The 57,671-nt window shown below is 46.0% G+C and carries 50 protein-coding genes and 1 tRNA gene (2 of these 51 running past the window's edge); 21 read left to right on the top strand and 30 right to left on the bottom strand.

The genetic code is table 11. The annotated features are described in order from the left end of the window. Together BM367_RS01950 and pgi are read left to right on the top strand one after the other, a co-directional pair. Positions 1-679: the end of a penicillin-binding protein 1A gene (locus BM367_RS01950; protein WP_092456965.1), read on the top strand. It extends 1,700 nt beyond the left edge of the window; 679 of the gene's 2,379 nt are visible here — the last part of the coding sequence; the start codon falls outside the window, past its left edge; it ends in the stop codon at positions 677-679. A gap of 64 nt (positions 680-743) precedes the next feature. Next, positions 744-2,399, top strand: a complete 1,656-nt coding sequence (gene pgi, locus BM367_RS01945) for a glucose-6-phosphate isomerase (protein ID WP_092456962.1) — start codon at positions 744-746, stop codon at positions 2,397-2,399. A gap of 54 nt (positions 2,400-2,453) precedes the next feature. On the opposite strand, the gene BM367_RS01940 is transcribed toward pgi, so the two are convergent. The 3 genes from BM367_RS01940 to BM367_RS01930 all read right to left on the bottom strand — a co-directional run bounded on the left by BM367_RS01940 (position 2,454) and on the right by BM367_RS01930 (position 5,783). Next, complete coding sequence (locus tag BM367_RS01940) at positions 2,454-2,852, bottom strand: DUF3276 family protein (protein WP_092460867.1); 399 nt, start codon at positions 2,850-2,852, stop codon at positions 2,454-2,456. 116 nt (positions 2,853-2,968) lie between these two features. After that, positions 2,969-4,780 (bottom strand): ABC transporter ATP-binding protein, encoded by a 1,812-nt coding sequence (locus tag BM367_RS01935; RefSeq protein WP_092456959.1) that lies wholly within the window; start codon positions 4,778-4,780, stop codon positions 2,969-2,971. Positions 4,781-4,841: 61 nt separating this feature from the next. Beyond that, positions 4,842-5,783, bottom strand: a complete 942-nt coding sequence (locus BM367_RS01930; protein WP_092456956.1) for a phosphoribosylaminoimidazolesuccinocarboxamide synthase — start codon at positions 5,781-5,783, stop codon at positions 4,842-4,844. A 36-nt stretch (positions 5,784-5,819) separates the two neighbouring features. On the opposite strand from BM367_RS01930, the gene BM367_RS01925 reads away from it, so the two are divergent. Continuing rightward, positions 5,820-6,434: a hypothetical protein gene (locus tag BM367_RS01925; protein WP_092456950.1), complete on the top strand. Its 615-nt coding sequence runs from the start codon at positions 5,820-5,822 to the stop codon at positions 6,432-6,434. 1 nt (position 6,435) lies between these two features. On the opposite strand, the gene BM367_RS01920 is transcribed toward BM367_RS01925, so the two are convergent. Both BM367_RS01920 and BM367_RS01915 read right to left on the bottom strand, forming a co-directional pair. Continuing rightward, positions 6,436-7,635 carry a trans-sulfuration enzyme family protein gene (locus tag BM367_RS01920; RefSeq protein WP_092456947.1) on the bottom strand — a complete coding sequence of 400 codons (1,200 nt, stop codon included), beginning with the start codon at positions 7,633-7,635 and terminating at the stop codon, positions 6,436-6,438. Between the two features lie 91 nt (positions 7,636-7,726). Then, positions 7,727-8,149 (bottom strand): OsmC family protein, encoded by a 423-nt coding sequence (locus BM367_RS01915; RefSeq protein ID WP_092456945.1) that lies wholly within the window; start codon positions 8,147-8,149, stop codon positions 7,727-7,729. An 87-nt stretch (positions 8,150-8,236) separates the two neighbouring features. On the opposite strand from BM367_RS01915, the gene metX reads away from it, so the two are divergent. Then, complete coding sequence (gene metX / locus BM367_RS01910) at positions 8,237-9,298, top strand: homoserine O-acetyltransferase MetX (protein WP_092456942.1); 1,062 nt, start codon at positions 8,237-8,239, stop codon at positions 9,296-9,298. Here the strand turns inward: metX and BM367_RS01905 are convergent. Beyond that, a complete protein-coding gene (locus tag BM367_RS01905; protein WP_143103927.1) occupies positions 9,290-10,867 on the bottom strand; it encodes a hypothetical protein in 1,578 nt (525 codons plus the stop codon). The two genes, metX and BM367_RS01905, sit on opposite strands and share 9 nt — an antisense overlap. An 89-nt stretch (positions 10,868-10,956) precedes the next feature. Here BM367_RS01905 and prfB point away from each other — a divergent pair. Continuing rightward, positions 10,957-12,055, top strand: a protein-coding gene (gene prfB / locus BM367_RS01900) for a peptide chain release factor 2 (RefSeq protein ID WP_143103926.1) whose coding sequence is annotated in 2 segments (ribosomal slippage) — positions 10,957-11,004 and positions 11,006-12,055 — 1,098 coding nt in all. Because the reading frame shifts where the segments join, the coding sequence is not laid out codon by codon here. An 83-nt stretch (positions 12,056-12,138) separates the two neighbouring features. Here the strand turns inward: prfB and prpC are convergent. The 3 genes from prpC to dnaK form a co-directional block, all read right to left on the bottom strand. Beyond that, positions 12,139-13,296 (bottom strand): bifunctional 2-methylcitrate synthase/citrate synthase, encoded by a 1,158-nt coding sequence (gene prpC, locus BM367_RS01895; RefSeq protein WP_092456936.1) that lies wholly within the window; start codon positions 13,294-13,296, stop codon positions 12,139-12,141. Then, positions 13,293-14,189, bottom strand: a complete 897-nt coding sequence (prpB, locus tag BM367_RS01890) for a methylisocitrate lyase (RefSeq protein ID WP_092456933.1) — start codon at positions 14,187-14,189, stop codon at positions 13,293-13,295. Before prpB ends, prpC begins: the two co-directional genes overlap by 4 nt. Before the next feature lie 120 nt (positions 14,190-14,309). Continuing rightward, the gene (gene dnaK, locus BM367_RS01885; RefSeq protein WP_092456930.1) at positions 14,310-16,214 is read right to left on the bottom strand and encodes a molecular chaperone DnaK; all 1,905 of its coding nucleotides are present in this window, start codon (positions 16,212-16,214) and stop codon (positions 14,310-14,312) included. A 165-nt stretch (positions 16,215-16,379) separates the two neighbouring features. Between dnaK and argS the strand changes: the two genes are divergently transcribed. The 3 genes from argS (at position 16,380) to BM367_RS01870 (ending at position 19,897) form a co-directional block, all read left to right on the top strand. Next, a complete protein-coding gene (gene argS / locus BM367_RS01880) occupies positions 16,380-18,173 on the top strand; it encodes an arginine--tRNA ligase (protein WP_092456927.1) in 1,794 nt (597 codons plus the stop codon). A gap of 144 nt (positions 18,174-18,317) precedes the next feature. Then, the gene (locus BM367_RS01875) at positions 18,318-19,082 is read left to right on the top strand and encodes an AcvB/VirJ family lysyl-phosphatidylglycerol hydrolase (protein WP_177224072.1); all 765 of its coding nucleotides are present in this window, start codon (positions 18,318-18,320) and stop codon (positions 19,080-19,082) included. A gap of 38 nt (positions 19,083-19,120) precedes the next feature. Beyond that, positions 19,121-19,897, top strand: coding sequence for a hypothetical protein (locus BM367_RS01870; protein ID WP_143103925.1), 777 nt, complete (start codon positions 19,121-19,123; stop codon positions 19,895-19,897). Here the strand turns inward: BM367_RS01870 and lipB are convergent. From lipB to BM367_RS01855, 3 genes are read right to left on the bottom strand one after another with little or no spacing between them, the layout of a single operon-like run. Then, complete coding sequence (lipB, locus tag BM367_RS01865) at positions 19,839-20,624, bottom strand: lipoyl(octanoyl) transferase LipB (protein ID WP_092456919.1); 786 nt, start codon at positions 20,622-20,624, stop codon at positions 19,839-19,841. The genes BM367_RS01870 and lipB overlap by 59 nt on opposite strands. A 36-nt stretch (positions 20,625-20,660) precedes the next feature. Next, positions 20,661-21,116, bottom strand: a complete 456-nt coding sequence (locus BM367_RS01860) for a DUF2141 domain-containing protein (protein ID WP_092456916.1) — start codon at positions 21,114-21,116, stop codon at positions 20,661-20,663. A gap of 12 nt (positions 21,117-21,128) precedes the next feature. Further along, entirely contained in the window at positions 21,129-22,118 is a 990-nt protein-coding gene (locus BM367_RS01855; protein ID WP_092456913.1) for a LuxE/PaaK family acyltransferase, read from the bottom strand. Positions 22,119-22,151: 33 nt separating this feature from the next. Here BM367_RS01855 and BM367_RS01850 point away from each other — a divergent pair, with 33 nt between their 5' ends. Continuing rightward, a complete protein-coding gene (locus tag BM367_RS01850; protein WP_092456910.1) occupies positions 22,152-22,598 on the top strand; it encodes a hypothetical protein in 447 nt (148 codons plus the stop codon). 18 nt (positions 22,599-22,616) lie between these two features. On the opposite strand, the gene uxuA is transcribed toward BM367_RS01850, so the two are convergent. Next, complete coding sequence (gene uxuA / locus BM367_RS01845) at positions 22,617-23,792, bottom strand: mannonate dehydratase (RefSeq protein WP_092456907.1); 1,176 nt, start codon at positions 23,790-23,792, stop codon at positions 22,617-22,619. A gap of 153 nt (positions 23,793-23,945) precedes the next feature. Here uxuA and BM367_RS12310 point away from each other — a divergent pair, with 153 nt between their 5' ends. The 3 genes from BM367_RS12310 (at position 23,946) to BM367_RS01830 (ending at position 24,519) form a co-directional block, all read left to right on the top strand. Further along, on the top strand, positions 23,946-24,182 hold the full coding sequence (locus tag BM367_RS12310) for a GIY-YIG nuclease family protein (RefSeq protein ID WP_092456904.1): 237 nt from the start codon (positions 23,946-23,948) through the stop codon (positions 24,180-24,182). 10 nt (positions 24,183-24,192) lie between these two features. Then, complete coding sequence (locus tag BM367_RS12305) at positions 24,193-24,468, top strand: GIY-YIG nuclease family protein (protein WP_092456901.1); 276 nt, start codon at positions 24,193-24,195, stop codon at positions 24,466-24,468. Further along, positions 24,446-24,519, top strand: a tRNA-Arg gene (locus tag BM367_RS01830). The genes BM367_RS12305 and BM367_RS01830 overlap by 23 nt, the downstream gene beginning before the upstream one ends. Positions 24,520-24,526: 7 nt before the next feature. Here BM367_RS01830 and BM367_RS01825 read toward each other — a convergent pair. Continuing rightward, positions 24,527-25,279: a copper homeostasis protein CutC gene (locus tag BM367_RS01825; RefSeq protein WP_092456899.1), complete on the bottom strand. Its 753-nt coding sequence runs from the start codon at positions 25,277-25,279 to the stop codon at positions 24,527-24,529. A gap of 136 nt (positions 25,280-25,415) precedes the next feature. On the opposite strand from BM367_RS01825, the gene BM367_RS01820 reads away from it, so the two are divergent. Next, the gene (locus BM367_RS01820; protein ID WP_092456896.1) at positions 25,416-26,105 is read left to right on the top strand and encodes an SDR family NAD(P)-dependent oxidoreductase; all 690 of its coding nucleotides are present in this window, start codon (positions 25,416-25,418) and stop codon (positions 26,103-26,105) included. A gap of 23 nt (positions 26,106-26,128) precedes the next feature. Here BM367_RS01820 and secDF read toward each other — a convergent pair whose 3' ends face one another. The 3 genes from secDF to pyrR form a co-directional block, all read right to left on the bottom strand. Then, a complete protein-coding gene (gene secDF, locus BM367_RS01815) occupies positions 26,129-29,248 on the bottom strand; it encodes a protein translocase subunit SecDF (protein WP_092456893.1) in 3,120 nt (1,039 codons plus the stop codon). Between the two features lie 142 nt (positions 29,249-29,390). Further along, complete coding sequence (locus BM367_RS01810) at positions 29,391-30,446, bottom strand: Gfo/Idh/MocA family oxidoreductase (protein WP_092456890.1); 1,056 nt, start codon at positions 30,444-30,446, stop codon at positions 29,391-29,393. 12 nt (positions 30,447-30,458) lie between these two features. Beyond that, positions 30,459-31,001, bottom strand: coding sequence for a bifunctional pyr operon transcriptional regulator/uracil phosphoribosyltransferase PyrR (gene pyrR, locus BM367_RS01805; RefSeq protein ID WP_092456887.1), 543 nt, complete (start codon positions 30,999-31,001; stop codon positions 30,459-30,461). A 123-nt stretch (positions 31,002-31,124) separates the two neighbouring features. Here pyrR and BM367_RS01800 point away from each other — a divergent pair, with 123 nt between their 5' ends. Beyond that, complete coding sequence (locus tag BM367_RS01800; RefSeq protein ID WP_092456884.1) at positions 31,125-32,702, top strand: PAS domain S-box protein; 1,578 nt, start codon at positions 31,125-31,127, stop codon at positions 32,700-32,702. A 69-nt stretch (positions 32,703-32,771) separates the two neighbouring features. Beyond that, positions 32,772-33,425: a hypothetical protein gene (locus tag BM367_RS01795; RefSeq protein WP_092456882.1), complete on the top strand. Its 654-nt coding sequence runs from the start codon at positions 32,772-32,774 to the stop codon at positions 33,423-33,425. Positions 33,426-33,429: 4 nt separating this feature from the next. Here the strand turns inward: BM367_RS01795 and holA are convergent, their stop codons facing one another. The 7 genes from holA to BM367_RS01760 form a co-directional block, all read right to left on the bottom strand. Beyond that, complete coding sequence (gene holA, locus BM367_RS01790; protein ID WP_092456879.1) at positions 33,430-34,449, bottom strand: DNA polymerase III subunit delta; 1,020 nt, start codon at positions 34,447-34,449, stop codon at positions 33,430-33,432. Between the two features lie 127 nt (positions 34,450-34,576). Further along, positions 34,577-35,446 (bottom strand): carboxylesterase family protein, encoded by an 870-nt coding sequence (locus BM367_RS01785; RefSeq protein WP_143103924.1) that lies wholly within the window; start codon positions 35,444-35,446, stop codon positions 34,577-34,579. Between the two features lie 82 nt (positions 35,447-35,528). Continuing rightward, positions 35,529-36,848 (bottom strand): bifunctional folylpolyglutamate synthase/dihydrofolate synthase, encoded by a 1,320-nt coding sequence (locus BM367_RS01780; RefSeq protein ID WP_245759869.1) that lies wholly within the window; start codon positions 36,846-36,848, stop codon positions 35,529-35,531. Positions 36,849-36,899: 51 nt separating this feature from the next. Continuing rightward, positions 36,900-37,772, bottom strand: coding sequence for a TonB family protein (locus tag BM367_RS01775; protein ID WP_092456873.1), 873 nt, complete (start codon positions 37,770-37,772; stop codon positions 36,900-36,902). A gap of 137 nt (positions 37,773-37,909) precedes the next feature. Next, positions 37,910-39,208, bottom strand: coding sequence for a radical SAM family protein (locus BM367_RS01770; RefSeq protein ID WP_092456870.1), 1,299 nt, complete (start codon positions 39,206-39,208; stop codon positions 37,910-37,912). 71 nt (positions 39,209-39,279) lie between these two features. Continuing rightward, positions 39,280-39,921 carry a hypothetical protein gene (locus BM367_RS01765; protein WP_143103923.1) on the bottom strand — a complete coding sequence of 214 codons (642 nt, stop codon included), beginning with the start codon at positions 39,919-39,921 and terminating at the stop codon, positions 39,280-39,282. Between the two features lie 5 nt (positions 39,922-39,926). Continuing rightward, on the bottom strand, positions 39,927-40,973 hold the full coding sequence (locus tag BM367_RS01760; RefSeq protein WP_092456864.1) for an arginase family protein: 1,047 nt from the start codon (positions 40,971-40,973) through the stop codon (positions 39,927-39,929). Between the two features lie 177 nt (positions 40,974-41,150). Between BM367_RS01760 and BM367_RS01755 the strand changes: the two genes are divergently transcribed. The 3 genes from BM367_RS01755 (at position 41,151) to BM367_RS01745 (ending at position 47,528) form a co-directional block, all read left to right on the top strand. Beyond that, a complete protein-coding gene (locus BM367_RS01755; protein WP_245759868.1) occupies positions 41,151-42,353 on the top strand; it encodes an ROK family protein in 1,203 nt (400 codons plus the stop codon). A gap of 82 nt (positions 42,354-42,435) precedes the next feature. After that, entirely contained in the window at positions 42,436-45,765 is a 3,330-nt protein-coding gene (locus BM367_RS01750) for a SusC/RagA family TonB-linked outer membrane protein (RefSeq protein WP_245759980.1), read from the top strand. Positions 45,766-45,812: 47 nt separating this feature from the next. Next, positions 45,813-47,528, top strand: a complete 1,716-nt coding sequence (locus BM367_RS01745) for a SusD/RagB family nutrient-binding outer membrane lipoprotein (protein WP_092456858.1) — start codon at positions 45,813-45,815, stop codon at positions 47,526-47,528. A 98-nt stretch (positions 47,529-47,626) separates the two neighbouring features. On the opposite strand, the gene BM367_RS01740 is transcribed toward BM367_RS01745, so the two are convergent. Together BM367_RS01740 and BM367_RS01735 are read right to left on the bottom strand one after the other, a co-directional pair. Next, positions 47,627-48,958 (bottom strand): hypothetical protein, encoded by a 1,332-nt coding sequence (locus BM367_RS01740; protein WP_092456854.1) that lies wholly within the window; start codon positions 48,956-48,958, stop codon positions 47,627-47,629. A 9-nt stretch (positions 48,959-48,967) separates the two neighbouring features. Further along, the gene (locus tag BM367_RS01735; protein WP_177224069.1) at positions 48,968-49,567 is read right to left on the bottom strand and encodes a redoxin family protein; all 600 of its coding nucleotides are present in this window, start codon (positions 49,565-49,567) and stop codon (positions 48,968-48,970) included. A gap of 193 nt (positions 49,568-49,760) precedes the next feature. Here BM367_RS01735 and BM367_RS01730 point away from each other — a divergent pair, with 193 nt between their 5' ends. Next, positions 49,761-52,994, top strand: a complete 3,234-nt coding sequence (locus BM367_RS01730; RefSeq protein ID WP_177224068.1) for a VCBS repeat-containing protein — start codon at positions 49,761-49,763, stop codon at positions 52,992-52,994. On the opposite strand, the gene BM367_RS01725 is transcribed toward BM367_RS01730, so the two are convergent. The 4 genes from BM367_RS01725 to rplU form a co-directional block, all read right to left on the bottom strand. Beyond that, positions 52,986-54,659 carry a DNA polymerase/3'-5' exonuclease PolX gene (locus BM367_RS01725; RefSeq protein ID WP_092456845.1) on the bottom strand — a complete coding sequence of 558 codons (1,674 nt, stop codon included), beginning with the start codon at positions 54,657-54,659 and terminating at the stop codon, positions 52,986-52,988. The genes BM367_RS01730 and BM367_RS01725 overlap by 9 nt on opposite strands. Before the next feature lie 66 nt (positions 54,660-54,725). Further along, positions 54,726-55,109, bottom strand: a complete 384-nt coding sequence (locus BM367_RS01720) for a hypothetical protein (protein WP_177224067.1) — start codon at positions 55,107-55,109, stop codon at positions 54,726-54,728. 64 nt (positions 55,110-55,173) lie between these two features. Beyond that, the gene (rpmA, locus tag BM367_RS01715) at positions 55,174-55,446 is read right to left on the bottom strand and encodes a 50S ribosomal protein L27 (protein ID WP_092456842.1); all 273 of its coding nucleotides are present in this window, start codon (positions 55,444-55,446) and stop codon (positions 55,174-55,176) included. 54 nt (positions 55,447-55,500) lie between these two features. After that, positions 55,501-55,800, bottom strand: coding sequence for a 50S ribosomal protein L21 (gene rplU / locus BM367_RS01710; protein ID WP_092456839.1), 300 nt, complete (start codon positions 55,798-55,800; stop codon positions 55,501-55,503). A gap of 159 nt (positions 55,801-55,959) precedes the next feature. On the opposite strand from rplU, the gene BM367_RS01705 reads away from it, so the two are divergent. Together BM367_RS01705 and BM367_RS01700 are read left to right on the top strand one after the other, a co-directional pair. Next, positions 55,960-57,459 (top strand): GH3 auxin-responsive promoter family protein, encoded by a 1,500-nt coding sequence (locus tag BM367_RS01705; RefSeq protein ID WP_092460864.1) that lies wholly within the window; start codon positions 55,960-55,962, stop codon positions 57,457-57,459. Between the two features lie 17 nt (positions 57,460-57,476). Continuing rightward, positions 57,477-57,671, top strand: partial view of a D-alanine--D-alanine ligase gene (locus tag BM367_RS01700; RefSeq protein ID WP_092456836.1) — the 5' end (the start) only. The gene runs 840 nt beyond the window's last position; the window shows 195 of its 1,035 coding nt (coding positions 1-195); the start codon lies at positions 57,477-57,479; its stop codon lies beyond the right edge, outside the window.

Raw genomic sequence — 57,671 nt, 5'->3', positions numbered from 1 at the left:
AATGGTGCGCGGTTATACGATTTTTCCGGATAAGGGCATTTTGACCGAGCCTTTGATGATTACCCGCATCGAAGATCGCAATGGAAATATTTTGCAATCCTTCGCTCCGCAAAAGCGCGATGTGATCAATGAACGCGATGCTTATACCATGGTGCAGATGATGGAAGGTGTGATAAATCATGGGACGGGTGTGCGGTTGCGCTATCAGTTTGGATTCACAGGCGAAATGGCCGGGAAAACAGGTACGACGAACGATTATACGGATGGCTGGTTTATTGGTTTTACCCCGCAGCTGCTGGCCGGGGTTTGGGTGGGATGCGATCATAATTTTCTGCATTTTACCACACTGGCTAATGGACAGGGTGCCAATACGGGTTTGCCGGTGTGGGGTTATTTCTTCCAGAAGGTATTTGCCGATCCTACGCTGGGCATCAGCCAAACTGCTACGTTTGAACCACCGGCTTCCTATCAGAGCCAGCCTATGACGGGTCAGCCTTACGGTCAACCGGGCATGAATGCAGCCGAGCCCACCGTCCCGGAAGCCCAGAATCTGGGTAGTGGTACGGCAAGCGATTACCTGCATCCCGAACCCAACGCAAACCGCGCAGCCGAGCAGAAGGATCCGCAGAAACCAAAAGCTTTGATGCCACCCCCGCCGCAGGGAGGGCATCATCCCTGAAAAAACTTTTGAAAATACGGCCGACCTGCAGGTTTATTTTGTTTGAGGTTTTAATCAAATCGCCATGTTACCAAAAATCAATCCCACTGAAACACAAGCCTGGAAAGCGCTTCAGCAACACTTTCAGCAAATGCGCAAAGTGCATATGCGCGATTTATTTGCCCGCGATCCTGAACGTTTCGAAAAATTTTCTCTCCGTTTCGGTGATATTTTGTTTGATTATTCCAAAAATATCATCACGGAAGAAACCATGAGTCTGTTGCTCGAGCTGGCTCATGCATGCAAAGTGAAAGAAGCTATTGAAGCCATGTTCAGTGGTGAGAAAATTAATGAAACAGAAAATCGCGCTGTGTTGCACGTGGCCCTGCGCAACCGATCCGATGAACCTATCTATTTAGATGGTCAGAATGTAATGCCTCAGGTCAATGCCGTACTGGAAAAAATGCAGCGTTTTTGTGAACAAATACACAGCAAACGCTGGACAGGCTTCACCGGTAAACCCATCCGATACATTGTAAATATTGGTATTGGCGGATCCGATCTGGGGCCGGTAATGGTAACAGAAGCCCTGAAACCTTACTGGCTGCCGGATATAGAAGCGCATTTTGTATCGAATATTGATGGAACGCATATCGTGGAGACATTCAAAAAAATCAAACCGGATGAAACTTTATTTCTGATTGCATCCAAAACCTTTACCACGCTGGAAACCATGACCAATGCCCATACAGCCCGAAAATGGCTGCTGGAGCAAGGTGCAAGGGAAGAAGATATCAAAAAACATTTTGTGGCGCTTTCTACCAACAGGCAGGCCGTGGAGCAGTTTGGCATTGATCCGGAAAATATGTTTGAATTCTGGGACTGGGTAGGAGGAAGATATTCGCTGTGGTCAGCCATCGGCTTATCCATTGCGCTCACCATCGGATTTGATCGCTTTTTGGAATTGTTAGATGGTGCGCATGTGGTGGACCGGTACTTCCGTTCAGAGCCGCTGGAGCGCAATATCCCCGTAATCATGGCGCTCATTGGCATCTGGTATGGAAATTTTTTTGGCTCCGAAACGGAGGCCATTTTACCTTATGATCAATATCTGCATCGTTTTGCAGCCTATTTTCAACAAGGCAATATGGAAAGCAATGGCAAATCTGTGGATCGTACGGGCAGGCGGGTTACCTATCCTACCGGGCCTATTGTGTGGGGCGAGCCCGGCACCAATGGGCAGCATGCTTTCTATCAGCTGATTCATCAGGGTACCCGATTGATACCCTGTGATTTCATTGCCCCGGCCATCAGCCACAATCCGGTGGGAGATCATCATCCGAAACTGCTGGCCAATTTCTTTGCCCAGACCGAAGCCCTGATGAAAGGCAAAACCCGGCAGGAAGTGGAAGCTGAGCTGCGCAAACAGGGGCTGGATGAACAAACTATTCAGCGGTTGACACCTTTCCGGGTATTTGAAGGGAACCGGCCTACCAATTCGTTTTTAATCCGTCAGATTACCCCGCATACCCTGGGTTCACTGATTGCTTTGTACGAGCATAAGATCTTTGTGCAAGGTGTGATCTGGAATATTTTCAGTTTTGATCAGTGGGGCGTGGAGCTGGGTAAACAACTGGCACAAACCATTTTACCTGAACTGGAAGGCGATGAACCCGTACAATCGCACGATAGCTCAACCAATGGATTGATTAACAGCTATAAATCCATGCGCCAACACTAAACAAAAAGCCTTCCGTTTCAGGAAGGCTTTCGGCATTCATTGGAAGCAAGCATTTTACCAGCTATCAACATCTTCAGAAGAGTGATCGGTAGCTGTATCATCTGCCTGATCACTAGTTTCGGCTTCGGCAGGATGATTATTTTTTTCCCGTGGCTGATCATGATTGTATGCATCAAAATCAAAATCAGGCATCAGTTCTGTTTTCACATAGTTGATAGCTTCTGTAAGGGCAGTTAAAAATTTATTGAAATCTTCCTTGTACAGAAAAATCTTGTGCCGATCATACCCATCTTCATTGTTGCGTTTTTTGCTCTCCGTAATGGTGATGAAATAATCATTGCCACGAGTGGTTTTCACATCAAAAAAATAAGTTCTGCGTTTGCCAGCTTTTAAACGTTTGGAATAAACACCATCCATGTTTCTTTCAGGTTGTTGATTGTTTTCGTACGCCACAGCGAATAAGTTTTTGGTTAACAATAAGCCATAGATCGGGAAACAAATTTACTATTGTTTGTTAAATATCAAAATTTTCTGACTTACGAAAATTTATTTGTGATCACAAGTATATTTTATGCTTTTCCCGGGAGTATGTCCGCAGTCTGATCCTGGGTGCTTTGTTGTCGAGCATAGAGGGCAGCATAGTAGCCGCCTTTGGCAAGCAGGCTTTCATGGGTACCCTGTTCAATAATCTTGCCCTGATCCATGACCACGACCTGATCGAAGTCGAACAAGGCAAAGATGCGATGGGTGATGATGATGGCTGTTTTATCTCTGAGGAACTGATAAAGATTATCCAGGATTTCTTTTTCGGTACGGGCATCAACGGCCGAAAGACAGTCATCAAAAATCAGGATGTTGGGATTTTTCAACAGAGCGCGGGCTATGGAGATGCGTTGTTTTTGGCCACCCGATAGAGTAACACCCCGCTCTCCTACCAATGTATCATATTGTTGAGGAAATTCCATGATTTCACGGTCAATGCTGGCAGCACGTGCAGCGGCGCGTACTTCTTCCAGGCTGGCATCGGGCCGGGCATAGCGGATATTGTTGGCAATGGTATCGGAAAACAGAAATACATCCTGCGGTACATAGCTGATTTGCTGTCTGAGCCAGCTCAGCTCAATCTGTTGAATGGGAATGCCATCGTAAAGAATTTCGCCCTGCTGGGGATCGTACATGCGAATCAGCAAATGGGTGAGGGTGGTTTTGCCACAGCCAATACGGCCCACAATGGCCACTTTTTCACCCGGGCGAATGTGCAGGGTAAAATCTTTCAATGCCGTACGGCCTGTATTGGGATAGGTAAATGTCAGATGACGGATATCGATATCACCTTTCAATACAGGTTTTACAGCATGGGGATGATTGCGTACCAGCGGCTGCATTTGCATGAATTCGTTGATGCGTTTCTGTGAAGCCGATGCCCGTTGTATCATGGATGCTACAGACCCTATCGAAGCTACAGGCCAGGTAAGCATATTTACATACACCACAAATTCAGCAATGCTACCAATGGTTACCGTTCCATGAATGGCCTGAATGCCACCGATGAGAATGGTGATGAGTGTGCTCAATCCGATCAGCAACAACATGGATGGGAAATAGATGGCTTCTGTGCGGGCCAGATACAGTGCACTGATCTTGTATCGTTCGCAGGCTTCCCGGAAATGCTCTGCCGTAGCCTCTTCTTGCGTGTAGGATTTAATGACCCGAATGCCGGAGTAATTTTCCTGTGCGATTGTAGTAAGATTGGAAAGCTCAGCCTGGATACGTTCGCTGCGTTTATGAATAATCCGATTCACATAATAAATCGTCAATGCCAGAAAAGGCAAGGGTGCCAGTGTGAAAAGCGTGAGCTTCACATTTACCTGCCACATCACATATACCGTCATCACGATGGTGAAAAAGAGATTCACACTATACATCAGGGCCGGCCCTACATACATGCGTACGCGCGACACATCTTCGGTAATGCGATTCATTAGGTCGCCAATGTTGTGTGTTTTGTAAAACATCAAATCCAGCTCCTGATAATGCTGATAGATTTCATTTTTCAAATCATATTCAATGTATCTTGACATGACGATGAGCGTCTGCCGCATGAAAAACATGAACAGTCCACGCAGCAAAGCCAGCAGCAGCATCACCACACCGAAATAAGCGATTACGGAAGTAAGAAATTTCAGATATACCGGCTGCAGCATGCTTCCGTTCAGGATGCGATAGAAACCAATGTTTTCTTCCGTGAGATCAATCACATACCGAATCACCTGTGGTTGAACCACCGCGGGAATATTGGAGAGGATTACAAAAGCAATCCCTAACAGCAGGCGCCATTTGTACCGAACAAAATACTTATTGAGCGATTTTAAATGTGACATGATATGAAAGCCTCGCGGGCAAACAGCCCGAAAATGAATCATCAAAATTACGAAAACTCTTTCAGGTGCTTATGCCCAGTTTACGTAAGGCTTCGGTAACGGCTTCGTAAACTTCTTGAGGGCTGAAGCTTTGGGGTTGAAAGGGCTGGCCGGTAAGCTGTTCATACAGTTCAATGTATCGCTGGCTGAAGTGTTGCACATGCTTGTCGGTCATTTCCGGAATTTGTTCACCGGGGCGGCCCTGAAAACCGTTTTCCATCAGCCATTCCCTTACAAATTCCTTGCTGAGCTGCTTCTGGGGCAGGTGATTGCGGAAATTTTCCTCATAGGCATCGGCGTAGAAGTAGCGGGAAGAGTCAGGGGTATGCACTTCATCGATGAGATAAATCTGATTGTCTTTTTTGCCGAATTCGTATTTGGTATCAACCAAAATCAGGCCTCGGGTATGTGCCAGGCGCTGTCCTTCGCGAAATAATTGCAGCGCGTAGGTTTCCATTTGCGAGTAGTCGGCTTCGGATATCCATCCTTGCTGCAGAATTTGTGTACGGCTTACATCTTCATCATGTCCACTGTGAGCTTTGGTGGTAGGTGTGATGACAGGCTCGGGTAGCGGTGCATTTTCGCGAAGTCCTTCCGGGAGTTTCACTCCGCAGAGTTCTCTCTTTCCGCTTTTGTAAACCCGCCAGGCATGTCCGGCCAGATAGCCTCTCACCACCATTTCCACCGGAAACGGGTCGCATTTGTATCCAATGCTCACGTGCGGCAGGGGCGTATCAATCAGCCAGTTGGGTACGATGTGAGATGTTGCCCGCAGCATGAAAGCCGCAATCTGATTCAGTACCTGGCCCTTGTACGGAATGGGACGGGGAAGAATCACGTCAAAAGCTGAAATCCGGTCGCTGACAATCATCACCAGGTAGCGATGATCAATTTCATACACATCGCGAACTTTTCCCCGATAAAAACCGGTTTGTTTGGGAAAATGAAATGTTTCTGCAGACATGTGGTTGATTCTGTAGCGCAAAAATAATGAAGTTGTATGCGAAAAGCATTATCTTTTCCGAAAAAAATGATGGATTTCGCTTCTAATGTTCGTTTCAGCCTATGTTTATGTTTTGCAACTTTCCTGATTCCCCGCGCTTATGCTCAGGATAGCCTCTGGCAGCATCAACGGCTTATAGGAGCCAGCCTGCATTATGATATTCAGGCCATGGGGCAGCACATGCCTTTTACATTCAGGATTCTGCAGATCGGATCGCCCACGGTGCTTCAGTGGACAGATCCACAGGGCAATTCCGGATGGTTGAGCATGGATAGTGCTGCCTTGCAGGCGGGCACATATTCGTTTGCCCAGCAGCCATATCCCAACGATACCACGCCCACTGCGGCAGAACAAACGGTACTTTGCATTTCCCGTCAGGCATTTGAACAATTCAAACAACAAGGGAAAACTACTTACGACGGGATTACCTACCAGCGAAAAGAGGATAGTACGTTTACCGTTTCTGCTTTTCGCATTCCGGTTTTGCATGGCGTGTCATCCGAAACGGGGGCAGAGATCTGGATTCTCGATGATCCGTTGTTTCCCTTGCTGGTGGCCAGTGCCAACAATCCCTCCGGAGTAGATGCTACCTGGGTAGGGATAGACCCCTGAATCAGCCTGCACTTTTGCGCAAAGCCTGTTCAATATCGGCGTAAATATCATCCACATGCTCCAGGCCAACGGAGATGCGGATCAGCCCCGGCGTGATACCTACAGCCAACCGTTCTTCTTCGGTGAGTTTGGCGTGGGTAGTAGAAGCCGGATGGGAGGCGATGGAACGGGTATCACCTAAATTGGCCGTCAGGCTAAGCATCTGAAGTTCATTCAGAAAACGTTGTCCCTGCTCAAGGCCGCCCGGCAGTTCAAAGCATACAATGCCTCCACCGGCACGCATTTGTTTTCGGGCAATTGCATATTGTGGATGGGTTTCCAGAAAAGGATATTTTACCTTTTCCGGCTGGTTACGGAAAACCGGGTGTTGCTGCAGCCTGCGGGCCAGCTCCAGGGCATTGGCGCTATGCTGCATCATGCGCAGGTGCAGGGTTTCCAGGCTCCGGCTCAGCATCCAGGCATTAAACGGAGAAAGGGATGGTCCCATGGTGCGACAAAGCAGGTATACCTCCTGGATGAGTTCTTTTTTACCCAGCACAATACCCCCCAGCACACGTCCCTGGCCGTCAATCCATTTGGTGGCTGAATGCACCACCAAATCGGCACCGAGTAAAAGTGGTTTCTGCAATACGGGTGTGGCAAAGCAATTATCTACATTCAGCAGCAAGCCATGTGCATGGGCAATCTCGGCGACCTGTTTAATATCAATAATGTCCAATCCCGGATTGGAAGGCGTTTCCAGAAAAATCATCCTGGTTTCAGGCCGGATGAGTTTTTCCAGCTGTTCGGGATGGCGCATATCAAATTCATCGTAGCTGATGCCCCATTTAGGGAGGTATTTTGAAAAAAGGGTATGCGTGGAACCAAAGATAGCTGCAGAACTCAGCAGATGATCGCCTTGTTTCAGAAAAGCCATGATGCTGGCAAACACCGCACTCATGCCCGATGCTGTGGCAAAACCATCTTCAGCTTCTTCCAGTGCACACATGCGTTGTACGAATTCATCCACGTTAGGGTTGCTAAAGCGGCTGTAGATATAGGCTTCCTGTTCATCTGCAAATACAGCCCGCATGGTTTCGGCATCCGGATAACAAAAACTGGATGTCAGAAACAGCGGCACGCTGTGTTCACGTGCATCTGTAGTCGGATGTTGGATGCGAATGGCGCGTGTTTGTGGATGCCAATGTTGCTGATCACTCATGAATAGCAGATTAGAATTACAAAAATAGAGGAAAAGCCCTTGTGATGATGGGCCTGGCTTAAACGGAGTAGCTGACCGGAATTTTTCCGATTTATGCCGGATTCACCAATACTTCCCAGCTGATTTGTGTTCCGGAGCGACGAAGGGTTTCAGCTACGGAGCAATATTTCAGCATTGACAATTCCACGGCACGTTCAGCTTTGCCCGGTTCAATCTGCCCTTTCAGCAAAAAACGGATATGTGCTTTTTCCCACAAGGCCGGTTCTTTATCTTTTTCGCGTTCTGCATCAATCTCAATGCGGAAATCCTGAATTTCCTGCCGTTGTTTCTTCAGAATCATAATCACGTCAATAGCTGTACAGCCACCCAGACCCATTATCAACATATGCATGGGACGTACACCATTGCCACGACCTCCTGTTTCGGGTGAAGCATCCATGTATACCACATGTCCCTGTTCATCGGTGGCTTCCATGCGGAAACCATCATCTACTCTTTGTAACGATATTTTCATGCATGAAGATTTGTTTCGTTGATATAAAGCAGCCTCTCGTGCAAAGAAGAATGCTTTGTGCAAAGTTAATCAATGCCCTACTTTTGCATGCAACATTTTATACCTGAAAAACAACACCTTGCCTTGATTCAATATTATCATCATGCAGCACCTTTAAAGCTGGAGTCGGGACAGATATTGCCTGAAGTGCAGATTGCCTATCACACATACGGCAGGTTAAATGCTGCCGGTGATAATGTGATCTGGATATGCCATGCGCTGACGGCTAATTCCGATGTAGCCGAATGGTGGCCAGGTATGGTAGGGCAGGGAAAAGTCATCAATCCGGAACGATATTTTATTGTTTGCGCCAATATTCTGGGTTCCTGTTATGGCTCTTCAGGGCCGCTCACAGCAAATCCAATTACAGGAAAGCCTTACTACAGCTCATTTCCGATGGTTACCATTCGCGATATGGTGCAGGCACATATACTGCTGGCCAGACATCTGGGCATCAAACAAATTTATTTGTTGGTGGGTGGCTCCATGGGCGGCTATCAGGCCATGGAGTGGGCACTGATGGAGCCTGAATTTGTGCAACGCTTGTTCCTATTAGCTACAGGTGCTGCTGAAAGTGCCTGGGGAATTGCCATTCATACGGCACAACGGCTGGCTATCGAGGCAGATAGTACCTGGAAAGATGACCGTCCGGATGCAGGAGCAAAAGGCCTAAAAGCCGCCCGTGCCATTGGCATGCTCACATATCGCAATTATCAGACTTTTGTGCGCACGCAAACAGATCTGGATTTCAGCAAAATTGATCATTTCAAAGCTTCTTCCTACATTTTGTATCAGGGCGATAAACTGGTGAAACGGTTCAATGCACAATCATACTGGCTGCTAACAAAAGCCATGGACAGCCATAACATTGCACGTGGCCGTGCTGAACGCCTGGAAGATGTACTGGCAACCATTCAGCAAAAAGCATTGATTTTAGGTATCACCAGCGATATTCTTTGTCCACCTGAGGAACAACGCTTCTTAGCCAAACACATGCCCTATTCTGCCTATTATGAAATTGATTCTCCGTATGGCCATGATGGATTTTTGATTGAATTTGATGTCATCGGTCAAGTACTGCGCGATTGGCTGGAAGGACGTTTACCGTAATGATTGCAGCACGTGGGGCAATGCGGACCCTTTCCAGTAAATAGCCCCACCATCAAATGTTTTCCACAGATGCACATCCGGCATTTTTTCCAGATCTGTTTTTTCCAGTAAATCCGGATCATCTGCATCATCAAACCAGAAAATCAAAGCCTGCGGCGTATCTTCAAACAAATGTCTTTCACACGGATTTTCTTTATGAGGCAATTCATAAGCCTGTTTTCGGGTGAAAAAATAAATTGCATCATCGGCATTGCTATACCAGATCGGGATTTGCGCAAGCCTGCCAACATGTTGCATTAAGTATAGTATGGCGGGCGATTGTTGCCAGCCGTCTTCTGTGTATCCAGGAATACCGGCATCCTTGATCCCATCATAATTTTCTGCATTTTGTATCCAGTTGTTTGCCTGAAAAGCAATCCAGCATGCAAAACCTGCAAGTACAAACCATCTCAATCGTTTTGTATGATGATGAACAAACCTGGCAGCGCCAGCTTGCAAACCACCCGCAAAACCTGCCAGCAACGGTATATAAGCGGGAGATAACAATCGGCTATCGAGGGTCTGAAAACGACTAATGCTGGCGATGATGGTAATGAAAAACAAATAAATCATTGCCAAGCTCATCATGCCCAGTTCAGCTGTATAATTTTTTTGTTTTTTTAAATATAAGCAACACAAAACACCACATAACAATACAGCCGATATCAAAATCAAATTTATCTGATGATTGAAAACTGGCCACCAATCTGCTATTACATCACCTGCCTGGCGAAGGTTTTCTGCAAATGAGGTGAAACTTTTTTCACGTGCACCTGCGGCAAATCCTCCCGCTATTCGGTTTCGGTAAAGATTCACAACCATTATGCTTGTGCTAATGCATCCGAAAACAAAAGCATACAACAAGCGTTTAGGGAAAGTATATTTTCGTTCAGCTGAAGCAAATACAATTAAAAAAATACCTGTCAACACCATTGCAATGCCTGCATAACGAGTCATCCAGGCCATTGCACACCACAATGCAGCGATGCACAGTTCCATCCATGAACCTTGTTTAAGATATTTCAATATCCACAGCAAACTCAGTATGCACAGAGGCAAGAACAGAGTTTCAGACCATGCATAACTGTAAATTTCGAGCAGGCATGGACTGGTTACAAATATGCTAAGCAGCAAGAGGCGATGTTTTTCTTTCAAATAGATGAATTGCTGCAGCAATGCATCAGATACAAAAATCAATATCAAAAAAAGTATGATGTTGCTCACAACTGCCAGGTGCATCAGGGATGCAAGCGATATATGCATTATGCCTAAACCGGCTGCCAGCTTCATCCAGCATGCCATCCATAACGGATATCCAATCGGGAAATCAACCAGAGGCTGGTGATGATAATTATCGAAACGACCGGTGCGCAGCCATTCTTCAGCTGTAGATAAATAATTGACAGCATCAGGTGAAATACCTATACCACTATGATGAAAATAAGCCAGCAAAATACATACGCCCAGCAGCGCAACCAGCAAGGTTTTCCACCAGGATGCAAAATGAAATCTGAAGAAACTTGATGCCATGCCGGTGCCGAAGTTAGGCATTTACCAGGCATTTTGCATGATTCTTTAAGCCGGGCAGATTGTTATCTTTGCGCTCAAAAAATGAGGTTATGACACAGGAACAATTAAAAGATATGAGGGACCGGCTGGCTGTCCTGAGGAGGTTTCTTTGACATCGACAACCGAAAAGCACAAGTATCCGAAAAAGAGCAATTGACAACGGCTCCGGGATTCTGGGATGATCCGCGGCGGGCGGCTTCTATATTAAAAGAAATCAATACCCACAAATACTGGATTGACCGTTTTGAGAAAGTACAGACCGCAATTGAAGATGCAGCCGTGTTAGATGAGTTTTTTCGTGCCGGGGAAGCCAGTGAAGAAGAAGTGAACGAAGCTTATCAACAGGCATTGAAACAGCTGGCTGATCTGGAATTTACTTCAACACTCAACGATCCTGAAGATGCGCTGCCTGCTGTGCTGGAAATTAATGCAGGTGCAGGCGGCACGGAAAGCCAGGATTGGGCCGAGATGCTGTTGCGTATGTATCGCATGTACGGCGAGCGGCAGGGATGGAAAGTTACCGAGCTGGATGTACAGGAAGGAGAGGGTGCTGGTATCAAATCAGCATCGCTGGAAATGAACGGTCCCTTTGCTTATGGCTTGCTGAAAGGTGAAAGTGGCGTACACCGGCTGGTGCGTATATCGCCGTTTGATGCCAATGCGCGCAGGCACACTTCGTTTGCATCCGTATTTGTATATCCGCTGGTAGATGAAACCATCGATATTCAAATCAATCCTGCTGATCTGGAATGGGAGTTTTATCGCAGTGGAGGAAAAGGCGGGCAGAATGTGAATAAAGTAGAAACAGCCGTTCGCCTGCGGCATATTCCTTCAGGCATTGTGGTGGAATGCCAGCAGGCCCGTACGCAGGGCGAGAATCGCGAAAAAGCCCTCACCATGCTTAAGTCGCGCCTGTATGAAATGGAATTGCGCAAACGACAGCAAGCCAAGGAAGCTGCGCATGCCAGCAAACGAAAAATTGAATGGGGATCACAAATCCGCTCTTATGTTTTCCATCCTTACAAAATGATTAAGGATCATCGCACCGATTATGAAGTGGGTAACGTGCAACCTGTGATGGACGGTGAACTCGACGGATTCATCCAGGCTTATTTGATGTGGAATAAAGAAACAGATGAGTCAAACTGATGATTGCATATCCCGTTTGTTTGTGCAACTGATAAATTGATATCTTCATTCCACCATCTACGGAAGTTGCTTTTCACACGAGTTTAGCGCTTGTTGATAGGTATGTACGGTCTTGGCTCCGGTCCTACATAATTTGCGCTGGGACGAATGATTTTTCCATCCTGGCGTTGTTCTATTACATGGGCACACCATCCCGTTATTCTTGACATCACAAACAAAGGTGTGAAGAAATCTGTTGGAATGCCCATGCAATGATAGGCTACAGCTGAAAACCAGTCGAGATTGGCAAACATATTTTTCTGTTCCTTCATTACTTTTTCAATGCGCTCGGCTATCTGAAAGAGTGGCTCATGGCCGGTTTCCTGTGCCAGCTGAAATGCTGTTTGTTTGATGATTTCGTTGCGTGGATCGCTGATGGTGTAAACCGGGTGTCCGAAACCGATAATCACTTCCTTGCGTTGCAGGCGTTGCAGGATATCTTGTTCAGCTTCTTCAGGCGATGCATAGTTGCTCTGGATGCGAAATGCCACTTCATTGGCTCCACCATGTTTAGGGCCGCGCAATGCCCCAATAGCGCCGGTAATGGCGGCATACAGATCTGATCCGGTTCCGGCAATCACTCGGGCGGTGAAGGTTGATGCGTTGAACTCATGCTCGGCATAGAGAATCAGGGAAACGTGCATGGCTCGCACCCAGCTGTCGGGGGCAGACTTGCCGTGCAGCATGTGCAGGAAATAGCCGCCCGTGGAATCATCCGTATATTGCCGCAAATCAAGCCGATAACCATGGTGGCTGTAATGATACCAGTACAGCAGGGCACCAGGCAGCGAGGCCAGTAACCTGTCGGCAATATCACGGGCTTCCTGTACTGGCTGGGTAGGGTTTTCAGGAAGAACAGCACCCAAAGCAGAGGTATAGGTGCGCAGTACATCCATCGGATGGGTATGCGCAGGTAGTTTTTCCAGGATCTTCAATACAGCTTGTGGTATCAACCGGTTTTGCTGCAGTTTTTGCTGATATTGCTGCAACTGCTTTTCATTGGGCAGGGTGCCATGTATCAGCAAGTAAGCCACTTCTTCAAACAACGCTTCCTTTGCCAGGTCGTGAATATCATAGCCCCGGTAATGGAGGTCGTTGCCACTGCGGCCCACAGTGCAAAGAGCGGTATTGCCGGCAGGCACGCCGGACAAAGCAACGGATTTTTTGGGTTTGAAGGTGCCGGTCGTGGATTCTGTATTCATAAGCTGGATTTTTTAGTGTGAAACAAAGCATCTAATTTTTGTTCGTAAGCATAGTAGCCAATGGTGCGATACAATTCCTCGCGGGTTTGCATGCGTGAAAGCATATCCCTTTGCGTGCCCTGTTTGCGGATATGCTGGTATACTTCCAGAGCGGCTTTGTTGGCGGCCCGGAAGGCGGAAAGGGGATAGAGAATCATGCGAACACCGACATTGGCCAACTCCTCGCGGGTAAACATGGGTGTTACGCCGAATTCAGTGATATTGGCCAGCACGGGAATATGCAGCGCCTGCACAAATTGGTGATATATTTCCAGATTGGTTACACCTTCCGCAAACAAAAAATCGGCACCCGCTTGCTGGTATTGCAAAGCTCGATTGATAGCACCTTCCGGACCTTCGCTTGCCAGTGCGTCTGTTCGGGCTCCAATCACAAAATGAGAATCTGTGCGGGCATCCACAGCAGCCTTGATGCGGTCTATCATTTCTTCGGGTGAAACCAGTTCTTTCCCGGGCCGATGGCCACAGCGTTTGGAGCCTGTCTGGTCTTCAATGTGGAGTCCTGCTGCACCTGCGCGGATCAGGGATTTTACCGTGCGGGCAATATTGAAAGCTGATGGCCCCAGTCCGGTATCCACATCTACCAGCAAGGGAGTGTCAGTGACATAGGTGATGCGTTCTACTTCGGTCAGTACATCCTGCAGAGTAATGAGACCCAGGTCGGGCAGGCCCAGCGTGCCAGCCGAAAGGCCGCCCCCGGAAAGGTAAATAGCCCGGAATCCGGCTTCGGTTGCCAGGAGTGCATGCAAGGCATTGAGGGTACCTACTATTTGGAGGGGATTCTCGGCTTCCATAGCCTGGCGCAGCCGCATACCGGCGGAAGTTGACGTACTCATGGGTCAAAATGCTTGTGTACAAGCGAAGGTACGGAATCCTGCAAGCGATCCCAAGCCGTGGCGCAAACGAAAAAAGCCGCTCAGCAAGAGCGGCTTTGAGTAAAAGCATGTGGGGGAATATTATTTCACTTCTTCGTATTCCGCATCCGTCACATTCCCGTCACCGGATTGTGCAGATCCCTGGGTTTGGCTGGCGCCATTGGTGGCATTTGTGGTTTGCTGAGCAGAAGCCTTGTACAGCTCTTCAGAAGCTGCAGCCCATGCGCGGTTGAGTTCGTTCAAAGCCGAATCTACTGCTGTGAGATCTTCGGCCTTATGCGCATCTTTTAGTTTTTTCACAGCTTCTTCAATGGCGCTGCGCTTATCGGCTGGAATTTTATCGCCATATTCCCGCAGCTGTTTTTCGGTATTGAAGATCATCGCATCGGCCTGGTTCAGTTTTTCTACCTTTTCCCGTAGCCGGCGATCTTCTTCTTCATGTGCTTTGGCTTCCTGCTTCATCCGTTCGATTTCTTCCTTGGTCAAACCACTACCGGCTTCGATGCGGATATTCTGTGATTTACCCGTAGCCTTGTCTTTAGCGGTCACATGCAGGATGCCATTGGCGTCGATATCGAAAGTTACCTCGATCTGGGGCACGCCGCGCGGAGCGGGTGGTATACCATCGAGTGTGAAAATACCCAGGCTTTTGTTGTCTTTGGCCATGGGGCGTTCACCCTGCAAGACGTGGATCTGCACGCTGGTTTGGTTATCGCTGGCTGTAGAGAAGATTTCCGATTTGCGTGTCGGGATCGTGGTATTGGCTGGTATGAGCACGGTCATCACGCCACCCAGGGTTTCGATACCCAGGCTCAGCGGGGTAACGTCCAGCAGCAACACATCTTTCACTTCGCCGGTCAGCACAGCACCCTGGATAGCGGCACCGATAGCTACCACTTCATCGGGGTTTACGCTCTTATTGGGCTTTTTGCCAAAGAATTTTTCCACGATTTCCTGCACCTTGGGAATACGTGTGGAGCCGCCCACCAGGATCACTTCATCAATATCTTTTACGGTATAACCGGCATCTTTCAAGGCCTGTTCACAGGGTTTCAAGCAACGTTCAAACAAGCTGTCGCATAGCTGTTCAAATTTTGCTCTGGTGAGCTTTTTCACGAGGTGCTTGGGAATGCCGTCCACCGCAGTAATATAAGGCAGGTTGATTTCGGTTTCCTGGGAAGACGACAATTCAATTTTGGCCTTTTCGGCAGCATCTTTCAGGCGCTGCAAAGCCATCGGGTCTTTACGCAGGTCCACACCTTCTTCCTTCTGGAATTCATCGGCCAGCCAGTCCATGATGGCTTTATCGAAATCGTCGCCACCCAAGTGGGTGTCTCCATTCGTTGATTTTACTTCAAACACACCATCGCCCAGTTCGAGGATAGAAATATCAAACGTACCCCCACCCAGGTCGAAGACAGCGATTTTCTGATCTTTACCTTTTTTATCCAGACCATAGGCAAGAGCTGCTGCTGTAGGTTCGTTGATGATGCGGCGCACGTTCAGCCCGGCAATTTCGCCAGCTTCCTTGGTGGCCTGGCGCTGGGCATCGTTAAAATAGGCAGGTACGGTAATCACAGCTTCCGTGACAGGCTGACCCAAATAATCTTCTGCAATTTTTTTCATTTTCTGCAGAATCATCGCTGAAATTTCCTGAGGTGTGTACAGGCGCCCATCAATGTCGATACGCACGGTGTTGTTGTCACCTCTCACCACTTTATAGCTCCAATGCTTGATTTCTTCCGTCACTTCGTCATAGCGGCGACCCATAAAGCGTTTTACCGACATGATGGTGTTCTGCGGGTTGGTGATAGCCTGCCGTTTTGCGGGAGCACCTACTTTCCGTTCTCCGTTTTTCATAAAAGCTACCACGGAAGGAGTTGTCCGACTGCCTTCGTCATTGGGGATGACCACCGGTTCATTACCTTCCATCACGGCCACACACGAGTTGGTCGTACCCAAATCGATTCCTATAATCTTTGCCATAAGCTAAGTTTTCTTTTTAGTGAACAAATAAAAATTTCTTTTTCTGTTGGTCAATCATTATGCCAATGACAGCTGTTATGCAATAATGGCAGTTGATTCCAGGCTTTTGTTTTAGGTCTTGATGCAGCATTGGCTTATTTTTGCGACAAACTGAAATGTTATTGCATGAGTTTGCAGACGGAAATCAAGCATTTGGTAGCACAGGCCGTTGAAGAACTGTATGATCGTACCATTGGTGAAGAAGATGTAACTGTCAATCAAACCAAGCCTGAGTTTCGGGGTGATTATACAGTGGTTGTTTTCCAGCTTACGCGCTACAGCAAACTTTCTCCTGAGGCCACAGCCCGGCAGATTGGTGAATATTTGCTTGAAAATGATGAAGATACTTTCGAACGCTTTGAGGTAATAAAGGGTTTTCTGAATCTGTTTATCCGCGAAAGCTACTGGCTGGAATTCCTGCAGGAATACTATGATGACAGTACTTTCGGAAGGCACATGACCAGTAGGGAAAAAGTGATGGTGGAATATTCCTCTCCCAATACCAATAAACCCTTGCACCTGGGGCATCTGCGGAACAATTTTCTGGGTTGGAGTGTGGCTGAAATTCTCAAAGCCAGTGGCTACCGGGTTGTCAAAACCTGTGTGGTCAACGACCGGGGCATTCACATCTGCAAATCCATGCTTGCGTGGATGAAATATGCCCAGGGAGCCACTCCTGAGACCGAAGGTATGAAGGGCGATCATTTCGTAGGCAAATGGTACGTGAAGTTTAATGAGGTTTATGCGCAGCAGGTGAAAGAACTCATGGCTGCCGGCAAAACACAGGAAGAAGCTGAAGAGCAGGCACCTATCTTGCAGGAAGCACGCGAACTGCTGAAACGCTGGGAAGCACGCGATCCAGAAGTGTGGGAAGTATGGGAAATGATGAATAACTGGGTATACGCCGGTTTTGAAGAAACATACCGGCGCATTGGATCTGATTTTGATAAAATCTATTACGAAAGCGAAACTTATCTGCTTGGCAAAAAGCTGGTGGAAAAAGGCTTGCGTAAAAAAATATTTTTCAAAAAACCGGATGGCAGCATCTGGGTTAATCTGACAGCCGAAGGGCTGGATGAAAAATTATTGCTGCGCAGCGATGGCACTTCTGTGTATATCACACAGGATTTGGGTCTGGCTCAGTTAAAATACGACGATTTTGGGGCGGAACGCAGCATCTATGTCATTGGTGATGAACAGAATTATCACATGCAGGTGTTGAAGCTGGTATGTAAGAAGCTGGGCATTCCGCAGGCCGATGGTATTTATCATCTTTCATACGGGATGGTTGATTTGCCCTCAGGAAAAATGAAAAGTCGGGAAGGTACCGTGGTAGATGCAGATGATTTGCTGGATGAAATGAAAGCTACTGCTGAAAAATATACCCGGGAACTCGGTAAAATAGAGGGTTTTCAGGAACAGGAACTCGATGCCCTGTTTGAAATGATAGGTCAGGCTGCATTGAAGTATTATTTGCTGCGAGTAAGTCCGCAAAAACGCATTGTATTTCATCCGGGCGAATCCATTGACTTCCAGGGACACACTGGGCCATTTATCCAATACACCTATGCCCGCATCCGTTCCGTTTTCCGAAAGGCCCGCATCCGCACGGCTGCTGATCTGCCATTTTTGAATAAATGTAAAGAAGCCTTGCTGGATGAAGAAAAATCATTAATCCGATTGCTGGAACAATATCCGGATCAGATTCAGCAGGCTGCTGATGAACTGGATCCCTCAGTGCTTGCTCATTACTTATTTGAAGTTGCCCGCATGTACAATAGCTTTTACGCTGAACTGCCTGTTGCAAAAGCCGATTCCGAAGAGAAAAAAATCCTCAGGCTTATGATCTCCTGGCTTACGGCACATGTGATTCAATCCGGCATGCATTTGTTGGGTATGCAGGTCCCGGAAAAAATGTAATATTCCGATATTTCATTCAGTATTTTTTGACATTATCTTAACGCAACTAAATCAAACTTTGCGAGAAAAGAATCAAGCATAATTTCCATGATTTTATTTTCATACTCAAGCCGTTTGAGATCATTTGCTTTCAGATGCATAACTATGTTATGCTTCGTTACAGGCCTGCTTTTTTTGCATCTTCATGCGGGTTATGCACAATCATGGACTCGTTTGCCTATCATCGAAATTCCCGCTCAACAGGGCAGTCAGCCGGGTGACCAGGCAGCCGATGCACAAAATAAGCCCATGGCTTTGCTGATCACCGGCGATGGCGGATGGAAAACAACTGACAAACAATTGTGTGATGAATTGGCACAACAAGGTATTCCAGTGGTAGCACTGAATGCCCTGAAATATTTCTGGTCAAAAAAAACACCAGAGCAAACCACATCAGTAGTTGAACAGCTGATGAAACATTACATGGAACAATGGCATAAAAACAAGGTGATACTGATGGGTTTCTCATTCGGTGCAGATGTGTTGCCATTTGTTGTAAACCGTTTGGATAGCAGCCTGTATCATCGGTTGATCATGATTGTCATGCTTTCACCAGGTACAAGCACGGATTTTGAAATACATGTTTCCCAAATGCTGAACAGCAACAGGCAATGGAAATACAACGTGGTAGAAGAAATCAGGCGTATGCCTGCACATGCGCCGGTGTTATGCTTTTTCGGAGATGAGGAACACATCTTTCCGGTAAGCCAGCTTCCCTCATCCGTTCAGGTCATTTATTTGAAAGGAGGACATCATTATGAAGAAAACAAAATAAACCTTGCAAAGGAAATATTGATGCGGTTACCTACATATACGCAACGTGTTTCTTTTGTTCAGCATGATGTGAATGAGTCTTTGAAAATATTTTGATGCATAAAATGTTGTTCAGCATTCAAACAGCGATGAATATGCTTGCACGTAAAGTGATTTTATGTGGGGGATTGATGTTGATATCAAAACTTATCATAGCTCAGGTCATTGTTTTACCAGATTTTCGTGTACAGGCAGTGAAACAAGGTGTACAGTTGCAATGGACTATCCCTGCAGGATTTCCCCATTTTGTGCGTATGGGTGTACAGCGTTCTTCAGATAGTTTGTATAATTTTTCTACAATCGGATATGCTACGCCGGCGAATGCACATCATGTACAGTTTACGGATAACCATCCGCTTTCTGACAGTAGTTATTACAAATTGATTTTTGTAAAACCAGATGGCAGTTATTTTTTCAGCCAGACGCTATTGTTCAACGGGCAAACTGCATCCGTCATTTCACAGCAGGAGAAACCAGCCTTATCTGCATTGCCCCAGAGCAAGCCTGCCGTAAAAGATTCAGCCTCCAGCCATCGTCCTCCGGCTTATCATCCATCGGTTTACGTTTTTACCAATTCCTCGGGCAATATTACCTTATCGCTACCCGATGCGGCCCAACATGCATATCATCTGGTTTTTTTTGATACTACCGGCACGCGTGTGCTGGAAATACCCCGCATCAGCCAGTCACAGCTTACCCTTGATAAATCGAATTTTCTGCATGCCGGTTGGTTTCAGTATGAATTATTTGATGGGAATACACTCATGGAAAAATGGAAATTGTATGTACCGGATGATGTGCGAGTGGATAGCGTCAATGATGCATCTCCTGTGCGGCAGATAAAGACACGGCCCAAACATCGTCGTCGATAGCCTCACTGAGTCGTTTGCAGAAGTGCTTTAACCATTTGCTTTTGATTTCCGCAAGAGGAATTGCTTTACCCGTTTCCCGTTGCATGGATGTTACTTGCTTTCCCTGAATACCACAGGGAATGATGTAATCGAAATAATGCAGATCCGTATTCACGTTCAATGCCAGTCCATGCATGGTAATCCATCGGCTGCAACGCACGCCCATGGCGCAAATTTTGCGGGCACGATGGGGAATATCGGGATTCAGCCATACTCCGGTTTCACCGGGTGAACGGGTAGCCGAGATGCCATATTCCAGTAAAAGATCAATTACAGATTGTTCAAGCAGGCGCATGTATTTGCCAATATCCGTAAAACATTTTTCCAGATCCAGAATCGGATATGCTACCAGTTGACCGGGCCCGTGGAATGTAATATCACCGCCCCGGTTGGTGTGAATATATTCAATTCCCATTTGGCGTAGATATTCCGGATGGGCGAGCAAATGTGATTCCTTGCCGTTTTTACCCAGTGTAATGACGGGTGGATGCTCGCATAGCAACACATAATGCCGGGTATTGGCCTGCAAGGGTGAAGCGGTTGATTTGCCCTGAGCCAGCAGTTGTTTCTGGCTGGCATAGAATGCCATTTTGGCCTGCAGGTTCTCATGCAGCAATTGTTCCTGATAAGCCCATGCGTCGGTATAGGGAATCAACCCCAGATCCTGTACATAAATTGTTTGAGCCATCATACAAAGTTACGTCAATTAGCAACCATCGTGGGCTTAGAGGAAATAGTGAACACGGATCACAATGGTAGTATCGTGATGGAGATAAAATGAAGATGATTGAAAGTTGGGTTTTCCCCATAACATTTTTTTGCTGGTTGATACACCCACGCCTTCGGTTGGAATACCCAGCCAGTTTACCCGGAAGCGGCTATCAGCATCTTCATCGTGCAATAATGCAATGGCATAAAGGCCTGCAGGCAGGTTTTGCCAAGTGCCTTCCGGTTGCTGCGAAGCATGCAAAGCGATCTTCATCTGGCGGAAGCTTTTTGCAGGTTGATCGGGGAATCCATCAGCCTGGTTGAAAAGCGACAACAGCAATTGTCCTTTGTGATTGCGCAGTCCCTCTACTTGAATACGCAACTGAAACTGGGCGTGGACGTGCAAATGAAGGCATAATCCTGAAAACAGCAACAGGCTTAGCTTTCTATATTTCGCTTGTACAGGCAGCATGACAGGGAAGCATTAAGCCACAAGCAAATTACAGCCTCGCCATTCACTTGCATCCAGCCTGCCCAGCACTTCAAAGCTCCCGTCAGCATATACTCTGCCCACATCATCTGTAGCAAGGAATGCACAGGAATGCACATTGGCCAGATCAATGATATTCAAAACTCCTTGTCCTTCGGGTCTGACATCCAGCGGATCGTAGGTATCGCGCACCAGCATGCGCATCCAGGGTGGACCGGCAAATCGTCCTTTGCAGCGGGCATAGGCCTGCGACAGTAATTCAGCCATGCCATATTCAGCATGGATACAATCCACCCGAAACGCCTTTTGCAGCATTTCATGCACTTCTTCCCGGATCATTTCCCTGCGTCGCCCTTTCATGCCACCTGTTTCCATGACAATGGTATGCTGCAAGGGCATGGGATATTGCGCAGCAAAGTCGAGTAAGGCATAGGTTACACCTAACAAGATTGTGGGTTGATGCCTGGCTTCCAAATCCTGAAGCTTATGGTACAAGGCTTCCCTGTCGGTTAGATAAAATCCGTTTTCCGGATGCCGGCTTACCTTCATCCATTCCTGCACCATAAAAATCAGCGAAGAATGGGGTCGCTCCAAATAATGGGGCAGAAGGCCCAGAATTGCATACTGGTCAAGCGGGCCGTAAAATTGCTGGAAACCTTTCACCAGGCTTTTCCGATATAATTCCGGATCTCGTATGTAATGCCGGCTGGGAGTAAGTCCGGTGGTGGTGCTGCTTTCAAAGTAACAAGCCGGCAGTGGATTGGTTTCATCCGTAACGGCGTGGTATTTGAATGAAGCTACCGGCAAAAAAGGAATATCGGTTAGTTGCTTTACTTCTTGGGGATGGATATGCAGATGATCCACAAAAGTTCGATAGACGTTGATAGCATGATATTGGTAGTGAAACAGTTCTATAGCTTTTTCCTCAAATGTTTCCGACGATACGGAAAAAAGTTGCGCTTTAAAATCTTTTATGGAAAACATCGTTTAAATAGCTGGACGTTTTAAATTTGTTATATGATGATTCGTTTCCTTGTGATTTTGGTACTGGCAGGTTTGCTGTTTACGGCTTGCAGTAAAAATCATGGTTTTCCCTCGACTCCGCAAATTACATTAGAATCCGTGAATCCGCTGGAGTTAGGCAGCGGGGAGACGTTGCAGATTGTGCTGAATTTTAAGGATGCCGAAGGCGATATCCAGGATTCCGTATTCGTGCGGGAAGATGTGGGGTACAATTATTATGACATTTTTTACCCCATGCCGGGAGATATTCCCAAACAAAGGAATCTACAGGGACAGATTATTTTAACCTTGCCTTATGGTTCGGGGGCTGGGGGATTTGCGGTAGCAGCGCCGCAGCGGCCTAATTTGCCGGATACAGCCATCTTTTATATTTACATCAAAGACCTGCAGGGACATATCAGCGATACAGTGAAAACGCCTCCGGTGATCGTACAACCCTGATGCAGTATTTGCCTGAAGTTAATTTCCCATCATGCGCTGAATGCCCATTTCCAGGCCACGCAATTCAGCCAATCCTCTTAATCTTCCGATTGCAGAATAGCCCGGATAAGTTTTTTTATGCAGGTCATCCAGCATCTGATGGCCATGGTCGGGGCGCATGGGTATGGCACATTGGCGTTGCTGCATAAGCTTCACCACTTCATGCATGATGGCAAACATATCGGTATCTCCATCGAGATGATCGGCCTCATAAAAGTTTCCAGGACTTTGGCGTTTCACGTTGCGCAAATGAAGAAAATGAATGGATGATCCGAATTCCTTCACCATGGCAGGTAAATCGTTATCAGCCCTTGCTCCCAAAGAACCCGTGCAAAAGCAAAGGCCATTAGAGGGAGAAGGGGCGGCTTGCAGCAGAGCCCGAAGATGATCGGCCGTGCTTACAATGCGGGGCAAGCCCAGCAGTGGCCAGGGTGGATCGTCAGGATGAATGGCCAGGCGAATGTGCAGTTCTTCGGCAACCGGCACAATTTCCCGGAGAAAATCAAACAGATGCTGTTGCAGCTCGCTTTCTTTCATACCTGCATAAGCTTCCAACGCCTGCAGGATTTCGTCGCGGGTAAAATGCCCCTCGCTTCCGGGAAGCCCCAGCAGGGCATTGTGGTATAACGTCTCTTTTTCCTTATCGCTCATCTGTTGGAACCGCAGTTCGGCCTGTGCAATTTCATCGGGTGTATAGTCTGATTCCGCATGTGGACGCTTGAGTAAAAACAAATCAAACGCAATGAAGGCCAATCGTTCGAACCTCAGAGCCAGGCTGCGATCCGGCATCGGATAAGCGATATCGGTACGCATCCAGTCGAGTACCGGCATAAAATTGTAAGTCACGACACGAACACCACAGGCAGCCAGGTTGCGCAGGCTGTCTTTATAACGGGCAATATAGTAGCGGTAATTACCTGTTTGCCTTTTGATATCTTCGTGTACCGGCAAGCTTTCCACCACTTCCCAATTCATGCCGGCGGCAGCAATTTCCTGCTGTCGCTTTTGAATTTCTTCCACCGGCCATACTTCTCCAACCGAGATATGATGAAGTGCAGTGACCACGCCGCTGCAGCCGGCCTGGCGGATATCCCATAGGCTGACGGGATCGTTGGGCCCATACCAGCGCATGCATTGAATCAGATGATAAGCCATGGCAACAAGACGTTTGAGACCTGCAAAATACACATCAAAGCCGAATTCCGAGTTCCGGAGTTCAGCAAAATTGTGTAGTTTGCAGCGTCATTTCAATCATAATCAAGTAGGAAACCCTGCTGATTGAAATAAGTTTTCAGGTAGCATGTAGGCATGAGCAAGGATGTAGGACGTCGTTTGGGGGAGCACAATCGGGGTCAGACTCGGTCGACGCGGGCATATAGGCCGTGGGAGTTGATTTGGGTGGAGGGGTATGATACGCGGTCGGCAGCCCGTGAGCGGGAAAAGTTTTTGAAGAGTGGAGTGGGTAAGGAATGGATAAAACGGAAATGGTCCGGTAGCTCAGCTGGATACCTGCCTGCCGGCAGGCAGGGAGCAACAGCCTTTTAAGCTGTAGGTTATGGAAAGAGAAGAGAGAAGCCGATATCAGGTATATGTACTCAGGAGCAGGAAGGATGGTCGGTTTTATGTAGGCATGAGCAAGGATGTAGGACGTCGTTTGGGGGAGCATAATCGGGGTCAGACTCGGTCGACGCGGGCGTATAGGCCGTGGGAGTTAATTTGGGTGGAGGGGTATGATACGCGGTCGGCAGCCCGTGAGCGGGAAAAGTTTTTGAAGAGTGGAGTGGGTAAGGAATGGATAAAACGGAAATGGTCCGGTAGCTCAGCTGGATAGAGCAACAGCCTTCTAAGCTGTGGGTCATGCGTTCGAATCGCATCCGGATCACAGTTTTTTACTCCGATGATGGAGTTTGTTTTTGGGTGTACTCTTTCAGCAACGTTTTCATTCGTTTGATTTCTTCGCCATTGATCAAGATATCCGATAATGCAAAGGGCGCAGATTCGGGAAACGCTGTTGGCATGGGAACAGAGGCTCCGCTATGGAAGTAGCGTAGATGGGTACGGGTAAGCAACTCCTGCAATTGAGGATAACGGATGCCTCCGGCTGCAATGAGTTGTATTCTTCCACGAGCCATTTCGTCCAGTTGTGCCAACAAATCTATTCCATCAACAGCCTTAACCTGCTGTCCGGATGTAAGTATGTATTGGAATCCAGCATCGATGAGTTCTTCAACTGCCCGGTGGGGATCCGGGCACAGGTCAAATACTCTGTGAAAGGTTGTTTCCATGGGCCAGGCCAGTTCCACCAACTTCCTGCATCTGTCAATATCGATTTCACCATTTTGTTTTAATATTCCAAAGACCACGCCCTCACAACCTAAGTTTTTACAGAGTTTAATATCTGTTTGCATAATGGCAAACTCTTCTTCAGTATAGCAAAAATCTCCGCCGCGAGGCCGTATCATCACATACATGGGAATCTGAAGATGTGCTTTCACTTGTTTGATTGTGCCGGCCGAAGGAGTAGTGCCACCGGCATGCAGGTTTTCGCAAAGTTCAATTCGGTCTGCTCCGGCCTGCTCAGCTATCCGGGCGGCATTAAAACAATTCACGCATGCTTCCAGTTGAAAAGAGAGATTTTCCATGATCAGAACGAGTGCAAATGAGGATCTAATGCTTATTAGATAAAACGAAATTACGGGAAACCATCCAGGTGATGTAATTTTATCGGATCGCTAAACATGCGCATCATCAGATTTTTCAATCACAATATATAGTTGCATGGCAAGTTTATTGATTACCGGTGCTTCTGGCGGATTGGGACCTGCTGTGGTTGCCCGGCTTCTCAGGGATGGCTGGTCACTGAGTGTGGCTGTACACAATGCCCATTCTGTGGAAAAATTGCAAAGCCAATTCTCAGGTTCAGCCCTGCAGATTCATCAGGTGGATATTACCCGGCGTGATCAGGTAAGAAGATGGGTACAATCATCCCATGAAATTTATGGCCTGGTTCATCTGGCTGGGGGATTTCGGGGCGCTTCCCAGCTTTCCGATGCGCAAGAGGCAGATTTTGAGTTTTTGTTTGGCTTACATGCCAGGGCTACTTATTATTTATTGGCCGAGGTTTTACCCATACTGAAACAAAAAGGTGAAGGAGCCATTGTTACTATATCCGCCCGGACAGCCATCAGGCCGGGCAAAGAGGCTGCTTTGTATGCTGCCAGCAAGGCTGCCGAGCTTACGCTCACACTGGCTGCGGCAGAAGAAGGCAGGCCCTTTCAGGTGCGGGCCAATTGCATTGTACCTGCCGTTATTCGTACACCTGCCAACATGCAGGGCGCTTCTGAAAAAGAAATTGCCAAATGGACGGATCCGCAAGATATAGCCGAGCTGATTGCCTTCCTGGTTTCTGATCGCGCCAAATCCATTACAGGCACAATATTCCCTATGTACGGAGGCCTATCAGCCTGAAACAAGCTTACGAATTTGTATGATTATTTTGCCGTAGCTTTCCGCGATGCATAGGCAGGCGCTTTCACACCGGCTGATTCGCGCGTTTGCAGGCGATTCTTCCTATCAAAATCTACCAGTACCGGTGAGGCAATGAAAATGGAAGAATAAGTCCCCGTAATAATACCTACCAGCATCGCAAATGAGAATCCACGGATGGATTCACCTCCAAACAGGAATAGAATCAGAATCGTCACAAATACCGTTAGAGATGTCATAATGGTTCTTGTCAGCGTGTCGTTGATAGCTTTATCAATAACGGTTACCTTATCAGCTCCTTTCATTTCCCGGAAATATTCCCGCACCCGGTCAAATACAATAATGGTGTCGTTCATGGAATATCCGATGACGGTAAGAATAGCTGCAATGAATTGCTGATTGATTTCCAGTTCCGGAATCCATTTGCGCAGATAGGAAAACACAAACAAGATCACCAATACATCGTGTACCAAAGAAAGGATCGTACCCAATGAATATTGCCATCTGCGGAAGCGAATCAGGATGTACAGGAAAATGATGATGACCGCAAAAATGGTAGCCTTTACCGCACCACGTTTCAGATCTTCGGAAATCGTGGGTAATACGGTTTGGGAACCAATGATATATTTCGAACGGAAAGTCTGGAAATCGGTGCCCTTTGGCAAATAGGGCTGCAAGCCCACAAACAGCGTATGCTGCACGGTGGAATCAATTTTTGCGCCACTCTGATCAATCAGATATGAGGTGGTGATGTTCATCACATGATGGGTGCCCAGGGTTTTTACTACCGGAAACTCACCCAGCAAAGGTTGTAGAGACTTGGCGATTTCTTCTGTGGTATAGGCCTGGGTAAATTGAATATCATAGCTACGACCTCCTTTAAATTCCACCCCTTCGTTAAAGCCGTGAAAATAAGAAGTGAGGCCTAAAATCATCAGAATACCGGAAAGGATGTAGGCATATTTGCGGTTTTCGATGAATTTGAAATGGGCTTTACGGAAGATAGCGCGTGAAAGCCTGGTAAAATATTCAAAATGCCTTTTCTTGTTTGTCCAGAAATCTTCAACCAGTCGGGATACCAGAATGCCGGTAAACAAGGACAGCAGGATACCCAAAATTTGGGTGGTTGCAAAACCCCGCACCGGGCCGAGTCCGAAATAATACAGGATGATGGCCGTGAGCAGCATCGTCACGTGGGCATCCAGTACAGGAGCATAGGAATGGCGGTATCCGTCAGCAATGGCTTGTAGATAGCCTTTGCCCTGGTAAAGTTCTTCCTTGATGCGTTCGAAGATGATTACATTGGTATCAACAGCCATCCCAATAGTGAGGACGAGGCCAGCAATGCCCGGCATTGTGAGGGTAGCGCCCAGAGCGGCCAATACACCAACTGTAAACAGCAAGTTCAGAATCAGCGCAATGTTGGCCACCATACCTCCGTTGTTGAAATAAATCAACATGAGGACGAAAATGATGACAAACGATAGTACAAATGACTTGATGCCGGCCTGGATGGATTCTTTACCCAGGGTGGGGCCTACCACTTGTTCTTGTACGATGTGAGCCGGCACAGGCAGTTTACCGGTTTGCAGGATATTGGCAAGATCCTGGGCTTCCTGTGCCGTGAAATTGCCCGTGATGGAAGAGACTCCGCCGGAAATTTCTGATTGCACTACAGGAGCTGATACCACTTCATCATCCAGCACAATGGCAATGCATTTACCAATATTATCGCCGGTTAATTTTTTCCAAATACGCGCACCGGTGTTGTCCATGCGCATTTCAACCTCATATCCTCCACCGGTAGGACTCACGTCGGCCCGCGCATCTACAACATGGGAGCCATCGAGCGGCGGCTGATCCGAGCCGGGAATGGTTTTGATAGCATATACATTGATGAAATCGCTTTTCTTGTTGCGGTTGCCGGTCTCAGATCCGTATAAAAATTTCAAATCCCGTGGCAGTACATTTTTCACGGCATCCAGGGAAAGATAGTAATTGAACAGAGGGGTATCGGCCAGCCGGATTGTCCCGATAACCGGGCGACCGGTAGATTGATGCAGGATGGCAAACAAGGGGTTTTGCTTTTGCTGGGCTAAGAGTTCATTACTGGTGGTATCGGACTGGGTACGGGCAGCTTGTGCATGAATAAAGGAGCGCAGGCTGTTTCCTGAGGTGTCGGATTGTCCGTTTGCAGAAGCTGTTTTTGATTCGGTAGCTGAATGGCTGGTGTCGGCACTTGTGTTTTCACTGGCCAGATATTGCGCGATGGCATTGTTCATGGGCACCAGCACATTGTTGTAAAAATTCTGATCCAGTTCGTAGGTTTCCCAGAATTCCAGTTTGGCAGTTGCCTGCAGGTATTTCCGTACCCGATCGGGGTTGTGCACGCCTGGCAACTCTACCGTGATGATGCCTCTGTTCAGATCCAGATTGATGTTGGGTTGAGCCACACCGAATTTGTCAATACGTTGCAACAGAACGTTATAGGTACGTTTGATGGCATCATTGGCTTCATTGCGGATAACATTGATTACCTGATCATCCGAGGAATTGTAGTTGAGTTTATTCTGAAAGGCACTCACAAACAAAGGAGCCAGCCGTTCATTGGCAGGTTTTACTTCTTTCCATGCCTCATAGAAAAGGGTTACAAAATCTTTTCCGCTGCTACCTCTGCGTTGGCTGGCCAGTTCCAGTGCCCGGTTGAATGCAGGATCTTTTGAATTGTTGGCCATGGAACGAATCAGGTCCTCAACTGATACTTCCAGCACTACGTTCATACCTCCCTGCAGATCAAGGCCCAGATTGAGTTCCTGTTCCTTGGCCTGTTCGTAGGTGTATTTATTGATCAATGTATTGTAGATCACTTCATCGCGGGTGCTGTCTTCAATATGCTGCATGCGGTCTTCAATCAGCTGTTCCAGCGTATCTGCATAGGCTTTCTGAAGCGCTGCATCCTGGGGATACTTCTCAGAGGGAGAAGGATAATGTTTGTTTACAAATGCTTGAGCTTCTTTTCTGATTTTGGATTCATACCGCTTCACCACCCATGTGAAGGAGAGCTGATAGAGGGAAATAAGGATCAGCACCACGGTGAAAAATTTCACTAAACCCTTGATCTGCATAGGTTATAATTATTTTTTATGATACATGCCAAGACGCGCAAAGATAGTATTTAGTTCTGTTTTCAGGGAAATGAACAAGTAGGCATTTGAGCGGGGTTTGTTCAACAGAATGGAAATAAGTTTTTTCAATATTTGATTCATTTCAGTTCAATGATAACGATTGCCTGGAGCGATGGCTTTCCATAGCCAGTTCAATCAGTTGAATGGTATGATAGCCATCCATAGCCGTTACCGGCGTTTTTTGCTGATGCCGGATAGCCTGGTAGAGTTGCCGGTAAAACAATCCATAGTCGCCCCGCAACGAAGGGAAAGCCTCTGCTGATGTGGGATCTTTGTACAACATGCCCCACGCTTCGGCTGGCTCGGTGCCCCAGTTCGGATTGTCAGGCAAATGGCCTTGCCGGAGGAGGGCTTCCTGCGGATCCTCGCTGTATTTTACAAACGCTCCGCCGGTGCCTCTGAGCAAGTAGCGGGGCGTTGGGTCGCACACCAGCATGCCGGCATGGAGCTTTACCATCAACTTTTCATAGGCGAGCCAGATTTCAAACATATCTTCCACCTGTACCCCGGGGCGTTGCCGACCCAGGTATGCCGTCACGGCCTGGGGTTTCCCAAACAAACAGAGCGCCTGGTCTATCAGATGAGGTCCCAGATCGTAGAGAATGCCGCTACCGGGTAGTGCCTGTTCCCGCCAATGCACACGTGGCTGTGGCCGCCAGCGATCAAACTGAAGCCAGGCCTCCACGATTTCACCTAATGAACCTGATTGCACAATTTGCTGAACAGTTCTGAATCCGCTGTCAAACCGCCGGTTGTGAAAAGGCACCAGCAGCTGGTTATGTTTTTCTGCGCACGCCATCAGTTCAGCCATCTCGTGGGTCGAAAGGGTTATGGGTTTTTCCACTACCACATGTTTGCCAGCTTTCAGCGCTTGCATGGCCAGTTGAAAATGCGTATCGTTGGGTGTGGTAATAATCACCAGTTCTGCATTTGCCTGGCGGAGAAGTGCATGGGAATCCCGGAATAATGCTGCCTGCGGAAACATCGCCCGGCTATCTTCGCCGTGGCGCTGCATAATGGCTGTTACCTGATAGCAGGGATTTACTTTCAGAAAAGGAGCATGAAAATATTTCCCGGAAAGTCCAAACCCGATCAAAGCCACCGAAATGGGAGCAGAAACAGCAGATTGGCTAGTCATGGCAAATGGCGTTCAGGTCTCATTTTCATCCAGCAGAAGTACTTCATCACGGCCGTGTACTTCTTTCCAGCAAACTTTCACTTTCTGGGATACAATGGAATCAATACGTTTTCCCACATAATCAGCCTGTATGGGCAACTGGCGGCTGAACTTGCGGTCAATCAAAACCAGCAACTCCACAGTTGCAGGTCTGCCGAAATCCAGCATGGCATCCAGTGCTGAACGGATGGTGCGGCCGGTGTAAAGCACATCATCAATTAAAATCACCCGCAGGCCTTCCACTACAAAATCAATGTCGGTAGTATTGGGTACCAGGCTGGCGGAACGTTGTTTGAAATCATCCCTGTAAAATGTGATGTCGAGCTTGCCGTACCGAAGATTCAACCGAGGCTGAATATGCAACAGCCGGTGATAAATTCGGTCTGAAAGCATTACCCCTCGTGGCTGCAGGCCAATAATGGCCGACTGCTGGAAATCACCATGCCTTTCCAGGAGTTCAAAACATAGCCGGTCAATGGTAAGCTCAAGCTGATGTGCACTGGCAATGCGTTTCACCCTTTATCGTTTGATGTTCCAAAAATACGGATTCTGCCTTTAGTCCGCAGATAGAAAAAATCTTGCTTATGTAAGCAAATTCACTTAACTTATTATCCTTGTAGCTTATCACCTTGCTCGTTTATGAAACTAACGCCTTTTGTAATTGCATTTCTTTATCTTCTGGTAGGCGTGTGTTGGATTGTGTTCAGTGATAGCTTGTTGGCTTCGCTGGCACGGCAAACGGGATGGGCTTTTGTGGAGCATCTGCAAACGGTCAAAGGAATTGTTTATGTGCTTATAACTGCCATATTGCTGTATGTCTTTATCCGAAAGTTACACAAACAACTTTTGCGGGCGCAGGAAGATTACAAGCGGTTGTTTCTGGAAAATCCCCAAACCCTGTATGTGTTTGATGTAGCAAATTTTCGTTTTCTGGAAGTCAACAAAGCTACCGAAATCCAATACGGTTATACGCGTGATGAGTTTTTAAAGATGACTTTGCTCGATATTCGTCCGCCAGAAGAAAGAAGCCGTTTTCTGGCCTTGAATCATTCCATTGCCGATACAGCCATTCATTACTGGGGCAGATGGAAACATTTGCGGAAAGACGGACAGATTTTAATTGTAGAAATCTACACACATCCGGTCAATTTTCAGGGCCGGGATGCCCGCCTCACCTATGTGCGCGATGTAACAGCCATGGTGCAGGCACAGGAAGAGCTTGCAGATCTGGAAAACAAGCTGCAGGCCATTATCAATAGCACCGACGATGCGATCTGGGCTATTGATATGCATTACAAGCTGGTGGTATTCAATCAGGCATTTGCTAACATCATGCAGCTCAAAACCGGCAAAACCATACAGGCTGGGCAAACGTTGTGGATGCCTGATTACGCCAACGTCGAACAGGCTAATCGTTGGATGGATGCCTACAGCAAAGCCATGGCAGGAGAAAAGGTGGAATTTGAAGAAACTGATGTATTGGGAGAAAGCGAAAAGCCGCGCCATGCCCATGTATCCATGAACCCCATACTGAATGATCAGCAGAAGGTTATAGGTGTAGCCTGCATTTTGCATGATATCACTTCAATCAAAGAACAGGAACTCCGGCTGAAAGAAGCGCTTGAGCGGTACGATCTGGTTACAAAAGCCACCAATGATGCAATCTGGGATTGGGATATTCCAAACAACCGGGTGGTGTTCAACGAGCAGTTCTGGCAGATGTTTGGTTATGAACCCACGGAGCAGGGTGGCCAGCTTTGGGAAGAAAATCTGCATCCGGATGATAAACAACGTGTGCTGCAGGGCATCCAGCAAGCATTGAATGAAAAACAAACCATCTGGGCCGATGAATACCGGTTGCGCTGTGGCGATGGGAAATACAAATATGTGCTGGATAGAGCCTATATCCTGTATAATGAAGATCAGCAGCCGATACGCATGATCGGTGCCACACAGGATATACAACTTAAAAAAGAATATGAACAAGCCATTCTGCGCCAAAATGAACAATTGCGCGAAATTGCCTATGTGAGTGCACATGAAGTGCGCGGGCCTGCATCGGCGTTGATGGGGCTGTTTACTTTGCTGGAAGAATATCATGCAACCCAAAAAGACCATGACTACCGGGAGCTGATGCCACTTATCCAGCAATCACTCGAACAACTTGATTCCGTGATTCATAAGATTGTGAATAAAACCAGCCAGCTCATGCAATAAAACAATCTTCCGCAATTACTTTTTGGTGAACAGATTTGTCGTAATTTTGAGAGGAATTGTAAGGTGAACATGGAAAATACATACGTGCCGGTGATGGCGTTTCTTTCCGACGAAGAGCTCGAACGGTATATCCGGTATCCCGAAAAATACGTCCCCGATGCTATTGAAGCTGCTGTAGCCGAATTGAAAAAGAGAGGCCGCAATTTCACAGCTGAAGAAGAAACACATATCCGCCAAATTATTCAGCAAAGAAGAGAAGCGTGGAGACATTATGATATACAGGAGCCGGTGCATACATCGGTACCTGATTTTCCCGTATCCCGTTCTTCTTCAGCGATGGATACGCCTTCGCTTTATCCCGAATCGGCCTTGTATATCATTTCCCTGTTGTTTAATCCCTTTTTTGCATCCATTTTGCTGGCTTTGAATTGTCAGCGTACGGGCAAGCGGGAAGGCGTGCTGGTAGCTTTAGGATTTGGATTTCTGTATATGGTGATGACATTGCTTATCATCAGTCTGCTCAAATTGAATATTTACATCACCCTGATCTTCAATGTCGTAGGGGCTTTGCTGCTGCATCAATGGCTGTGGAAAAAATACCTGGGGCAGTACCAGGCCTATCAGCCCAAACCGATCTGGGGGCCTATGCTTATCTTTTTGTTGATTACGGTACCGCTTTTGCTGATAGCCTATTTGCATGGGGGCTGGAAGCTGCCTTCCTGAGCCTTTAGCTGATTAGCCTGAAGATCATTTCCTGCAACAGGGAAGATTCATCATACGTTACCTGGTCTATGCCTATGCTCTTCAGATTATAGCTATGTAACAACAGAATATTTCTTTCCACAATTTGCTTGGGGTACTGCCGGGCAGCAGCAAGATATTGTTTGAGAAAAAAAGGATGAATACCCAGTTGATCGGCCATGGCCTTGTCGGTTAGATTGCGCATGCTGTGCAATTGCCAGAGTTTTACAAAGTATTGATACAGGGAAGCAATTACCAGCTGCAAGGGTGCTGAACGGGGGTTGAGGCTGAAATAATGCAGGATATGGAGGATGCGGGTTATGTCTTTTTTGCCTATGGCATCCTGCAATTGAAAAACATTGTATTCACGGCTGATGCCCACATATTGTTCAACCAGATGTTCATCGATCACCTGCTGATCTTTCAGGTTAAGCCTGATTTTTTCCAGCTCCATGCTGATGCGGGTAAGATCATTACCAATATGTTCGGCCAGCATGTGAATGGCCTGTGGCGTGGCTTTCAATCCTATTTCCTGCAAATGCTGTTCAATCCATTGCGGTATCTGTTCTTCATAAATGGGCTGTGATACAAAATACACCGCTTTTTCATGAATCAGCTTGCCAAAAGCAGTACGACCATCTATTTTTCCATGTTTATACGCAACTACAAATACAGTTGAAGGTAAAGGATGAGTGATGTAAGTTTCCAGTTTTTGAAGCTGTGACAAAGGCATTTGCTGTGCTTCCCTGAGTATCACCACCTGTTGATGTGCAAATACCGGATATTGCCGGCATGCATTAACCACATCGCGCCAATCGGCCTCCTCACCATAAAACACGTGCAGATTAAAATCCTTTTCCTGTTCGCTGAGCAAATGGTTTTCAAACACATCCAGTAGCTGATCAATATAATATTCTTCTTCGCCTTCCAGCCAATATACGGGCGACAGCTGTTTTTTGCGAAGTTGCTGCATCAAAGCTGTGTAACTGACAGAAGCGGTTTTCATCCTTGCATTTTTCGCATGTACATGTTAATGACTCGTTGCTTTTCAGGCATGCTCATGTTCTGCAGGCAAATATCCCACAAAAGCCTGTAAAGCAAACAAATCCTCACAAAATGAAAAGCCATTAGGTTCACCGATGGTATTGGAGCATCCACTGATATACATTCAACCCGTTTTCTTGATAATTCGGATCATAGGCTTTTGTCCAGGCATCATGGCCTGAAACGGGAAATAGAGTCAGCCGCGGAGTCGGTGTACAACGGGCATTGTTGAGGTAATTGACGAAGTCAATGGAATAATACGAGGGAACGGTGGGATCATTTTGATTGTGCAGGGCCCATACGGGCAGATGGGCTTTGGCCATGGTATCGGCTTTCTGCTGGCTGGGCCAGGCGGCTCCGGCAATGGGTAAAATAGCAGCCAGCTGTAGGGCGTAGGCTGTACTGGCTGAGGCATAGTCCCACGTAATGCCGCCGCCCATGCTTAATCCTGTCAGGTATATCCGGGTAGTATCAATCCGGTAATGGCTTTTTGCAAAATGGATAATGGCCTGGATATCGCCTGGTGAAGGCCATTGTTTGAATTGGGGTGATAAAACAATAAAAGCAAAATGTTGCCCACCCACTTCAAAATCGGGCGGGAATTTTTTCTGGCTGATCAGCTTGGGAGGGCCATTGCGCAATACAATCGGCAGGTTTTGGGGTGAGCCATCGCCCAGTTCTCCGATTCCGTGGCAGAATATCAACAAGGGATACCGGTATGGAGTGGAATCATACCGGGCCGGCAGGGCCAGGTAAAATCCGCCAATATTGGCGTTGATTGACTCATACACGGCCGTCTGTACGGGAGGTTGTGTTTCCGGGATATACAACCCGGATGTAGCCTGAGTAAGCGGCTGTATGGGAGCTTTCCGGCAGCCCATGATCCAAACCATTCCCCAGGCACACAATCCATAACTAAGCAGGCGAACCCGATAGCGAACATCGGCAATGCTTATCACGAAAGCAGTTTTAATCAAATTTGGAAAAATGATCCAGTTTGTTTCTCAGATAAACGCCAATTTGGTTCAAATATGATGCCATTCAGGCTGTGATCAGTTGTTGCAAAGCTTGTAAAGCTTCACCAGCCACAAACACGCTACCGCATATCAGTACCATATCTTCGGAATTTGCCTGCTGCAGGGCTGCCGTACAGGCTTCACTTACGGTTGCGTACACATTTCCCTGCAGATCATAGTTTTGGGCAAGCTGAGCCAGGGCTCCGACCTCCAGTGCGCGGGGCAGCTGCGCCTGGGTAAAGTAGTAGCGGGCATGCGAAGGAAATTGCTTTAATGCAGCGGCCACATCTTTATCTTTTACGAATCCGGTGATAATATGCAGCTGGCGGAAATGCTGCATGGCTGTTTGTTGCATGACTTCGACTATGCCTGCTTCATTATGGGCTACATCCACAACCACAAGCGGTTGTGTTTTTACCACATCCCATCGCCCTCTTAATCCTGTCAATTGCTTTACCTGCGAAAGAGCGGTGAGAATATGGTCTGATGTAATCGGCCGGTAACGCCCGGCTGTATGTGCGAGAAACACGTCAATTGCGGTGAGTACAGTAGCAATATTTTTTTGTTGGTAAATGCCGGTTAAATCCGGATGGCTATACCATTCCCGGTTATCGGTCAATGATTTCAACGTCCAGGGATGATGAGCATTTCCCGCCTTAATCTGCCAGTGTGCAGATGCCAGATACAGGGAGCTGTTGCAGGCACGGGCTTTTTCCGTAAACACAGGAAAAGTTTCCGGGTGATATTCGCCAATGACCACCGGAACGGATGGTTTGATGATGCCAGCTTTTTCGCCTGCTATAGCCGGTAGGGTATTCCCCAATAAATGCTGATGATCAAAACTGATATTGGTGATAACACTCAGTTCAGGCATGAGAATATTGGTGCTATCCAATCGCCCGCCCAGTCCAGTTTCCACGATGGCTATGTCCACCCGTTGGCTGGCAAAATACTCGAACGCCATGGCTACCGTAAGTTCAAAAAACGAGGGGCCAATGGCTTCGGTAAGCGATTGGGTTTTTCGGACAAACTCCAAAACTGCTTCTTCGGGAATCATTGCTCCGTTGATACGGATGCGTTCCCTGAAATCAATCAGGTGAGGCGATGTGTATAATCCGGTTTTATAGCCGGCCTGCTGAAAAATGGCTGCCAGCATGTGGCTCACGGAACCTTTGCCATTGGTTCCGGCAATATGAATGGATGGAAATTGTTTTTCCGGATGCTGCAAAGCTTCACAAAGCTTACGGATATTGGTTAGGTCTTTTTTGTAGGCAGCTTCGCCGATGCGGGAGAACATGGGCAATTTCTCCATCAGGAAATCCAGGGCCTCGGCATAGGTTTGCATCGCGGGATGGTTTGGGATCAGATGCAAAGTTAGGAAGGGGGAGATGTTTAGTTATTGCTGAAGTTTGAATACAAATGTGATTTCTCCGAATTGGGTTACCGGGGCATTCGGATCGGGATTGAAACGGATTTGTTTGATTTTGCGTTCGGCCAGCTGGGCGAGAGTTGTATTGTCGGCACTCAAAATGCGATAGCTGGTAATGTTGCCTTGCTGATCCACGGCTATTTGCATCCGTACTTTTCCGGGCTCATTGAATTGGGCTTCGCGCGATGGATATTGGGTAATGCTGCGTCCGCGCAGGTTATAGCTGATGCCACTTCCTCCCAGGCCAGATACCAGTCCGCTATGGTTGCTGGCATTGGGATTGCCGTTGATGGCGCCCTCATCGCCGGGGTTGCCGGTGAGTCCTTCGTTGGTCGCTGCGTTGGCTACATCAGACTGGTTACCGCTTGATGTATTGTGTGTAGTACCACCGCTGTAAACAGCTTTGGGGCGGGGAGGAGCTTGATGGGCAACTACAGGCGTTTGTTGAGGTTTGGCTTGGTGACGGGCGGATTTCTCATTCAGATCAGGATGAAAAGTTGATTGCCTGGTTGTTTGGGTGTGGGGAATGGCTGGTGCTGACTCCTCATCGCTGGTAAGCAGGTCATGGGGAGCTGTACCTGCAGCTTTTGCCGCCGGCGCAGAAGACGTCTGGGCTGCCGGTGAGGCACTAACCTGCGGAGGATTGGGATGCAAAGGTTGTTCATCGCCCATGCCTTCCTGGCTGTTACCAAGGTTTACTTCCATCCCCAAATCCTGGTTGGGAAGCGGTGCGGGAACAGAAAAACCAATCAAAACACAACACAGCAATACCGCTGCGTGTATGAGTATGGTGCCAATGAATGCTTTTAGATTTTTATGTTTTTCAAAATGATCCACCATCCAGTTTTGATCTTTTCAAATTTATGTATTTCAGCTGATTTACTGCAAAATCCGGGATTTTTTAAGAATATCAGTTTGGGTAAAGAAATGCATTTTAAAACTGATACAAACAAAAAGACAAAGCCACAGTTGAATGATCATGCATGAGCAAAATCTGTCTCAAAATTTCCTTTGATGCGTTCCATTGGTGGATTGTAATATCCAAATTTTAAATCGGGAAAATGAGCATGTACTTTTTTGAGAAGCTTTTTCATGCCCATAGCCGATGTGGTGTCATTGACACCAATTTCTTTCAGATACCAGTCTGGATCTATATTAAAATTGCGCCATTGAATCATATCCAATTTCGTTGTTTCAATGAGCTTACACAGGGCTTCAAATTCTTCGGGCTGATCGGTCATGCCCGGGAAAACAAAATAGTTGATGGAAGCCCAGCCACCGGCTTCTTTCACGGTAATCAGGCTTTTGACCACATCCTCGAATGAATAGTTCCGTGGCCGATAGTAGGCATGATAAATATCCTTACGCGCTGAGTTCATGCTTATCCGAATGCTATCCAGGCCGGCCTCGCAGAGGGCTTTCACGGCTTCAGGCTTGCTGCCGTTGGTATTCAGGTTGATGCAGCCCCGGTCGGTTTGGTTTCGGATGAGCCGGATGGCATCGCGAATGGTACGCCACATCAGCAAAGGTTCGCCCTCACAGCCCTGTCCGAAGCTGACAATGGGATAGGGCGCTTCTTTCAGGTGCGCTACGGTGTACTCTGCAATTTCTTCGGGTGTGGGTTTAAAGGTAAGGCGGTCTTGTGTGGAGGGAATAGATACTTCTTCGGGTTGAAAGGAAATACAACCGATACAATTGGCATTGCAGGCCGGCGACACGGGTATCGGGCATTCCCAGCGCCCGAGAAAATAATTGCGGGCGGCCGGACAGAAATAAGTAAGCGCACAGTTTTCGGCCAGATGCTTCACCAGCCGGTTATGGGGGTACATCTTCAATTTCTCGCGTACGCCGGCTTTTACCTTGCGGTGATCAAAACCACGGCACTCCTGGCGAATATCCTGTTCGATACGCACGGCGGGTACATAAAATTTATTTTTCCACCACCCAACAGCTGTATAGCAAAATAGCGGCAGGAGGGGCGCCTGAGGTTCAGTTTCATAAGCAGCCAGGTAAAACCCTGTATGGGCAGGAGGCAGAAAAGCAGCTACAGCCCATCCTTTCATGCATAATCGCATTTCACCGGTGTGCACGTCTATGCCTATGGCGCGCCTGCCCGGAAGATGGTATAAACTTCCTCCATCAGGCAGTTCAATCCATTCATCATGCGGAACAGGCAAGGCTTCCCAGCCACTGCGCCCTACCGCATAAAGACTGGTATCTTCAAAAACATTTCCTTGTTCGTCAGCATATAGCAAGTAAGGACTGTGGTGTAGCATGGCTGTCTTTTCCTCCCGGAAATCCGTTCACACAAAGTTCGGAAAGCATCATCATTTTTAATGATTTGGATTTAGGATTTTGAAAAGGAAGTATGGTTATCTGGAGTTTTAGGGAGATGAGCACGCAACACCTGCATCAGTTCTGCTATAGCCGCATCCTGGCCAGGCCCGATTTCCCATTGCCACCACCTCTCATCCGTCAGCTGCAGGGTCAGGACATCATCTTTTACAACGGCGGATGCAATTTTTTCCCATGGGATCTTGATTGATTTCCATTGATCGGGAATTTGGATTGTTTCATCGGTAAATATCAATTCATCCTGATGAAGCGCCTTCCATTCCAGCCAGCCGTTTGCTATTGCAATGATGGCTGAAAACAAATGAATCCAGCCTATCAACGCATAAGGCGTGTAAAATTTCCATACAAAAAATAAAACAATCAATGCAAATGCTGACAAAATACTCGTGAATCGGTACCTGGCAAAAGGAAACAACTGTTTGTTTCTCCATTGGTTGTAAATACGACCCGCTGTGTAAAAATGCAGCATCATCAATGGTAAGGCAAGTATTATCCAACCCGAAAGATGCAGGGGTTTGAATAGCAAAAAAGCCAGCACATCAAAGAAAAAATAACATCCCCAGATCAAATGATGCATGAGGATGCGGTTGATTAGCCGTGGCAGCCAGGGAGGATGGATACGCAATCGTAGCATAACGATCAGGTGGATGGGTAGAGATTGGAAAGAAGTAAATTACATAATCGGAACAAAATATGGGCACCGGCACGCGCATCCCATTCTTCCTGTCCGTAGCCGATTTCAGTCAGGTCGAAACCAATCAACTGTCGTCCCGATTGGATAAGTTTTTTCAGGAGGAAAAATACCTGTTCAGCCTGAAGGCCGCCCGGCACGGGCCGTGCTGTGTGTGGACAGACACTGGGGTCGAGTCCGTCAATATCGAAGCTGAGATACACTTTTTCAGGCAACGGCGCAATGATCTGTTCGCAAATGCTTTCCCAGGTTTGACCCCGGTATTGCATCTCCATCAGCTGTTTGTTAAAGAAAGTGGTGATACGCCGCGGTTGTTCGCATAGAAACAGCCATTCCTCTTCAATAAAATCACGCGCGCCCACCTGAACCAGCCGTGTCACATTGGGCACATGGTCAAGCACCTTCCGCATCACACTGCCGTGTGAATGCGTAAAGCCCACGTAGGTTTCCCGCAGGTCACAATGGGCATCTATCTGCAAAATACCGAACGGTCCCTGTTGTTCGCTCAAAGCCTTGATGTATCCCCAGGCTGTGCTGTGGTCACCGCCCAGCAACACCACGTTTTTGCCTTTTTGCAGAAGGCTTTGGGTTTGGTCATAAACCCAGGTATTCATTTCTTCACATCCTTTGTTTACATCCTGCAGGGTTTTTTGCATAAAGCTGTTTTCTGCCAGGTTGCCGCCGTCCATGAGGAAATTGAGGTAGAGCTCAGCCTCCTTGCGAAGGTAATCGCTGCGCATCAGCAAATGTTTATCTATGGCCTGCATGGCAATGCCACGTTTCCAGCCTTCATATTCATCAATCAGGTTTACGTGCACACGCTTGCTGGCTTTCAGGATGTGTTCAGGGCTGCGCGCTGTACCCGGATGATGTGGCAGCGTGACTTCCCAGGGTACAGGCAAAATAATCAGCTGGGCTGATTGTTCGTCGAAAGGAAGTCCAAAAATATTGTCCTTGCTAAATGACGCTTGGGATGGAGCAGTTGCATCTGTCATAAGCCGATACGGAAGTTTCAATGGATAAAATTAGGGAGCCTGCATGAATTGATGAGAAACTTGGCTTCTGGGACATAAATAAAAAATTTTAGAATTTTTTTCTTGTTTTTAAAATATTTTATTAAGTTTACGTCAAAAAAATTTTAATAAGAACAAATCTTTATAATCTTTAATAAAGTGGAAACAGCTTTTTCAAAAGAAACCCATCGAGTGCGCAGCGGAATAGAAAAGCAAGTGATACAATATTTATATACCGACCGGGAATTATCATGTTCAGCCTTAAGTGAACGCATCGAAAAAAGTGTACCCATGGTCATGCATGCCCTGAATCAGTTGATGAAGCGCGGCTGGGTTTGCAGTACAGGTTATGCCCCGTCGACAGGCGGAAGAAAACCTTTGCTGTACAGCCTGGTTCCGGAAGCACAATATATTGTGGCCGTGGCCATGGATCAGTTGTTTACAAGGATTCAGGTATTGGACTGGCTACACCGGCCCATCACGCAGCTCGAAACCCTTGCTTTGCCCCTGCACGACAATGAACAGGCCACTGATATCCTCGTCCAGGCTATTCATAAGCATCTGCATGCTTCAAGTGTGAATGTTTCCAAAATTCTGGGTGTAGGTATTGGCATGCCCGGATTCGTGCATATTCAAAAAGGGGTGAATTATACGTTTCTACCCACACCCAATGGCGAAAGCTTAAGGGCATATCTGCAAAAGCAACTGCAGTTGCCAGTGCTGATTGATAACGATTCCAGTCTGATTGCCCTTGCCGAATTGCGCTTTGGGATGGCCAAAAACCGCAAGCACGTTATGGTAATCAATATTGGCTGGGGAACGGGGCTTGGTATGATTGTAAACGGTACCTTGTTTCGCGGACACACGGGGTATGCGGGTGAATTCAGCCATATACCTATATCGGAAAACAAAATATTGTGTGAATGTGGCAAACGGGGTTGTCTCGAAACAGAGACTTCTTTGCTGCTGCTGGCTGAAAAAGCCAAAGAAGAAATCCGGCAGGGAAAAGTTTCTCAGCTTTCCACGTTGTTCAAGGCCAATATGCACGCCGTTGATGCTGTGCTGGAAGCCGCAAACAACGGAGATGAATATGCGATAGAATTATTGTCGGACGTCGGCTATAAGTTGGGCAAGGGCATAGCCATTCTCATTCATATCATGAATCCGGAATTGATAGTTCTCAGCGGTCGGGGAGCCAAGGCAGGTAAAATTTTGCTGGCACCTGTTCAACATGCACTGAATAAATATTGTATTCCCCGATTGCTGGAAAACACAGAGATAGCTGTTTCAAAGTTAGGTTTTGAAGCCTCATTGATTGGCGCGGCTAACCTGGTGATGGAAAATCTGTTTGAATGGAACTGATCTAAAATTTATGTAAAAGTTTATATCCATTTTTCACCATTTTAAAAGGATGATTATGCAAACAAAAGCATGTTTACTCTTGATGGTATGCATCGCTGGCTTACACCTTGCAACCTTTGCGCAGCAACAGGTAAGCGGGGTTGTAATCGGTGAAAACAATAACCCTGTACCGTATGCCAGTGTGCGCATTTCAGGAACCAACCGCGGCACTACTACCGATGAAAACGGAAACTTTATTCTGAACGTAAAACCAGGCGATACGCTCCTGATTACCAGTTTGGGATATCAGCAGCAGAAGTTGCCCGTGCAGGATAATACCCGAAATATTCGCGTGGTTTTATCAACTACTGCAAGAGGCTTGAATGAGGTAGTAGTAACCGGTTTGGGTGTGAAAAGGGAAGAAAAGAAGCTGGGTTATGCAGTGACCCAGGTCTCAGGAGAAGATGTGCGGCGGGCTAATGTGGTAGATCCAACAACGGCTCTGCAGGGGAAGGTGGCAGGTGTATTCATCAATACCGGAACAGGCGGGCCCACATCTAGCAACCGCATCATTATCCGCGGCAATACTTCATTGGATCCCAATAACCAGCCCTTGGTCGTGGTGGATGGGGTAATTGTGGATGATCAACCTACCGGCGCAGGCCAATGGGGAAGTTCACAGGATTTTGGTAATCAGTTGAAAGACATTAATCCCGATGATATTGCATCCATCAGCATCTTGAAAGGAGCGGCCGCTTCAGCCCAATGGGGATCGAGAGCTACCCATGGCGTTATTCTCATTACTACCAAAAAGGGCAGATCAGATAAAAAGATTGGCGTAACTGTTTCGCATACCGAACAATGGAGCCAGGTATTTAAGTTCCCGGATTATCAGAATGAATTTGGTGGAGGATGGACTTTCGGATTGGATTCATTTGTCACAGATCCCAACACCAACCGCCCGCAAATCGATCCCAGCTGGGGTTACTGGAGTTTCGGTCCGAAAATGAACGGACAAACCGTAGAAGATATGGATGGCCATCTCCAGAAGTTTTCACCGAATAACCCTAAAGATGCTTATCAGACTGGCCGATTCGTGAATACCAATGTTGCCATTGATGGTGGAAACGAGCAAACTACTTTTCGGTTGTCTTTTTCCAATCAGCATAATCAAGGCATTGCTTACGGAAATACATTCACACGCAACAATATCAATTTGAATGCAACCCAGAAGTTAGGTAAAATTGTAGATATCAATGCCAATGTGAACTTCGTGCGAAGTGATGCATTGAATCCTGCACGTGATGGCGGAAATGATAATCTTCTGTTTATGTTGTCATATGCTGTTCCCCGCACCTATGATATCAATTATTACAAAACCCATTTCATAGATTCTGTCAATGGTGGCAGAAATAAAGTGGATGATAATTATTACGGCCTGACAGGATATTGGTTTAATCTGTACAAAAACAATGCAGAACAGAAAGAAGATAATCTTCGTTCATCACTGGAAATGACTGTGCATGCCACTCCCTGGCTCGACTTTCATCTGAATGGATACGCGAATAACTTCTATACTACTTATACCAATAAACAACTCGGACAGGATGCCAATTTCTCGGGCGGATATTATGAAATCAGCAAGGGCACACATGATAATTATCGCCTGGTAGCACAGGCTGAATTGCACCGGGCTTTCAAAGACTGGGATGCTGATCTGATTTTGGGTACAGAAACTTATAGCGATAAATCGCAGGCACTCGATTCCAGAACAGATGGAGGTTTGATTATCCCGGGTAAATTTACCCTTTCCAATTCGGTAAACAGACCTCAATCTTCTGAAGCTTATTCCAACTATAAATTAAATTCTGCTTATGCTTTCCTAACCCTGGGCTGGAAATCACAATTGTATATTGATCTAACAGCGCGCAACGATTGGTCGTCTGCATTAACCTATCCCGACGGGCATGGCAATAACAGTTATCTGTACCCGTCTGTCAGCGGATCATGGATTTTTTCACAAACCTTCCATTTGCCGCAATATATCACGTTCGGGAAGCTAAGAGCATCGTATGCCCAGGTGGGGCGAGATATTGATCCTTACTTTAGTTCAACCGGACTTACTTATCATTTTTCACAAAACTATCAGGATTATCAAGGAAATAATATTCCCATCTACGAATTTAACGGCAATAACCTGGGCAACCTGAATATCAAACCCGAAATCATGACCGCTGTTGAAGTAGGTCTGAATATGCAATTCCTGCAGAACAGACTGGGTTTTGATGTGAGTTATTACAAAGACAATACAAGAAATCAGGTGCTGTCACTTCAGGTGGCTCAGGAAACCGGTGTATCCAATCGTACTATCAATGCCGGCAACATTCAGAATGCAGGAGTGGAATTGTTGATCACCGCAAGACCTGTTGAAACCAGAAACTTCTCCTGGAGCTTGAGTGTGAATTATACCCACAATGAGAACAAAATCATTTCTCTTGCTCCAGGTGTCAATTTGTATGTACTTGAATATGGGCAGGGTGTGGATGTGGAGTCTGTAGCTATTCCCGGACAGGAGTATGGTACAATTTATACCAAATATGATTATGCCAAATATCAGGCTCTCGATGATAAAGGAAATCCTGTTGCAGATCCGAATAATGGCAAAAAGGTATTGTATCCCACAAACGATTATTTAGGAAATCCGGCCGCACGCTTCAGAAGAACAAACGATTATCAGGGACAGGGTTATGTGAAAATTGGTACATCACAACCCAAGTTTTATTATGGATTTATGAATGATTTCACGTATAAAAACTTCAACCTACACATTGCGCTGGATGGACGTGTGGGTGGAAATATTGTTTCTGCTACGTATGATTACGGATATGCTTTTGGTAACTGGAAGACCACACTCTTTGGAAGGGACAAAGCACATGGAGGTTTAGAAAGAAAAACTTTTGATGCTGCTGGAAATGTAACAGGTATTTACTACGATGGAATTATCCCCGATGGTGTCTTCCAACAGGGTAGTAAAGTTACCGATCCGCAAGGCAATCAACATGATGTTACCGGCATGAGCTATCAGGAGGTGGTAGATAAAGGATGGATTCAGCCAATCAGTGCGTTGTATTATTACTATAGCCTGGGCAGCTGGGCTGCCGGTATTCGTACCACCGGCCTCGCTAAAAACGATTGGCTGGCTTTGCGCGAAATATCCATTGGTTATCAACTTCCTTCCTACATAACCAATAAACTCAAGCTGAATAGCCTCCGGGTGATGCTGGTGGGTCGCAATCTGGGATATCTGATCAACAAATTGCCTGCTCATATTAACCCGGAAGGAATGTATAACAGCAATGCCGGCAACGCGTTTGAATATGGCGGACTTCCTTTTGTTCGAAACTTTGGCTTTACCATTCAAGCAGGCCTTTGATGAAACAATGTTTAAACATGATTAAATCCTAATTAAAAATATTTGGTATGAAATCGCTAAACAATTCTTCTTATTTCATGCTTGGTTTGCTTTGTGCTGGATTGATTTTTTCATCATGCACAAAGAATTTTAACAGCATCAATACCAATCCCGAAGATGTAGTATCAGTATCCACAGAATCCTTATTTGCCCGTGCATGCCTGGGCGCTACCAATGGCCCTGGGGCTGATTTCCAGCAATATTATGATGTGTATAGGGATGTAAACCCATGGATGGAATTATGGGTAAACAATGGCGGAAATCCAGCAGCTTTCAATGAAGTGGGAGCCAACTTTAATTATCGTTATGGGATATACTATGGAAGTGTCGGAAATTATCTTGCCGATATCATCCATAAAATCAATACCATGTCAGATGCCGACAAGGCAAAATATCAGAATGAGCTGGCCATCGCACAGATTCTGAATGTGTATTATGCCTGGTATGTTTCAGATATCAACGGCGATATCCCATATACAGAAGCATTTCAGTTGCGTTACGGTGGTACGGATCAACCGAAATACGATTATCAGGATTCGCTCTTTGGTATATGGGATAGTGAGTTAAAGCAGGCGGTAAGTATGCTGAAATCCGGAAGCAGCGCCCAACAAGCAACCTATGGTAATTATGATTTGTTTTATTATGGTGATGTAAACAAATGGATAAAAGCCGGAACAAGTTTACGATTAAAAATTGCTATGCGCCTCATGAAACGCGATCCAAACAAGCTGGCTTCCATAGCAAATGAAGTAATTGCAAGTGGTGATTTGATGAGCAGCAACGATGATAACTGGATATTTTACGCCAGAAACGGATCTACAGGACCTGGCGGAAATTGGGATCCAACCGGCTTTGTAGCACCCAAGCCTATGGTTGATTTTATGTGGAATACATCTGATCCAAGAATAGGTTTATTCTTCCAGAAAAACGATTATGATTCACTCACTTTTGTTGCTTTGCAACAGCAGGGGAAAATCAGTCCTGACTCCAGCTGGAATCCTCGCCAGTATGTAGGTATGTTTTGCAGCCCTGATGCTGTTAAAACTCCGCTGGGCAGGCGACTGATTTTCCGGGATACTCTCAAACAGGGTGGCAACAATGTTTTGCTGGATACTCTTTCGCTGATTCAATACCGGTTATTCCAGGCTGAATATCCTGATCAGAATGGCAATGTGGGCCAGGGCAATACGCCTTTTGTAATTCTCACCTATCCGGATGTTTGCCTGATGAGAGCCGAATTGGCAGCACGAGGCCTGACTACAGAAGATCCTGCACAATGGTATTATGAAGGCATTAAGGCTTCTATCGAAATGTACGACCATCTGGCATCTATGGCTAAGATTTTCAACTACAACAGTGTTGCTGTAACCCAGCAGGCTATTAATAATTATTTAAGTAATCCCACCATTCAATATAATCCTGCAAAAGGCATTAAACAAATTTGTGTACAGGAATTCATCAATTATTTCAAACAATTTAATGAAGCCTGGGCACTCTGGAAAAGAACGGGTTATCCGGATACAACAACAGATCTTGTCCGCGAACCCCTGTTAAGTGGTGGACAATATCTTGAGATTCCCAGAAGAGCTGTGTTTAATAATGTGATTTCGGGCGCACCCAATTATGATAATGTCCAGGCTGCTTTGCAACACATGTCATCTGATCCGGACTGGGGCAGTGGTCCCGCTGATGTGTATGGCCGGGTGTGGTGGGATAAAAAATAATACCTCGCAGATTGGTTTATGGGTAATAAAAATAAGCCCGGGTTTAAATAATCCCGGGCTTTATCATGGGTAAAGATTTGAAGAAACAATATCATTTTTCATTTATCGCAAATACAAAGTTGTTCATCATGGGGCTTGTAATCCACATACAATAAGATCAGAGTCAGCATTTCATCGGTTGTTTTCATGAGCTCATTATTGTCACCAAAGATCATCTGAGGAGGATGAAAAGGATTGCGTGGATTCTGATCTGTATTGTCGTATATACCCATCACATGCACCGTACTTCCTTTGGGTAAATAAACCAGATGTGTAAACCGATACAGGTCCTGCCAGCTAAAATCCCAGTGTGGAATATAAATCAAGGGAATGGTGTCCTGTGCAGGTGTAACAGCAAACGCTTTAAATGATTTTCCAAGCAGATGCATGTGTGGCCATACATACAAGAGAGAAATATCTTTAGTGGTTTGTGCAGTAACCTCAAACGTATCTATCTGATTCGGCAAAATCAACAACGGGGGCATAATATTTCCGATACCACCGGATCCGATACTGATGGTCTCAATTTTTCTTTGTACAGGTGTTTTTTTGAAAAAGAAGTGCAGAGATGCAGTTAGTATTGTATCCACCGGGCTGGGACCAAAATGAAAGGTAAGAATCACTACACCTTTTCTGGGCATTACAAATCCGATATCCCGCGGGAAATAAGTGTATGTGGTTCCGGGTATCCATCCGCCATAATAAATCATTTGTGTATTTCCTTTCAAATAAGGCTCAAATTGCTGAAATGCCTGCGGTCCGTCTTCATCCAGTGTAGCAAGTTCACCACCTTCATGAATGTCAACTCCTTCCACAGCAGGATATATCGCATAATTCACATGATGAATATATCTGAGGTTATTGGCTGTAAATTCAATAGCTTCCACATTACCGGGTGTATCTGTTTCAAAAGGAATTTTTACAAATACAAAACGTTCTTTATTGTCGCCTTTTATCTCATACGGGTGCATCATGTGTATTGTCAGATCAGGTGGGCGATCATACATCGTGTGATTGATAAACTTCTTTAATTGCTGTTTTTCAATCATGGAATCGTTTTCCCCGGCTGGTTTTCCTGCATCGATCCATTCTCTGATTAACTGAATCTCCCAGACTGTGAGTACCCGTTCATGGCAAAAATGTTGGTAAGATGTATCGGCTTTCCATGGGGGCATATACCGGCTGTTCACCACCTGCCAGATGAAATCAGCTCGTTTTGCAATATCGGCATAACTGATAAGTGAAAAAGGTGTATTCTCTCCCGGATGATGACATGAAGTGCAATGGGTGTAAACAATAGGCGCTATATCCTTGTAAAATGTAATGTTTTGCGCGTGTATATCTGCTTCTACAAACAAAATAAAAAGAATAAAGAGCGAATATCTTTTCATGTCTATTGATTAGAAATCGTTGATATAGCATCCAACTGGTTGGGTATGCGTGATGGTTAACGGAAGCCCTCTAAGGCAGCTGCTTAGTGCATCTTGCAAGTAATGGGCAGTAATAATTGTACGTTGCTGCCCAAGGCTCACGGCCCAGTTATCAATAGCACCGCTGTATAGTTGCTCACCCTTTCGGTTTAACAAAATCACCTGTGGCGTGATGGTTGCTCCCAGCAAATGTGTCAGTTGCATATCGGAATCTACATACACCGGAAAGCGAATATGAAAACGTCCCACGAAATCTATCATCTGTTGCCTGCTGAATCCTTTGCCGGGTATGATGCCTACCCAAGCGATTGGATTACCCTGAAACCGGATATACAAATTGTTTAAAGTGAGGGTATAGTTCTGGCATAAAGGACATTCGGGAGAAAGAAAAATAAACAAGTCAAATTTATCATCTTTCAGAATCTGGTTTATGGAAATTTGCTCTCCGGATAAAGTATGCAAAATCAAATGATCTGGAATAAAAATTCTTTCAGATTGCTGCTGTCCTCTTGCCTGCAGGCAAAAAACAAACGGAAGCAGAAGCACGAGCAGGAATCCCGGAAGTTTCATGGCTTTTGTGATAAAGTTACAAAATATACAGAAGTTTTGTGTAAACAGTTTCATAACAGAAAATCATCTAACTTTATTCGGATTTCATCACGTGCACTTTTGAAATATGCAGTACAGGTTTTATTGTATTTTCATTTTCTTATCATCTATTCTTTCTTCATGCAGCCACCCGTCAAAAAAAGCTTTATTTAAATTGCTTCCGGCTTCTTTAACAGGCGTAGATTTCCGAAATGATCTGCATGAAGATAGCTTGCATAATATTCTGGAATATGAATACTTTTATAATGGCGGAGGGGTGGCGATAGGTGACCTGAACAATGACGGCCTTCCGGATATTTATTTCACTTCCAACAGAGGTCTCGATAAATTGTACCTGAATCAAGGGCATATGCATTTCAGGGATATTACAAGGGAAGCAGGCGTAGAAGGAAGAACGGGTGGCTGGAAGACGGGTGTAACAATGGTGGATGTAAACGGAGATGGGTTGCTGGATATGTATGTCTGTTATTCAGGAAATCTGGATGGAAGGATGCGTGAGAACCAGTTGTTCATTAATCTGGGTCCTGATAAAAACGGAGTACCTCATTTCAGGGAAGAAGCCAGTCAATATGGTTTGGCTGATTCAGGATATAGTACACAGGCTATATTTTTTGATATGGATTATGACGGAGATCTGGATTGTCTGGTGCTGAATCACAATATCAAAACCTTTACGATTCAGCAGTTATTACAGGCAAGAAATCAAGTAGATCCCAATGCAGGCAATCATTTATACGAAAATATAAATGGCCATTTTGTGGATGTTACGGCCAAAGAGGGTATTGTGAGCAATCCTATTGGTTTTGGCCTGGGGGTGGCTGTATCTGATGTAAATGGCGACGGTTGGGATGATATCTATGTTTCAAATGATTACAACGAAAAGGATTATCTCTACATAAATGATGGTACAGGCAAACATTTTCATGATGAGATTCTGTCCAGGCTCGCGCATATGTCGTATTATTCCATGGGATGTGATATAGCAGATGTAAACAATGATGGTTTTCCGGATATCCTTACGCTGGATATGCTGCCACCGGACAATAAACGGCAAAAACTTTTGTATAGCCCTGATGACAGGGCCTTACATGCATGGATGGTGCAAAACGGGTTCGGCGAACAGATGATGCGTAATATGCTACAGCTCAACAATGGCGATGGTACATTCGTTGAAATAGGACAACTGGCAGGCATCAGCAATACGGATTGGAGCTGGAGCCCGCTGATTGCTGATTTTGATAATGATGGCTGGAAAGATATTTTTATCACCAACGGATATAAAAGAGATAATACCAACATGGATTATCAGGTTTTCAGAAATGATTATATCCTGGGTCAGCTACTCAACAGAAAAAGAATTAATAACTTGGACTTGTTGCAAAAAATGCCTTCCACGCCTTTGCATAATTACATTTTCAGAAATAATCATGATTTACAGTTTGTGGATGAGTCATCTTCGTGGGGATTCATGCAGTATGGCTTTTCAAATGGGGCGGCTTATGCTGATCTGGATAATGATGGTGATCTTGATCTGGTGGTCAACAACGTAGATACCACCGCTTTTATTTATCAAAATATGGCCACAGAATATTTACATCGGCATTTTCTGGCTGTTCGCCTCGATGGCTATCCCTCAAACCGGTTTGGTATAGGTACAAAAATATTGGCCTATGCAGGCGGGCAAATGCAATATTTCGAACAAATGCCCACGAGAGGCTTTCAGTCTTCTGTTACGGAAGTAATCCACATTGGACTCGGTAAGCATAAAAAAATTGACAGCTTGCGAGTTATCTGGCCGGGAGGTACTACAGAGGTGCTCTACAACCTGGCTGCTGATCAAACCATCGTTTTACATCAGAAAGATGCAAAAGAAAAATACATAGCTTCAGTACCTGCCGAAAATCCTGTTTTCAGTCCATTGATGCTGCCTGTGATATTTGCCGATGTTGCAAAATCTTTTGATGATTTTGGCAGGCAACCGCTTTTGTTTCACGCGCTATCTGATTGTACGCCTGCAATGGCTATTGCCGATGTGAATAAAGATGGATTGCCTGATTTATTTTTAGGAGGTGCAGATGGCCGATCTGCTATAATTAACCTGCAACAGCCTGATGGCAGTTTTATACCCGCAGATCAATCTGCATTTGCAAAAAATATACATTCAACTGATGTGGCAGCTGCTTTCTTTGATGCAAATGGAGATGGATTTCCTGATCTGTATGTGGCCAGTGGTGGATATGGAGATTATGCAGCACATGACGCAGCATTGCAAGATAAATTTTATTTCAATGACGGGCATGGGCATTTCATATACGATAGCCTGGCACTTCCAGTTATGCGTGATAGCAAATCATGCGTTGCTGTTGCCGACATCAATCATGATGGACATCCCGATTTGTTTGTGGGAGGCCGTTTGGTGCCTGGCTCTTATCCGATGATCCCAAAGAGTTATGTATTGATAAACGATGGCAGGGGGCATTTTCAGGATGCAACCAGTCGTGTGTCGCCCGGCTTGCAACATATAGGCATGGTCACAGATGCGGCATGGGTGGATCTGAATCAAGACGGATGGCCAGATCTGGTAGTAGTAGGCGAATGGATGCCGATTTCTGTTTTTATCAATCATCATGGAAAGTTGGTCAATGAAACAAACAGGTATTTTCCGCATGCTTATACAGGCTTATGGAATGGTTTGTATGTAGGGGATATCAATCACGACGGCAGGCCGGATATTGTTGCAGGTAATCTGGGTTTGAATACCCAGTTACACGCCAGTGATGCAAATCCGTTACTAATGGTATATGCTGATTTCGATCACAACGGTACGATTGATCCCATTCTCTGCAATCCGGTTCAGCATGTGAGCTATCCTTTCCCCACGCGCGATGAATTGCTGCTGCAAATACCTTCATTGAGAAAAAAGTTTCCAGATTATACCTCCTATGCAAATGCTACATTATCTGATATTTTTACATCCACACAACTAAAAGAAGCCGATACATTATCGGCCAACACGCTCGCAACCATGTGTTTTTTGAATGATGGAGAAAAATTTATTCCCGTTGATCTTCCCATTCAGGCGCAGTTCTCGCCTGTTTACAAAATTGTTCCGGTAACAGATCGTAAAACAGGCAATACCGATTTGTTATTACTCGGTAATCAGACGGAGATGGCTATGAGGCTGGGCCGCTGCGATGCTAATGAGGGAGTATTTTTGAAAAACGACGGCAACGGTCATTTTACTTATGTTCCACCTTGTCAGTCCGGACTGCATGTGCATGGCAATATCCGGGCGGCAGGGTGGATAAAAATAGGTCAGCAACAAGTTTTGTTGATTGGTGCCAACCGCATGCCCCTGCAAGCCTATCAGTTGAATGAATCATTGTAGCCCTTTCTCTTTTCTGATTTTAAGCAGGTATGTTTCCAATTCATCCCGGCTGAAACTGCTGAGATTCTGTGCAGCTGTAAGTCCACCTTTCTGAGCAGCCAGCACTCCGTAGCGGATATCGTTAAATCCATCCATAGCATGTGCATCAGGATCAATGGATAACATTATACCGGCATCTACGGCTTGTGGTATCCATCGCCAATCAATATCTAACCGACGGGGATGAGCATTTAATTCAATAATCACCTTATGAGCATTGCAGGCCTCGATGATAGCAGCATGATCAACCGGATATCCGTTGCGTGTTAAAAGCAGCCGGCCGGTCATGTGTCCAAGAATGGTTGTAAAAGGGTTGGCAATGGCTTTCAGCAAGCGTTGCATGGCTTTCTCCTGAGGCATCTGCAGCGATGAATGTACCGAAGCAATTACCACATCGAACCAGGCTAAAACTTCATCCGGATAATCCAGTCTTCCATCAGCAAGAATATCAACTTCAATACCCTTAAAAATTTTAAACGGATGCAATCGTGCATTCAGTTCATCTATTTCCTGATGCTGCGCCTGCACACGTTCAGGCGTTAGCCCGTTGGCATAAAAGGCCGATTGAGAATGATCACAAATCACCAGGTATTCAAATCCTTGCTGCTTGCAAGCTGTAGCCATTTCTTCGAGTGAATGCATGCCGTCACTCCACTGGCTATGTGCATGAATGATGCCTTTGATATCTTTTACTTGAATCAACTGAGGCAGTTGATGCAATCGGGCTTTTTCTATCCAGCGGACATCATCACGCAGGCAGGGAGGAATTACGTCTAAACCTGCATCGAAAAACAGTTTTTCTTCTTCGGAATAATGACGCGTTACAATCTCCGGAAATTGTTTTTCCATGTGCTTCACAAAATCCGTGGACCCTGTCCTGCTAAACAAATCTGTTCCCCATTTTTCAGAAGAACTCAAAAATATGTATAAAGGCGGATGTTGGGAGCGAATTAGTTGCAGGGTGTTTGAATCCTGAAAAGTTGCTTCGGGAAATAGCTTTTGTATTTGTTCGGGCAAGGCATCTGTCAGGATTTCAAGCCGGTCAATAATTTCCATTTGTCTGCGGAAAGATCCTGTATAGGTAAAATGTGCTTTAGGCAGATGTTTTTCCCATTGCTGCCTGATCTCTGCTGCCAGTTGTACTGCTTCTGCATATAGCAATTTTCCTTTCTGGGATAAATAAAAAAGAATTTCATTTCTGATGCTTTCTTGTGATTTGGGGCCGAAACCTTTATGATGCAACAGGCGATTTTCATGGCAGGCATATAGCAATTCACCGATGGACTCAATGCCCATTTCTTTCCAGATAACCCGTATCTTTTTCGGGCCGAGTCCCTTGATCTGAAGCATTTCAATCACACCAGGCGGAGTGTTGTCGATGTATTTTTGTAGCAAAGGAAATTGTGCATCTCGGATGATTTGCTGAATTTTTTTGCCAATGGCTTCGCCAATGCCTTTTATCTGTTGAATTTCTTCTGCGGTTAAAGTTTCAATGGGGCGATTTAGTTTTTCAATTTCATAAGCAGCCAGTGCGTAAGAACGGGCTTTAAATGGGTTTTCCCCGTGGATTTCCATGAGTTTGGAAAGTAGAATCAGTTGATCCGCTATGGTTTGATTGTCGATCATGGCATAAAAATAAAAAAGACTTCAACAGAGTTGAAGTCTTTTAGAATGCATATAAAATGGTACGAGTCAGGGCATCAGGGGGGGTGTACTATTCATCCCTTCGGCTGGCCCTGTGGCAGTTCCGGTAGTTCCGTTACCGGCATTTTTGGGCATAGCCCGTTTTTTCCGTACTGCTGCTTTCTTTTTGCGGGTTGCAGCTTTTTTACGCGTTGCTGCTTTTTTCTTTGCTGCAGCTTTTTTTCTTCCAGCAGCTTTTTTGCGGGTTGCAGCTTTTTTACGCGTAGCTCTTTTTTTTCTGGTTGCTGCCTTTTTTCTGGAAGCGGCTTTTTTCTTTCCCCGTGCAGCTTTTTTCCTTACTGCAGCCTTTTTACGGGTTGCTCTTTTTTTACGGGTAGCTGCTTTTTTCTTACTGGCGGCCTTTCTGGTCGCTCTTTTTTTTGGTCTTGCCATAACTGTGAATTTTGGGTTAGTAATAAAAAATAAAAGACTTTATGGCAAACACCACCGTTCAGGCCTAAGCCTCAGCAGGAGTGTTCACAGGGATTACCGAGACAATTGTCTTGTCATTTTTTCCTTTTTTGAATTCAACCACACCATCAATCAATGCAAAAAGGGTAAAATCTCTTCCCAGTCCCACATTTTTACCCGGATGATAAACGGTACCTCTTTGCCGCACGATAATATTGCCGCTTTTCACAGTTTGTCCACCAAACACTTTTACGCCAAGGCGTTTACTCTGCGAATCGCGACCATTTTTTACACTGCCTTCACCTTTTTTATGTGCCATTTGAATATCAATTTAAAGTTAAGTAAAAACAACAGGATATCAAACAAATATTTTTTAACTGATGTCTTCAATTTTGATGCATGTTAAAGCTGCACGGAACCCTTTTTTCTTTCGGAATCCTTTTCTGCGCTTCATTTTAAAAGCAATTACTTTTTTGCCCAATGTATGATATTGAATACTGGCTTTTACTTTTTTCCCAGTATTTCCGCTTTGCAATGTTTGATCATCAACCACAAGTGGTACATCTTCGAATACCACAGTATCTCCAACTTCACCCTGCAGGCGGTTCACCAACAATGATTGTCCGGGTGTAACTTTGAATTGCTTTCCGGCTATCTGTACAATCGCAAACATAGTCCAGCTAAATTTTTGCAAAGTTATTATTCATTTTTAATATGACAAAGTTTTTCCGCTTATACGTATGCCTGATGGAATTGGGCCTGGGCGGTGGCAATCCATGAACGGGCTATCTGGAATTTTATACATTTGTGGCATGGCAAATTCCGCTTGGGAATGAAAAGCGTTAAATCTCTTCTGGCTGTTCCTTTGGCAGCGTATGTGCGAAATCGGATCAAAAAGCAAATGCTTACCGCAGCAGAGGATCAGCTGCATTTGCTTGAGCAGTTGTTGCGGGATGCCCAGCATACCCTGTTTGGGAAAGCACATCATTTTCAGGAAATCAAAGATTACAAAAGTTATCGGGAAGCCGTTCCCATCCGGGATTATGAAGGATTTAAACCCTACATTGAAAAAATCAAATCAGGTACACAAAATGTGCTGTGGAAAGGACAGCCTTTGTATTTTGCCAAAACCTCAGGCACTACCAGCGGAGTAAAATACATTCCTATCAGCAAGGATTCTATCCATAATCATATTGATACAGCCCGGAATGCTTTGCTCTGCTACATTGCAGAGACAGGCAATCACAATCTTACAGACGGGAAAATGATTTTTCTTTCTGGCTCTCCTGTGCTGGAACGCGTAGGCGGTATTCCCACCGGCCGGCTGAGTGGTATTGTCAATCATCATGTGCCCCGTTATCTGCGCACCAATCAGTTGCCCAGTTTTGAAACCAATTGCATTGAAGACTGGGAAACAAAGTTGGATAAAATCGTGGAGGAAACCATTCATCAGCCCATGACGCTGATCAGTGGAATTCCTCCCTGGATGCAGATGTACTTTGATCGTTTGCAGGCTGCCAGCGGAAAGAAAATCAAAGAACTATTCCCTCAGCTTACGCTGATCGTACATGGAGGCGTAAACTTTGAACCCTACCGGGCCAGGCTGATGGAAAGCCTGGGCGAGCCGGTGGATACGCTGGAAACCTATCCTGCATCGGAAGGTTTTTTGGCTTTTCAGGATCAGCCTGATGCAGCAGGTTTGTTGTTGAACACACACAGTGGTATTTTCTTTGAGTTTGTTCCTGCGGATGAAATTTTTCAGCCACAACCCACACGTTTGTCGCTGGGCGAAGTGCAAACAGGTGTAAATTATGCGGTTTTAATTACCAGCAATGCCGGATTGTGGGCGTATAATCTGGGTGATACCGTGCGTTTTGTTTCGCTGAATCCCTATCGAATTGTGGTAACGGGGCGGATATCGCATTTTATTTCTGCATTTGGTGAGCATGTGATTGCAGAGGAAGTAGAGCAAAGCCTGCAGGCCGTGGCCAGCAGCCATCAGGTGAAAGTTACTGAATTCACGGTTGCGCCGCGGGTACAGGTAAGCGAGGGGCGGCCCTATCACGAATGGTATATTGAATTTGAACAGGCACCCGCCGATCTGGAACGCTTTGCAGAAGAGCTGGATCAGCAAATGCGCAAAAGAAACATTTATTACAACGATCTGATTACCGGACATATCCTGGAGCGTCTGCAGATTAGATTGATACGCAAAAATGGATTTATTGATTACATGCGTGCCGCAGGCAAACTGGGCGGCCAGAATAAATTGCCCCGATTGAGCAATGATCGCTATATTGCAGATGCCCTGCAGGCTTATGTTATTTCCTGAGTTAAAAGTTTACATGCATGCCAGCATTAGCCCGACACATTGCATTGTTATGCGGAGGATATTCCGGTGAATACGAAATTTCCCTTCAGAGCGCAGAAACTGTGGAAAAACATTTGCGTGCAAGCGGATATGAAGTGTACAAAATTCTGATTACACGCAGCGGATGGAATTATATGCATCCATCCGGACAATACATCGCCATCGATAAAAAT

The organism is Thermoflavifilum thermophilum (genome assembly GCF_900116565.1).
GTDB lineage: Bacteria > Bacteroidota > Bacteroidia > Chitinophagales > Chitinophagaceae > Thermoflavifilum > Thermoflavifilum thermophilum.
Note: the sequence above shows the minus strand (reverse complement) of the source record. Positions and strands in the feature narration are given on the sequence as shown.

What these genes read in the sequence shown, in the direction of transcription:
- pgi (WP_092456962.1), top strand. Translation starts at nt 744, where the DNA reads ATGTTACCAAAAATCAATCCCACTGAAACACAAGCCTGGAAAGCGCTT.
- BM367_RS01935 (WP_092456959.1), bottom strand. Translation starts at nt 4,780, where the DNA reads ATGTCACATTTAAAATCGCTCAATAAGTATTTTGTTCGGTACAAATGG.
- BM367_RS01930 (WP_092456956.1), bottom strand. Translation starts at nt 5,783, where the DNA reads ATGTCTGCAGAAACATTTCATTTTCCCAAACAAACCGGTTTTTATCGG.
- BM367_RS01925 (WP_092456950.1), top strand. Translation starts at nt 5,820, where the DNA reads ATGCGAAAAGCATTATCTTTTCCGAAAAAAATGATGGATTTCGCTTCT.
- BM367_RS01920 (WP_092456947.1), bottom strand. Translation starts at nt 7,635, where the DNA reads ATGAGTGATCAGCAACATTGGCATCCACAAACACGCGCCATTCGCATC.
- BM367_RS01915 (WP_092456945.1), bottom strand. Translation starts at nt 8,149, where the DNA reads ATGAAAATATCGTTACAAAGAGTAGATGATGGTTTCCGCATGGAAGCC.
- metX (WP_092456942.1), top strand. Translation starts at nt 8,237, where the DNA reads ATGCAACATTTTATACCTGAAAAACAACACCTTGCCTTGATTCAATAT.
- BM367_RS01905 (WP_143103927.1), bottom strand. Translation starts at nt 10,867, where the DNA reads ATGGCATCAAGTTTCTTCAGATTTCATTTTGCATCCTGGTGGAAAACC.
- prpC (WP_092456936.1), bottom strand. Translation starts at nt 13,296, where the DNA reads ATGAATACAGAATCCACGACCGGCACCTTCAAACCCAAAAAATCCGTT.
- prpB (WP_092456933.1), bottom strand. Translation starts at nt 14,189, where the DNA reads ATGAGTACGTCAACTTCCGCCGGTATGCGGCTGCGCCAGGCTATGGAA.
- dnaK (WP_092456930.1), bottom strand. Translation starts at nt 16,214, where the DNA reads ATGGCAAAGATTATAGGAATCGATTTGGGTACGACCAACTCGTGTGTG.
- argS (WP_092456927.1), top strand. Translation starts at nt 16,380, where the DNA reads ATGAGTTTGCAGACGGAAATCAAGCATTTGGTAGCACAGGCCGTTGAA.
- BM367_RS01875 (WP_177224072.1), top strand. Translation starts at nt 18,318, where the DNA reads ATGTTATGCTTCGTTACAGGCCTGCTTTTTTTGCATCTTCATGCGGGT.
- BM367_RS01870 (WP_143103925.1), top strand. Translation starts at nt 19,121, where the DNA reads ATGCTTGCACGTAAAGTGATTTTATGTGGGGGATTGATGTTGATATCA.
- lipB (WP_092456919.1), bottom strand. Translation starts at nt 20,624, where the DNA reads ATGGCTCAAACAATTTATGTACAGGATCTGGGGTTGATTCCCTATACC.
- BM367_RS01860 (WP_092456916.1), bottom strand. Translation starts at nt 21,116, where the DNA reads ATGCTGCCTGTACAAGCGAAATATAGAAAGCTAAGCCTGTTGCTGTTT.
- BM367_RS01855 (WP_092456913.1), bottom strand. Translation starts at nt 22,118, where the DNA reads ATGTTTTCCATAAAAGATTTTAAAGCGCAACTTTTTTCCGTATCGTCG.
- BM367_RS01850 (WP_092456910.1), top strand. Translation starts at nt 22,152, where the DNA reads ATGATGATTCGTTTCCTTGTGATTTTGGTACTGGCAGGTTTGCTGTTT.
- uxuA (WP_092456907.1), bottom strand. Translation starts at nt 23,792, where the DNA reads ATGGCTTATCATCTGATTCAATGCATGCGCTGGTATGGGCCCAACGAT.
- BM367_RS12310 (WP_092456904.1), top strand. Translation starts at nt 23,946, where the DNA reads ATGAGCAAGGATGTAGGACGTCGTTTGGGGGAGCACAATCGGGGTCAG.
- BM367_RS12305 (WP_092456901.1), top strand. Translation starts at nt 24,193, where the DNA reads ATGGAAAGAGAAGAGAGAAGCCGATATCAGGTATATGTACTCAGGAGC.
- BM367_RS01825 (WP_092456899.1), bottom strand. Translation starts at nt 25,279, where the DNA reads ATGGAAAATCTCTCTTTTCAACTGGAAGCATGCGTGAATTGTTTTAAT.
- BM367_RS01820 (WP_092456896.1), top strand. Translation starts at nt 25,416, where the DNA reads ATGGCAAGTTTATTGATTACCGGTGCTTCTGGCGGATTGGGACCTGCT.
- secDF (WP_092456893.1), bottom strand. Translation starts at nt 29,248, where the DNA reads ATGCAGATCAAGGGTTTAGTGAAATTTTTCACCGTGGTGCTGATCCTT.
- BM367_RS01810 (WP_092456890.1), bottom strand. Translation starts at nt 30,446, where the DNA reads ATGACTAGCCAATCTGCTGTTTCTGCTCCCATTTCGGTGGCTTTGATC.
- BM367_RS01800 (WP_092456884.1), top strand. Translation starts at nt 31,125, where the DNA reads ATGAAACTAACGCCTTTTGTAATTGCATTTCTTTATCTTCTGGTAGGC.
- BM367_RS01795 (WP_092456882.1), top strand. Translation starts at nt 32,772, where the DNA reads ATGGAAAATACATACGTGCCGGTGATGGCGTTTCTTTCCGACGAAGAG.
- holA (WP_092456879.1), bottom strand. Translation starts at nt 34,449, where the DNA reads ATGAAAACCGCTTCTGTCAGTTACACAGCTTTGATGCAGCAACTTCGC.
- BM367_RS01780 (WP_245759869.1), bottom strand. Translation starts at nt 36,848, where the DNA reads ATGCAAACCTATGCCGAGGCCCTGGATTTCCTGATGGAGAAATTGCCC.
- BM367_RS01775 (WP_092456873.1), bottom strand. Translation starts at nt 37,772, where the DNA reads ATGGTGGATCATTTTGAAAAACATAAAAATCTAAAAGCATTCATTGGC.
- BM367_RS01770 (WP_092456870.1), bottom strand. Translation starts at nt 39,208, where the DNA reads ATGCTACACCACAGTCCTTACTTGCTATATGCTGACGAACAAGGAAAT.
- BM367_RS01765 (WP_143103923.1), bottom strand. Translation starts at nt 39,921, where the DNA reads ATGCTACGATTGCGTATCCATCCTCCCTGGCTGCCACGGCTAATCAAC.
- BM367_RS01760 (WP_092456864.1), bottom strand. Translation starts at nt 40,973, where the DNA reads ATGACAGATGCAACTGCTCCATCCCAAGCGTCATTTAGCAAGGACAAT.
- BM367_RS01750 (WP_245759980.1), top strand. Translation starts at nt 42,436, where the DNA reads ATGGTATGCATCGCTGGCTTACACCTTGCAACCTTTGCGCAGCAACAG.
- BM367_RS01745 (WP_092456858.1), top strand. Translation starts at nt 45,813, where the DNA reads ATGAAATCGCTAAACAATTCTTCTTATTTCATGCTTGGTTTGCTTTGT.
- BM367_RS01740 (WP_092456854.1), bottom strand. Translation starts at nt 48,958, where the DNA reads ATGAAAAGATATTCGCTCTTTATTCTTTTTATTTTGTTTGTAGAAGCA.
- BM367_RS01735 (WP_177224069.1), bottom strand. Translation starts at nt 49,567, where the DNA reads ATGAAACTTCCGGGATTCCTGCTCGTGCTTCTGCTTCCGTTTGTTTTT.
- BM367_RS01725 (WP_092456845.1), bottom strand. Translation starts at nt 54,659, where the DNA reads ATGATCGACAATCAAACCATAGCGGATCAACTGATTCTACTTTCCAAA.
- BM367_RS01720 (WP_177224067.1), bottom strand. Translation starts at nt 55,109, where the DNA reads ATGGCAAGACCAAAAAAAAGAGCGACCAGAAAGGCCGCCAGTAAGAAA.
- rpmA (WP_092456842.1), bottom strand. Translation starts at nt 55,446, where the DNA reads ATGGCACATAAAAAAGGTGAAGGCAGTGTAAAAAATGGTCGCGATTCG.
- rplU (WP_092456839.1), bottom strand. Translation starts at nt 55,800, where the DNA reads ATGTTTGCGATTGTACAGATAGCCGGAAAGCAATTCAAAGTTACACCC.
- BM367_RS01705 (WP_092460864.1), top strand. Translation starts at nt 55,960, where the DNA reads ATGAAAAGCGTTAAATCTCTTCTGGCTGTTCCTTTGGCAGCGTATGTG.